The sequence below is a fragment of the Rhodopirellula europaea 6C genome, from assembly GCF_000338295.1.
GTDB lineage: Bacteria > Planctomycetota > Planctomycetia > Pirellulales > Pirellulaceae > Rhodopirellula > Rhodopirellula europaea.
The window spans coordinates 1-57,671 of the sequence record NZ_ANMO01000202.1 but is presented as its reverse complement, the minus strand read 5'-3'; the positions used below and the strand labels follow the sequence as shown (position 1 = coordinate 57,671).

Genomic DNA, 57,671 nt, shown 5'->3' with positions numbered 1-57,671 from the left:
GACAGCTCATCTCGAGTCAGTGTGTGGTGACTCTTGCCGCCTGACAAAACCTTGGTCAACTGCTCGCTCATCCAGACCAACGGATACAACAAGACAATCAAATAGCCCACCGAGGCTGCCACCATCGGGCCAAGTGTTCGCCAGTGCAACGCACCGATGGTTTTCGGAATGATCTCACTGAAAACCAACACCAAAAGCGTCATCAACGCACTGGCGATACCAACCGCGTGACCACCGTAGGCGGTGTCGCCATACAACTTGGACGCTTCGGCCCCCACCCCGGCCGCACCAATCGTGTGGGCGATCGTGTTCAAACTCAAAATTGCTGCCAGCGGGCGATCAATGTTGGCCTTCAACCGGCTCAAACGTTTCGCCGCGAGCGGCTTGGTCTTTTCCAGCGTTGCGACGAACGAAGGCGTGATCGACAGCAACACCGCCTCGGCAACACTGCAGTAAAAAGAGAAGCCGATGGCCGCGACGAGATAAACTAGCAGAAGCATGGAAGTCGAATTCAATGAGAAGGAACCGGAGCTCGGGCGTGCCCATCATACAGCACACGCAAATCGTGTAACCGCCCTCTGATTCTATCGAATCGACGTTGGGCCGGACGCTCGCGTCCCTCCGCATCGGCACCGACCGGTTCCTCGCTCCGCCGGGATTGCTAAGCTTCATCACGTCGTTCCCATGGTTCAACGGCCAATCGCATCCTGGCCAACCGCTCCTTGCCGCTCGAGCTTTGTCATGCCTGCAAAACCGATCCCATCCGGCATCGTCGTCACCGGTGCCTCCAGCGGCATCGGCCAGGCAATTGCGATCCGGCTGGCAGAATACGAAAATTCCTTGGGCAGACATTCTCGATTCCTCATCCACTACCGTCGAAATCGAGAGGGGGCCGAATCGACCGCGGCAGCGATTCGAGAACAAGACCAAGACGCCGAAATCATCGCGGCGGACCTAGCTGACTCGAACGACGTGCGGCGATTGGCAGAGGAAGCGTTCAAGTTTTCCGGCGGCATCCAAACCTGGGTCAACAATGCGGGTCTGGATGTGCTGACCGGTGCCGCGGCAGAATGGTCGTTTGACGAAAAGCTCCAAAGACTGCTGGCCGTCGACGTCCAAGGCACCATCACACTTTCGCGATTGGTCGGCGAACGGCTGAAGCAGCAAGTCTGCACACAGAAACGGAATGACTCGATCGTGCCGTCGATGACCTTCATCGGATGGGACCAAGCCCCGCTTGGAATGGAAGGCGATGCGGGAATGATGTTCGGTCCGGTCAAAGCCGCGGTGATGGCGTTCTCAGCTTCGCTCGCACAAACGTTGGCACCGCACGTGCGAGTCAACACGGTCTCACCCGGATGGACGCAAACGGCTTGGGGCGAAACCACGTCGGGTTACTGGGACGACCGAGCGAAGCATCAATCGCTGATGCACCGCTGGGGGAAACCGAAAGACATCGCCGAGGCGGTCGCTTACTTGGCCGCACCCGAGAACAGTTTCGTCACCGGCCAAAACATCAACGTCAACGGTGGCTGGAATCGTCGCTTCGAGGCTCCGCCAACATCTGATCGATCAGACTCGTGATCTGATCTGCTGAGTTTTCGGGCGTTCGATCGACAACCGATTCTCTCGCCTGCTGACGCATCTTCATTCTTTCCGTCGCGTCGAGTTTGGCGTAGGCGCTGATGGCATGAGCCAATGAGTCCGCTCGATCAATTTCGACGATCCAACCATTGTGCCCATCACGAATCAAGGCTGCCACTGCTTGGGCTCGCTCATTCCCAATCACGACCAACCCGCTGTGAAGAGCCTCGTCGACGACCAATCCCCATTCGTCGCCACGGGTCGGGAAGAACATGATCTCGTGATCACGATAGGCATCACGAATCTGTTCGGCATTGCAATTGCCTCGCCAATCGATCCTCAAGTTGTCCGGCATCGCCACCTCTTTCAGTTCGGCCAGCAGTGGGCCGCCACCGATCAGTGTCCATTCAATGAGCAGGTCCGGAGATTGACGCGTCACCTCTATCATGTTCGCCAATCCTTCGCGAACGCCCTTGCGATCAATCAACTGACCAACGGTCAACACACGAACACAATCGGCTGTTTGGCTTTGGAGTTCACCTCTGTAGATCTTGGTTGGATCCGCCGAATAGTCAAACGGGGCCAATCGATCTTCCGGGACGCCGAGTCCAAGCAACCATTGCTTGCACTCGGGGCCGTTAAACGTCACTCGGTCCGCTCGGGCGAGCAACAACGAACGCTGTTTTTTTCGCAACCAACCCGATCGACTGGCCTCGATCCACGGCGAAGTGCTGACGGCGATGACTAACTGGCACCGACGTTTTCGCAATCCAAACCATCCAGATCGCGAACAGTGGAAAGCAGACAAGATGGACCGCAGTCCCAGTTCGTTCGACACCACGACATCAGCCTTTGCTCGCTTCAATTGCCGCGTCGTATCGATCGGAAAGTGGACATAGTTAATATCAGAATATCCACTCGGATGGTGATCGACCCGAGTTCGAGTCCAAGTTTTCTGCCGCCTCACATCGAGCCCACCATCATCGGGCTTCCAACTTCGATTGCCCTCCATCGAGACGGAAATCAATACAATCAATTTTCCAACACGGCGATCCCACGCCTGGGCGATGGCAATGGAATCAGGCGCGAAAAAGTTGCGTAGGTAGACGACCGTCGCGTTAGAGGCTCGCTTCATGATGTCCGTAAGACTCCAATGAGTCCACGGTCATCCGCCTTCGTTTCAGCTTCGTCGAGATGGTAATCAAAGCCGTCAAACGATTCTGACTGGTGCACATTCACTAACGCGGGATAAAAGACGCACACCATCCATACAATGGTGCATGGTCCAGGGAAAATCTCCAGTACGGTGTCTTCAGTCAAGCACGAAAGAATCGTGAAAGCAGAGAACGCTCGAATCAACAAATTCTCAGCGAAAAACACGAGGTAAAGATTCCAAAGCAACAATCCAGCCATCAATGCCCCTGCGATCAATCCTCCCGCCAACGATGCATGAAGAACCGCGTTGTGTGTCGCTTGGGAATAGTCGAGCATCAAGATAGGAGCGGCGTTGAAACCATGCCCAATGATAGGACGCTGCATGATTAGATTAGTCGCTTCGGCCCAAATTTCGGAACGCCCCGTCCCGCTCATGATCTCCTCTGCATCGCCAGATTTGGAAAGTTTTTCGAGCACCTTCCCAACTAATTGGTCCTCTCGCCCAGTCGCATAGATGAATGTGACTCCCAAAATGCTTAGCAAGGCAAGCAACGCAACGGCGGAAACTCCGAATCGTCCTCGGAGCTGATCTAAGTACAAGATGCCTACCCCAAACGCACCGGCCAGCAACGCCGTCCGACTCCAGGCCAGGTACGCCCCCAGTGCAAAACATGCCGTTAGTAGCAAAGTCACCTTCAATCGCAACACGTCACTTCGCCGTAAGTACAACGTTGCGATCAGGCCTAGCACCATCGCTCTTCCCACTGCATTGGGATGAGCCGTTCCTGACATTCGATTGACGACCAAGCCATCGGCCAGCAATTCAGGAAACGAACCAAACTTCGGCACAAAAAAGTACAAAAACAGTGCCACTCCCATTGTCGCGGTCACGCCCACCAAAACAGCGGTGACCACCCCACGCAGCCTGATGCTGAACAATGCAACAACGATAAACAAAACGTAGGCAACGTTGATCAAAACCGCAGGCAACGATGAACTGCTAATTGCGATCGGTGTTGCCAAACCGACCAACATCAAAATTGTCAACAAAACGACGGGTGGGATTGTTGTCAGAGTTTGACGCACGTCCGAAGAGGTCAGCAAACCATACATGCCGACCAAAAATGCTAGGCCTGCGACAACTAACTTGCATGCGACTCGGATGTCCAAACCAACGGTCATGGCCGTTGCGTCCGAACCAATATCGAGCGGCCCGAAAAAAGTAGACAGAGCAACCAAGCACCACGTCGTGACCGCCAGCCACGAAGATTCGTTCCATGCCGTTCGAATTTGCTGGGCGAGTTGCAGCATGGCGAGGTGGAATCGACTCAGAAAAAGCTAGCGGAGATCAGACGGCGATCGCACTCCAGCTTAATTGGGCTGGCGTTTTTTCGAAGGCGTGTTTTGATTCCGAAGTCCTGGTGGCACTGATTTCACGCCGATTCGGTCCGATTTTCGGACCAGACCACTCGCGTGGCCGCCGTATAGGCTAACGCGACGTTGTCCTCAGTAGCTCCCAAGCGTCTGTTCGCAATGAATTTGTGCCCCGAACCGTGCAATCGGTTGATCGATCGGCCTGCGTCAAATCGGCCTCCCGCCCGCGTTCGGGTTGCCTTCCGCATCTGGGCATGGACGTTTAGAATTCGCCAAAACTTGTTCCGGAATCAGGCCTTTACCCCCGGGACATCCTCCCCATCACCCCTATGCAACCGAGCCGCCTCGAATGACTGCATCAGCCCAAGGTGTGCAAACCACTTCCGCCCAATCTTCCGCGAGCCACCCCGAGCGGGTGTTCAATTTTTCGGCGGGACCAGCCACCATGCCCGAATCGGTGCTGCGGGAAGTTCAAGATGAGATGCTGTGCTACCCCGGCGCGGGCGCGTCGATCATGGAAATCAGCCACCGCGACAAATTGTTTGTCGACGTGCTTCATGACGCCGAATCCACCATTCGCGAATTGCTGAATGTCAGCGACGATTACTCGGTCATGTTCATGCAAGGCGGAGCAACACTGCAATTCTCCGCGATCCCAGCCAACCTGCTTCGCGGCAGCGGCAAACGAGCCCAGTACGTGCTGACGGGATCCTGGGGCAAAAAAGCGATCAAGGAAGCCAAGAAAGAGGGCGACGTGGATGTCCTCTTTGACGCGGCGGACTCCAACTACGACCACATTCCATCGGCGTCTGATTTGGCTTGCCCCGACGATGCTGCCTACATGTACTACTGCAGCAACGAAACCATCCAGGGCGTTCAGTTTCCAACGGAACCAAACTGCCCTGACTCGGTACCGTTAGTCAGCGACGCGTCCAGCGATTTCCTTTGTCGCCCACTTCCGATCGACCAATACGGTCTGCTCTACGCCTGTGCTCAAAAGAACGCTGGTCCCGCTGGCGTGTCCGTCGTGATCATGCGGAAGGACTTGCTCGACCAAGCCGATCCGAACATCCCCGGCTACTTGCACTTCAAGAACCATCACGACAACGACTCGGAATGGAACACTCCACCGACGTTCGCCATCTACGTGCTCGGCAAAGTCGCTCGTTGGCTTCGCGATGACATGGGCGGACTGGAAAAGATGGAATCCATCAACCGTGAAAAATCGCAGCAGTTGTATTCCGCAATCGATTCCAGCAACGGTTTTTACCGTGGTCACGCGAAAACCGATTGCCGCAGCCTGATGAACGTGACGTTCAATCTGCCCAGCGACGAACTGACCGCCAAATTCATCGCGGAAGCTGCTGAGCATAAGCTCGCCGCCCTCAAGGGCCACCGCAGTGTCGGCGGCATCCGAGCGAGTATCTACAACGCGATGCCTCGCGAAGGCGTCAACGCATTGGCGTCGTTCATGAACGACTTTGCCAGCAAGAACAGCTAGACGGCATCCCACAAACCATCCATCCCCCTTCAATCTCAGTCCCCAACATGCATCGCATTCTCGTTCTGGACGACATCGCCCAAGAAGGCATCGACCTACTCGAAGCCTCCGAAGGCATCGAATATGAAGTTCGCACCAAACTCAAAGGCGAAGAACTTCGCCAATCACTCAACGAGTTCGACGCGGCGATCCTTCGCAGCGGCGTGACCATCACGCCCGAGTCCTTGGAAGGCAACACCCGTTTGCGAGCCTTGGTTCGCGCCGGCGTGGGCACCGACAACATCGACAAACCCGCCGCCACGCGTCGCGGAATCGTTGTAATGAACACTCCCGCTGGCAACACGGTCAGCACCGCCGAACACACGTTCGCCATGCTGCTCGCGATGAGCCGCAACATCGCCGCGGCCAATCAAAGCTTGGTCGAAGGCCGCTGGGACCGGAAGAAATTCATGGGCACCCAGGTCGCTGGCAAGACCTTGGGCATCGTCGGCATGGGCCGCATCGGTCGCGAAGTCGCCTCGCGTGCTCAAGCATTCGACATGGACGTGGTCGCGTTTGATCCGTTCCTGACCGATGACCAGGCCGAATCGCTGAAGGTCCGCCGAGTGGCAACGGTCGACGAGATGCTTCCGCAAATCGATTACTTGACCGTCCATACGCCGCTGACCCCAGAAACTCGCGGTTTGATCGGCATGGAGCAACTCGAGAAGGTCAAACCCGGCCTTCGGATCATCAACGTGGCTCGTGGTGGAATCTACGACGCCGAAGCGATGGTCGAAGGTCTGAAGTCTGGCAAACTCGGTGGTGTCGCACTCGACGTTTACGAGAACGAACCTTGCACAGACAGCCCGCTGTTCGGAATGCCCGGCGTCGTCTGCACGCCTCACTTGGGTGCCAGCACCGAAGAGGCACAAACGCAAGTCGCCGTCGAAGGCATCCACTTGCTGCTGAGCTACTTGCGAACCGGCGAAATTCGTCACAGCGTCAACGTCGCGTCGCTTGATCCTAAAACCCTGGCCGAACTTCGTGGCCACCTCAACGTGGCTCACCGACTGGGATTGTTCCTCAGCCAACTGCACGGTGGTGGCATCGACCACGCTCGCCTGACTTTCCGCGGCGAAGTCTCCGGCAAAGACACTCGAGTTCTCAACAACGCGTTCTGCGCCGGGTTGCTGGAACGTGTCGTTGAAGATGCCAATGTGATCAACTCCGAAATGCTGCTTCGCGAACGTGGCATTGAACTCACCTGCGAACGCGTCGGCGACAAAGGTGCCTTCACCAGCAGCATCACCGCTGAGGTCAGTGGCAACGGCAAAACGGTCCAAGCCGGTGCCGCAATCCTCGGCCACGAAATGCCACGATTGATTCTCGTCAACGGTTATCGTTTGGAATCGTTCTTGGACGGCAAACTGTTGGTCTTTGTCCACAAGGACGTGCCCGGAATCATTGGTCGTGTCGGAACCACGTTCGGCAGCCACGGCGTCAACATCGCTCAAATGGCGGTCGGCCGCGAAGGCGATGCTCCCGGCGGTGCAGCCATCGGCGTCCTCAGCCTCGATGGCGACGTCCCCCAAGCTGCACTGGACGACTTGCTCGCCATCGATGCGATCACGGAGTGCCAAGTCATCGACATGCCCGGTGCAGGCCAATTGCCAAGCTGGCTCAGCTAGACATTGCCCTCCGAAAGGTCAAATCCTTTTCGGACGATGCCCAATCGCGGCAAACATGACCGCATGAATCGAAAAAGGCTCGGTGAAATCACCGAGCCTTTTTTGCTGAACGTTGTATCGCCATGTCGCTGCTTTTTAGCGAACGATGCGAGCAGCGGATGTCGCCATCACGTGCGGCGTATCGATTCCTTTCAGATACCCACTCTCGCCGGTCACCCGAATGGTTGCTCCTAAGTGCGAGTGCACATCGACACCGGGCGCGGGAGTGATGTATGCGAGCGTTCGTCCGCCACGATCGGTGATCGCATAGGGCGGTCGAGTTGGATCGGCTGAATAAACCTCCACCAAAGTTCCCTCATGAACGGGCAATGCCGCCGGTGCCGGAACTTCGTGAGCGACGGTCGCCGTGTTTTGAACTGGCAAGTTCGCCGGAGTCTGATTCATGGACGATGATTGCGAACCGTAGTTGATTTGCGAACCCGTTGTGACAACCGACGAAATCGGCGCGACATTGGAGTGAATGGTGGGAACAGGCGTGATCGGCGTGGGCAATCCCAACGTCTGGACCACCGTTTCACCATCTCTTCGTTGAGCAACAACCTGGTATTCGCGGCAACGAGTCGCCAAGGCGTGAAGTTGCAAGCGTTCAGCCGCTTCCGCGACCAAACCGATCTCGGGTGCGGATGCTCCACGAGCCATCAACTTAGAAAACAACACTGGCAGCGTCGCCACATCGGATTGGGCAACGTCACGCTGCACTTGTTCCATTTGAGCCGCCGCGATGGTTCGCAACTTAGGCGTCGCCGGCGGAAAGACTGCCGAGACCTGCTGGATGCCCGAAGGCTGACCTGGATTGACCGAACCGCCCATCGTTGCAACGCTCCCGCTCCCGTCCACCATTCGCGGGCGCGACGTGATCGTCATGGTTGAATCTTGCGGTGCCTGTGATGCCGGAACCGTCGTGGGCGATGCAGTTGTCGATGCCACACTCGAACCGATTGGCAACACACCACTGCCAACAACCGGCGCGGCGGCAGGAACGGCAGCTCTCGGTGTAGCGGGCATTGCTTCTTCATGCGCCACCGTGGCGACGTCGTTGGTGATCGTTTCCGTACGTGCAACGCGATGGTCTTCGATCGGCACCAAATCGGGAATACGACGACTCGACCGCGTGATGGGTTCGAGATCAGCTGCCTCTTTCAAACCGCCGCCAACCAACGATTCCAGGCCTCGAGCAATTCGATCGGACAAACTTCGTGGGTGGTGATCCTCTTTTTCTTCGATCTCCGCTCCGGGATGAGCTTGTTCTTCGCTGCGACTCAAACGAGCAACACGTTCGGCCAATTCGCGACGAGGATGCGATCGTTCGGCATCTGTTTCGCTGAGATGCGTGTCGGTGTCCAAGTCCCAATCTTCGTTTGCCACGTCAGCTTCAAACTGCGACATCGCCACGCGAGGCTGCTTGGCAGCAGGAGTGGGCTCGGTATTTCCATCCGGCAAAAACATGTGCTGGGCGGGTTCGGGTCGCTTCAAACTCGCAACCAAAGCTTCCGCGGTCGCTGCGGTTTGGTCGCGATGAATCCAGCGAAACTCACCGGAAGGTGGCACGACTCGGTACCAGGTTTGTGGCCCATCGGGTCCTTCCCGTTCGCTGCTTCCAACGATTGTGACTTCTTCGCCTTTCGCCAACTGAACCTGCCAGCGGTAGCGACGCGCACGGCCAAGATTGGTTCCGATCCACGCAACCGTTTTGTCTTCCGTCACCGTGGCAGATCCCAGGACATCACCACCGCTTTGTCGCTTTGGCTGGGCTTGTTGGCTGAGTTCGACTGCATCGGCAGCAACCCAGCAAAAGCTTTGCTCGACGGGACGCACGCCCAACCATCCATCACCTGTTTCGACGTAGACCTCGAGTTCCTGTCCGTGTCGAACCGCTTCGGTTTTGTAGTACTCGCCCGATGGTCCGCACCGAAGATGGGCTCCTTCATCGGATACAAACACCAGGTAGGGCTGGCTGACCGTGTTGGCGGAATTGTCTTGGCCATTCGCAGAACCAGCGACGGTCGCAACAAAGGCTAGACCGCCCAAAACGAATTTCAGAGCGAGGGATGACAACATCCCCGCGTGCAGCGAAGGGTTGGCGGTGTGTTCGTTCATCAAAACACTGCGTATGGCGCGGAAAACCGGATGGTGCCGTCCCCAGACCAGCCTGATGAGACGGCGATGCACCTCAAACCAGGGCATCACACCGATCGATAGCTAGATTCCGCCCTCCGCGACAAGATCAATCATTCGCGAAGCACCACTGAGACGCCGATTTCAAACGCCCGGGCGAATTTCCCAGGTTTGGCCCTCCACTCTAGCCGCTAACTGACGCGAATCTCGCACGGAGGAGAGCATCGAACTTCGGCGTGAGCGTCCTGAAATTCTCGTCAGATCCGGTCTTCGGATCCGCTCGCTTGGAGGGCCGCGACGACTTCGCGAACCCGTTCCTCGGAAGTCTTTGGCGCCACCAAAGTCGCGTCCGCGGTTTGCACGACAATCAGATCGTGAACGTCAATCGTCGCGATCGTGTGCCCGGGGTTCCCATGAATAATACAACCACTCGAATCAACATTCACATGCGATCCGACGACCGCATTGCCGAATTCATCGGCCGGGTGAAGACGAGAAACGGCTTGCCAGCTTCCAACATCGTCCCAGTCGAACGGTGCCTCGATGACGACGACCGGTGAGTGTCGTTCCATCACGGCGTAGTCGATCGACTTGCCTTCGATGGCGGCGAATTCTTTTTGCAGCACCTCATCGTATTCGTCGGTGCCAATCGCATCTGAGATCGCTTGGATGTGCGAATACATTTTAGGTTCGTGTTGCTTGAGCGCATCCAAAATCGTTTGGGCCTTCCAAAGGAAAATGCCGCTGTTCCACGAAAACGTTCCCTCGTCCAGATACTTCTTCGCAGTCTCCGAATCCGGTTTCTCTCGGAACGTTTTGACTTTGTACGCCTCATGCCCCTCAATCACGTCGCCGCGTTGGATGTAGCCAAAGGATTCCGCCGGATAAGAAGGCTTGATCCCAAAAGTCACAATCGCATCGGGATGCTCGGCCAAAATCGCTTCGCCACGACGGACACCCTCAGCGAATTTGTCATGACGCAAAATCACGTGATCGGAGGGGCAAACCAACATCACCGCATCGGGATCTTCGTGAGCCACCAAGGCCGCGGCCAAACCGACGCATGGTGCGGTGTCGCGTCGACATGGTTCGCCAACGATCGTTTCGCGACGAAGTTCGGGCAACTGCTCCGCGATAGGCTCGACCAATGCGACCGACGTCAACACGTGTGTTCGCTCCGCCGGAATCACTGAACTGAGCCGATCTCGCGTGGCCTGAATCATCGTGCGTTCGCCGGCGAGCGAGAGCAACTGCTTTGGCTTGGCCTTCCGAGAAGCGGGCCAAAAGCGAGTTCCGCTGCCACCTGCCATGATGATTGCGTGAAGCATGAATCGAATCCGTGTTGAAAGTCGAGTCGAATGGAGAAAAGAATTCTGCGGCTACTTTTCCGATTGATTGATCCGCTCACGCAACAATTGCAATGCGGTGGAGAAAATCTCAACGTCGGGAGCGAGCTCTGCCGCCCGTTGTAATTGCTTTTCCGCAGCAGGCAAATCACCGGACAAATACAACGCCAATCCATACCGGTATTGAACGTCGGCGTTTTTGGACGCCAACTTCGCATCGCGTCCCAACAACGGTAATTCATCGCGTCGAAGCTGAGCCGCTTTCTCGGAAGCTTGAATCATCAATTCGTTCAGAGCCCCACTGCCGCCGAACAACTGAACAATCGCTGACTGTGCTTCGCGAGACTGAGCCGCGGCAGAGACCAATTGATCCAGCATCGACGCATAATTGGTCCGAGGCCCAGACATACTCGGCTGGACCCGGATTGCATTCTGGTAGGCTTCTGCAGCTTCCAGATAATCGCCGCGTTGCTCGCTAAGTGACGCCCACGCCATGTGAGCGCCGGCACGGTCAGAGGCCAACATCAATTCGTCTTCGATCGCATCGATCGCCAGGTCGGCTTGCTTTTGTCGCGTACCAGAAAGAGTCTGATAGCCGCCCGACGAAACCAATGCCTTCGTCGCTTCACTGCGAACCAAACGGGACGGGTCCGTTAACAACGGCAGCAACGTTTTGACCGCGTCCGACGGTCCGCTGGCGCCCATCACGCGTGCCGCAGTCGCACGAAGGATTGGATGTTCATTCGAATCTTTGAGCACTGCTTTTGCCGCAGAAATTGACTCACGTCCTCGGCCGCTTTGCAGCAACTCGTCGAGCGTGGTGGCACGAGCCAATACAGGAGCTATCTCCGGCGGCTCCATCACGTATCGAAGTGCTTTCGCGATCGAGCCTGAATCACCACTTCGCAAGCCGTGCAAAATTTCGCCGTAGTGAGCCGGTGTTTGCCGGTCGTCGCCGTACCATCGATCACATGCTTCATCGCACCATTGGTCGGTTTTCGAAATCGCCTCCGCAACCTCTTCGTCGCCTTCCGAAGCTGCCAACAACCAATCTTGGTACAAGTCCAGCGACTCACGCTTGTCTGCCGAGATGTTCTCGAGCTGATCTTTCACATGGCAACTGCTACATGCATTCGGAGTTCCAATCGAAACCGACAAATCCGGTCGCGGCACACGCAAGCTGTGATCGCGGCGTGGATCAACTTCCATGTATGTCGTGTGGGGCATGTGGCAATTGACGCACTTCGCACCCTCGGAACCAACCGCGTGGTGATGGTGCGATGGAACGTCGTACTTTCCTGCGGCATGCTGGTGGCAAGACGTGCACGTTTCGTTGCCTGGATGCTTCAGTTCCAGCGAATGCGGATCGTGACAGTCGGTGCAGCGGATGCCTTTGTGAAACATCTTGCTCTGCACAAACGAACCATACACGTAGACTTCGTCTTTGATTTGTCCGTCGTCGTGATAGGTATCGCCGCGAAGCAGTTCCAAGTTGAAGTGGCTGCAGAACGGATCGCCCGCTTGGTAATCCGCATCCATCAGGCTTCTGCGACTGTGACACGGCGCGCATGCTTCCAATTGTCCGGTGGCGTCTTCGCCTTTCAACTGAGCCAGCCCGTAACCGTGGTGCCGATCCCAGAAGAGCGAGTTCCCACGGGCCATCTCGATGTGCAAACTCGCGGGGCCGTGGCACGCTTCGCAACTGACGTCGATCTCTGAAAACGTTGTGTGATAGGTCAGTGTTTCAACATCGTGGTTTGTCTTCAAATTGGTCGAGTGACAATCTGCGCACATGGTTTGCCAACGCTGAGCAACACCGGTCCAGTGCAGTGGATCGTTCGGCTCAAGCTTCTCAGGCACATCCGGCGGACGCAGATAGAACCATTCTTTGCGATGGGTATCCCAACTGATCCTCAAGACTTGTAATCGTCCGATCTCATCATCGCTCGATTCGGGATCGCGATCGAACTCCACCATGTATTGCTGCAGTGGATCCACTCCGAAGACGTACTTCACCTCGAAGTCTTGCATCTTGCCATCGGGGCCCTCGGTATGAACCATGAACCGGTCACCGTCTCGAAACAGCCGGTTCTGCAATCCGTCATGCTCGAAGACGACATCGTTGAAATCGCCGATCACGCTTTCGTCGGTTGCCACATCCATGGCCAAATCATGGTGAGAACCTTTGAATGCCAACGATTCGGTTTGATGGCATTCGACGCAGGCATCTCGCCCGACATAAGTAGCAACCGCGGATTTCGGCAGACCGGTGAAATAGTCCGCTGCAACGACGCCCGTGATCAACACGACCAGAGAGACGAAGACCAGCGTCAACGGTCGCTTGAGTTGATTTCGAAGGGCGAGAAGCATGAAGAGAAGACGGGGAAGGGAGGGGAGGACGGATCACGACCGATAGCGATCCGGTCCAAGGCGAGGCGGGATCCTCGAGTTTACTCTCTGGAGGAGTTCAGGCCACTCTGCATCAGTAGAACCGCACGCAGCCGCATCTGATAAACAAGCGTCTCGACCGGAAGCATGTCCGCGCGAGGTTTCGCAAGATCATCGCCGCTAACGATTCGCGGGGCGCGATTTGCTTTCGAAACCTGACTCGCCTTCTCCAATCTTCGTGCGGTCGCCAACAATTGTTCAGCCAAACGGAAGGTCTCGGTTGGCCCGGACGATCGTTTGGAGGCAGATTTGCCCGATTCTAGACCGTTTGAATTCTCGCCAGCGACGTCGCCGAGAGGATCGATTTCAGAATCCAAGACGGATCCATCCAGCACGCTGCCACGTCTCTTGATGACGCTCAGCACGTCGTCCAACATGCCATCACCGGTTGAATTGAGCGGATCACCATCAAGTGCTTGCTGAATCTTTTCTGCCGCTTTGTCGGGAGGTGCACCGCTGGGCGTCTTCACCGTCGGCAACTCAGCTTCTTTCCAATCGTCCGTTGGCGGCTGAGCGATTGCCGCCGTGGCAATCGACATCAACATCACGGCGGGAGTCATCCGGCCACCAAACCACCGACTTTTCTTCGCAGAGTGATCCATGGGTCCATCCGTTGGGAGTGTCATCGGGTTCCATCTTGTTCGGGACGCGGTGCTTTACGGCCTGGCATTTGAGCCGGCGGCACAGCAACGATTCGTCCACCGCCGGGCGTACTCGCCGAAACCAATCGAGACGTTGCGGCGGCTCTTCGGCGAAGAGGAGCTAAAGCTCGATCCGCGTGCATTGTGACGTCTGACAACAACGCGTCCACTCGGTTTCGCAAAACACCGGATGCGGCGAGAGCGGGAATCGCGACCAGCAATCCACCGACCGTCGTGACCAACGCTTGATAGATACCCTCCGCGAGATCCCCGGCACCGGCGGCTCCGCGTGTGGCCGCGACCTGACGAAAAGCGAAAATCATTCCGGTCACGGTTCCGAGCAACCCGACCATCGGTGCCAAATTCGCGATCATCGCCAAGTAATCGATCCGCCGAAGCATTCGAGAGGATTGGTCAACCAATGCATCTTCGACCGACTTTTCAACTTCCGGCCATCCGTACTCACGATGATTCAATCCAACCGCGATGATCCCCGCCAATACGCTGGGCTTCTGACGCAGCAACGTCTCAGCTTCCGTGACACGAGAAGACTGCAACGCAGCCGCCACATCTTCACTCAGTTTCTCAGGAACCACATCCTGACGGCGCAAGGCCAAAGATTGGTCCACCACCAAGTAGACGGCCGCGACACTAAACGACAACAGAACAAACAGGATCATCAAACCGGGGATCCCACCGCTGGTCACGATCGACCAGATCGACTCCGGCTTTCCGGCTGGTACTTCTGTCTGCGAAAGCATTTGCGTCCATAGCATGTTGCTCGCCAGGTCTTGCAGCATGGTTGCAATCATCATTCTCCATCCACCGCTCGACCAACCGACAACAAGAACTCCGCATCGGCGAGCAACGGATCGCTCCATGCCAAACGCAGCACACCATCTCGCTGCAATCGCTGAATCAATTGCTCGTGTTCTTCTCGCAACCGATTCTCAATGCGATCAACTCGCCCCTTCGCTTGCACCCACGATAGCACCAACATCGAAAAGATGGCCACCGGCAAAACGGACAAGAGCAAGCTGGTCAACATCATCGACACGTCCGGCCGAGGAAACTTGCCCAGATCACCCGCCACTCCTTCCGCTTGCAACACATCTCGCATCGTCGAATAACTGGCGTCGAAGTAGCCCCGGTACAGTGCCACCAGCGGCCCGGTCATCAACAGCCAAAACAGCAGCGTTCCAGCAAGCCCCGCAACATTGGCGAACCAAGTCGTCGCGGAACCTTGGCTGATCGCGGTATCGAATGACTTCTGCGATGACTCTTGCAACGTCTCGATACCCGCCAACGACGCGACAGGTGCATCGGGCGAAGACTCGATCTCCGTTTCGATCGTTCCGTGACGAAGCTTGTTCAACTCGGCTCGAAAACGCCTTGCCATCGGCCCCAACCGATCCGCCACCGAGGCCGCAGTTCGTTGTCGCAATCCGGTTCGCAAGTCCATGTCAGCGGCTCGTTGATCACTCACATTTCGAGCCCCCGCGTAGACAGCGCCAATCAGCGAAGGCAGTGATCCCGACAATGACAACAACACACGATCCCATGCACCGTGAGTCAAATTCAACAAGGACAGCAGTGTTCGATAAGGAAACCAAATCGCGGCAGTGTCGGCCATCAGCGAAAGGCGAAGCCGGCTGCGAATCGCGGCTCGCAGCGGTGTTGTTCCGCCGAGCAACGTTCCCGCCACCTCAGATGGCAAACGCGTTGCTTCCGCATTCAATCGATCGACGGCATTGGTCAATTCCGGCAACTGAGTCTGCAAGACTGAGGCTACCGCTGCTGAGAATCGTGCGTCCAACGCTGACAGCCGAGTGCTCCGCCGCTGGTCACCTCCGCCCGATTCACAAATGGCTTCTTCAATTCGACGTCCCAAAGTTTCAGCCAGTCGAATACCGATCTCGTCTTCACCACGCTCGTCAATTTCAAAATCGCTGACGATCACCGCGGGAGCGATCTGGCTTTGTGGTGCCGTCGATCGCAAACGTGCGACCAAAGCCTCCACGTCGGCATCCAACGAATCATCATTGACGTCGGCCATGTTCACGACGGGAATGACGACAGTGCCTTCGGAGGCGGCCGCCAATCCTGATACACGCTGACTGCGCAATTGATCGCGACGAATGACCATCACCAATACCGATGCGGTCGACAACGCTCGCTCGGCGACTCCCGCGATCGCGCGTCGATCATCGGTTGCCCCCGGAGCGTCGACCAGCAAATAAGGTGACCCGATCGATCGCATTTTGCCCGCGTCGCATGCCAGAAAACGTTCGTGACGAGCATCCAAATCAGCGGGAGGCTTTGGTCCGATCCAAGTCAGTTTTTCAGTCGCCTCGTCAAGCGAGTTGCCGCTTCGAATGGCGTCCACCGGACCGCCTCGAATCATTTGGCGAACCAACCAAGACTTGCCTTGCCCGGTTGCTCCCACGACTGCAACGACAACCGAATTGGATGCTCGATCGGTCAAGATCATTTCGCGAGCTTCCGCATGATCGCGGCATAGCTCGCCAATCTCTCGCCCGGTTTGGCTGTTGCCCAGCACCCGGTCCGCCGCACGATGAACACGTTGCAAGAAACGATCGCCCGAGTCATCCATCACAATTGCGTTCATCGCGTGACTCCTGATTCAGCGGGCGAGCCAGTGGAGCGTTTGTTCGCTGCGTTTGGCCGAGGCAACAATCGCTTCAGCTCAGCAATGAACTCATCCCGAAGCCGATACAGCGACACCATTCTTTCAGGAGGTTCACCACTTGCAATTCGCGACGGCGGTAAGGTGACGTCAGCGTTGCCAACCCGCACGTCCATCGGCGGATCTGGTCGAGCCACACCGAACTCATCACACAACACGGCGAGGAAGTCGGCAAGTTGCTGACGTGCGGCTTGTTGGCTGACGTCTTGTGTGCCCCGATTGGCAGCCCACATCGTCGACATGATTGTCAGACCGCCGGCCGCCAGCATCTCTGGAATCGATGCGGCCAGGATCGCATTGGCACCTAGATCAACCGGGATCATCAGCACCGCACCAAAGGTCGCAAACAGAGCCGCAAGTGGAGTCAGTCCCGTCGCGATTTTTCGGTGCATGGGAACTTCCGACCACATCTGCCGAACCGCGGTATCCAAACGTCGCGGGTCCAACGTCGTGAAATCGTCTTGTTCAAACCGCAAGACCGCTCGCTCGACCGGTTCACGAAACGCAGAGACACCGTCATCCGACGCTGAACCGCCGTCCGAAGCCGCGGCAAGATGTGACAAAACCGTCGTTCCACCATGACGTTCAATCTCGTTGATCAAACCGGTTGGCTCGATCAGCCCACCATATTCGCCGCTTCGGAATCGTCCTTTGATGTCATCAGCAGCGCGACGAGACACAGCCGTCGGCGTCAGATTGCGAATGAAATCCCCCGCTCCCCCGACGACACGCCGAAGCGTCGCATTCAGGCGTACTCCCCAGCGAGCATACCAAGGTGCGGTGGCCGCGAACGATTCGCTGAGCTGGCGAATGATTCGTTCGCTTTGATGCAAACGCAGCTCGATCACTTCACCGCCAATCTTACGATGAGCGAAGTATTCCAACGCCGAGTCCAACAACACCTGTTGGCACTGACGCGTTTTTTCAAACGACTGATCTGAATCCCGCCGAATCGACTCCAAGCCTTGGTTCCAAACCGCATCTTCTAAGTTAATGCGAAGCGCTTGATGCAGTTGCGAAAACAGAACGCCGCGATCGAGCTTGGACGGCAACGCCTGCAACAATCGATCCTCATCGATCGCTGCGGGTGGATTGCTATCGGGATCTTCACTGACGGAAAAGAACACCGGCAAGGGATCAGGATCGTCTTCTCCTTGCAGATCAGATTCTGACGCGGAGATCGCATCGCGTTGCGGGTGCTGATCGCCAAACACTGGGATGAAAGGACGACTCGAAGGAACGTCAAAATCGTAAGCGGCGTAGAGCGTTCCGACACCGTACTTCTGAACCAACGGTGCAAACGTTTCGTGAACTTGGTCCGGTGTTTGTCGCGGACGCACCTTGTTGACCGCCAACATTCGCGGCACACCGGGCATCAAGTCGGATGCGATGCGAAGCAAATCCGCCAGCGTCGTGTCGCGCGATGATTCAGCGCCGGTCACGATCAAGAACGCGGAACACAACGTCGCCGCGCGCCCCAACAATTCGCGACGTTGTTCAGGAGATCCCAGTCCGAACTCTTCGTCCGAAACGATGTCAGGACAATCCAGCAAACCGACACCAACTTCGTCGAGCCCGGGATCGGTGCCCAACAAAGGCACGGACAGCAACGACGCATCACCGTCCCGATTGTTGTATTGTTCGGCCGCGATCTCCGGATCAAGCGACAGTTCCTCGGGAGCGTTGCCCAGCGAGTCACCAATCCGTGTGATCAGCAGACTCCAAAGCTCGACATCGGATCGCCAACTCTGTGGCAACCACAAAACAAAACGATGGGTCCCGTGCCGATTGCTCGTTCCCCGCAGCGTTCGGCGTTGGCCAGCTTCCGATAGAAACGAACTGACCAGACTCGTCTTGCCGCTGTTAAGCATTCCTGAAACAGCGATCGTGGGTCGATCAATCAGTTTGGATGCGGTGTGAAGCCGTCGCCCCGCCGCCAAGGTGGCCTGAGATTGTGCGGCTTCAATCCGCCGCAACGCCGTCAGAAAGCTCTCGCGTCCTTCACTCGGCGCAATACGCGAAACCGCTGCCCGTCGATCATCGTCTTCCAACAAAGACAGCAACGCCGGCCAATCCACCGACGAGTCTTTTGTGGAACGTCGCAATGGAAACATGAACGATTCGACGCCAACGACTTAGCAATGAAACTGAACTTGGCGAACCGAACCCGCCGTGACCTCTATCATCATGATTCAATTCGACAACGACAACCAGTCGGAGGAGATCACGGGGCAACCCAACCCCACCGATTGGTACGTATTGTGACGAATTAGGATCGCCCGGTGAACTTGATTCTGACCGCAGCTCGATGGCGGAAGCGGCCGCTCAAACCGTGTCGTAACCCTGGGGGTGCGTTTGATGCCAGTTCCAAGCCGTCTTCACGATGTCTTGGATGTCCGTGTATCGAGGCTTCCACCCCAGGACTTCTCCCGCCAACGTCGCATCAGCAATCAACTCAGCAGGATCGCCAGGGCGTCGCTGGCCCATGACTTCAGGGATGGGATGTCCAGTCACAGTCCGGCACGCGTCGACAATCTCGCGGACGCTGGTTCCTCTACCGGTGCCAAGATTGACTTCGATGCCTTCTCCCGGTTTCAGTCGATCGAGGGCTCGCAAGTGAGCGTCTCCTAAATCGTCGACGTGAATGTAATCACGAATGCAAGTTCCGTCCGGCGTCGGGTAATCGTCGCCGAAGATCGAGATCGATTCACGCTGCCCCAACGCGACCTGCAACACGATTGGGATCAGATGCGACTCAGGATCGTGATGCTCGCCAATCGTTCCATCGGGACGAGCACCGGCTGCATTGAAGTATCGCAGTGCCGCGTAAGCGAAACCGTATGCATGAGCGTAATCCGCCAACGCCTTCTCGATGACCAACTTAGAGAATCCGTAGGGATTGATCGGATTCTGTGGAGTGGTCTCGGGAATTGGCACGGTATCCGGTTGGCCGTACGTCGCGGTGGTGCTGCTGAAAACAATCTTCTTGACGTCCGCCGCACGCATCGCTTCCAGCAACGACAAAGTCGCGACAACATTGTTTTGGTAGTAGATCGCGGGGTCTCGAACGGACTCACCGACTTCCGCAAAGGCGGCGAAGTGCATCACCGCATCGATCGAGTGCTCTTTCAACAAAGATGTCAGTTTCGCCTGATCGTTCAGGTCGCCCTCGACCAGCAAACCCTCCGGAACCGATTTAGCATGCCCGCGAGACAGATTGTCGAACACGACCACTTCGTGACCGGCATCAAGCAACAAGGCGACCGCGTGTGATCCGATGTATCCGGCACCACCGACGACGAAAACTTTCATGGAAGAATCTTGAGAAGGAGATGGTTCGAGAAGAATTGACATTGGCGGCGACGAGCGTCCAAGACGATAACTCATTGGAATCGATCCAATGAAGAGCACATACGTTGTGCGTCCTTGAACGCCGTCGAGCACACCAGAGTGGCTAAACGACTCACAAAACTGCAGCAATTGAAGTCCGGACAGACAGAATCCGTGGCTCCTTCGGCCGGTCAAGCGGTTTGTGATGAATTTTTGGTTTATCTGAAACGCGAATGTCATCTCGCCGACAACACCGTTGCCGCCTACGGACGCGACATGAAGCGCTTCGTCACCTGGATGGACGGACGCCGCCCCGCGGACCTGACAATCACTGAATTGTCTGATTTCGTCGCATCACTTCACGGCGAAGGCCTGGCCCCGGCGTCCATCTCGCGAGCAATTGTCGCGATCCGGACGTTCTTCAAATACCTGCAGCTCGAAGGCATCACGGTCGACAATCCGGCCGAACTATTGGCAACCCAGAAGGCTTGGCAACGAATGCCGGGCGTCCTATCGCCCAACGAGGTCGAGGCCTTTCTTTCCGCAGTCAAAAAGTCCGATTCGTTCTGGCAACGAGATCGTGCCCTGCTGGAAGTGCTCTACGCCACCGGCTGCCGAGCTTCGGAAGTTTGCACCCTCCGCGTTCGCGACCTGACACTCGATGAGAAGACGCTTCGCTGCCACGGCAAAGGCGACAAGCAGCGGATGGTCCCGATCGGTGGCCGAGCGATCCAGGCGATTCAGCTCTACCTCGCAGAAAGCCGCCACATTTTGGCCGATCGAAATCCGGGGCAGATCGACGAACTGTTTCTATCGCGAGGCGGTAAAGCACTCGACCGAATTCAGTTGTGGCGTCTCGTAAAACGCTATGCCAAGAGAGCAGGGATCTCTGACGAGATCAGCCCACACAGTTTGCGGCACAGTTTCGCAACTCACTTGCTGGCCGGCGGAGCTGACCTTCGGCAGGTCCAAGAGATGCTTGGACACGCCAGCATTCAGACGACCCAGATCTACACACACGTCGAACACTCTCGTCTGCAACGCGTGCACCGGGACTTTCACCCGCGAGCGTGAGCGTCCCTGAGTTCGCTACCAACGCAACAAAGCGGTGCCCCAGGCCAAGCCCGCACCAAAGCCGCATAGCAACAACAGGTCGCCTTCTGTCAAGCGGCCGGCACGTGCGGCTTCGTCCAATGCGAGCGGAATGCTGGCTCCGGATGTGTTGCCGTACTTGTCGAGATTGACGAACACTTTTTCAGGCGGCACGTTCAGATCGGAAACCGCTGAATCAATGATCCGCTGGTTCGCTTGGTGCAAAACAACCAAGCTCAGTTGATCCGATGAAACGTTGGCCGCTCGCAAAACGTCCTTGGCACTCTCGTCGAAGACTCGTACAGCCCACTTAAAGACACCACGACCATCCATCTGCAGATAGCGACTGACAGAGTTTTCGCCATCGGTGGTGATCGGCGATCGGGATCCACCGGCGGGTATGCACAGCATTTCGCCACCGCATCCTTCGCTGCCCAACTGATAAGCCAACAGTCCATCGGACTGAACCGTGGACTCAGCCGCTGCCCCATTGCAATCTGATGACTGGCATTCGTCTTTGATCGATGGAACCAACAGAGCAGCACCGGCGGCATCACCAAACAACGGGTAGGTTTTCTTGTCCTCAGGATCAACCGTGCGACTCATCAAGTCAGCACCAATGACCAACACGTTGCGAGCGTTTCCGTTGGATACGAATTGGGCACCAGTCACCAACGCGTACATGAACCCGGCACATGCGGCGCCAATGTCCATCGCGGGTGCAACCGCACCGAGACGGCGCTGCAAGTGACAAGCGGTCGATGGTGTTGGGTGATCTGGTGTGATCGTGGCAACCAGAATCAGATCAATTTCGTCGACCGAAACATTCGCGTTCTCAAGACAACGAAGGGCGGCCTCATAGCAAAGATCGCTGGTCGCTTGACCAGGCTCCGCGTGTCGACGTTGCAGGATACCGGTTCGGCGAACGATCCAATCGCTGTCGCACCCCAGCGCGGCCAAGTCTTCATTCGTGACGATGCGTTCGGGAACATACGATCCCGTGCCTGCAATGCGAACCCCTTTCAAATTTCCCATCCGGCCGCGGGTCGTCGCGTCGCCGGGCATCACTGTCGAAGCAGCTTCGGTTGGAACAGCAGTCGATTCAGCGGTGGATTCTTCGTTCACAGATTTCGCGGCCAAGTCATTGGCGGTGACGTTCGAGGATGTTTCGATCATGTTGCCGCCGAGAAAAGGTCATGGATGAAAAGCGGGTGAAGTATAGCGGGATTGCCTCTCGCTGGCATCCCGATTCGACGATCGCCTACCGGAACGGTGCCTCATGGCGCAATCGTTCCGCCCACAAACGAAAACTGCCCCGCAACGCAAAACGCGATGCAGGGCAGCCAATTCGAACTTCGAAGGAAGCTGATCAACTGATCAGATCATTTCCTTCAGGCCCTTCAGTGGGCGGATGGTCAGCTTCTTGCTGGCGGGCTTAGGAGCCAACCAGATTTCTTCGCCGTTGGCAGGGTTGCGGCCTTTGCGCTTTGGCTTGGCGGGAACGTCCTTCAACACGATCTTGCAAAGACCTGGGATTGCGAATTGTCCGGGGCCACCCTTTTGCAGCGACTTTTCGATCTCAGCGGCCAACGAGTCGAGGACTGCAGCAACGTCTTTCTTGGTCAGTTCGGTCTCTTCTGCAATGTTGGCGATGATTTGAGTCTTCGTCGGTGGTTTGGGCGGTACTTTGGCCATGAGCGGCACCTGCAAAAATGGGAGAACTAAATAGTGAGTAGGAGTTAGAACGTCGGGATTCCCCTCCGATGCGGCACAAGTGTTATGTCCCGCGTGGTCGCTCCGCAACCCTTCCAAAGGCCGAAAACCCCGTGTTTTTCAGCCTTTTCTTGATTTCGAGGGTCGAAATCGGGTCAGTTCGACCCAGAAACGCCTGTCAAGACCTCATCAACAGCTTCCCCGAGCAATCGAGGCTGGCCCGTTACACCGCTCGCAACCACGTCTTCGGCGTCCGAAATTCGGGTCAAATTGCCAGTGACTTCTGGCATCGCTGCGTCTATTTGTCTGGCGTCATTCGACCCGGACACGACCTTTTCAAAGTCCCCTGAAAGGACCTCGATTGGCTCACCGGTTGGCTCGACGCTGCTCTGAATTCGAGAGGTTCCCAGCTCGCTGACCGGAACCGTGGCATCAGCCATCGTCACGGCAGAAGCAAGTGGTTCACCAGCAGCTTGGGTCGAGGATGATTCCGTGCTGGCAGTCGAGCTCGAGGCTGGTGTTTCCAGCTCGATCCCGGTCTCATCGAAGTTGAGAATCAACAAGCGGAAGTCGCCAACTTGTCCGCGTACTTCCAGTGCACTTCCGTCGTCCAGACTAGCGGTACCACTGACCTGAGCCGTTGTGGTTGCGCCGTCAGCCGTGGTTGATTCCGTGGCGTTAACGGTGATGCTGGTGCCGGCAGCATTGAGCGACAATTCCACGTCACTCAAACGCGAGTCCGCAGCGTCGCTGGACTGCATGTAGAAAGCATTGCTGCCTGGCAAAACCGCAGCGACCACTCGGCGAGCCGGTGCGGAACCGAACCAATCATTCACGCGGATGTACTGAGGCAACAATCGGCCGAAGCTCAACGAAAGGTTTTCGTCCGATTCATCGGGATCGCTTTCGATGTCAATTTCGCGAGCTTCCTCGCCACCTTCAAAGAAAGGAACCGCTGGGATAGTCAGTTTGTAAGAACCGGGCAACATGTCCGGAACACTGATCGTGCCGCCTGAAACCACAACGGAAGAATCCGACAACGGAATCGAAACCGATTCGCCACGTGCGTTGGTACCAGTCAAGATCGCCGCGTCGTAGAAGCTGCTCGACAAAGCACCGATCGAATCAAATTCGAAGTTGAAGGCTCGAGCGAGATAGTCCGCAATGTTCACCGTGATGGTAGCGGTTGAGCTCGACAATCCGCCCGCGTCTTGCACTTGGTAAGTGAATGTGTCGGTGCCGGTGAAAGTGCTGCTCGGCGGCGTGTACAGGATGCTCGAACCGTCTGAGCTAACCGTCACGGTCCCGCCCGCCGACGGCGTGCTGAGATTAACAAACTGCAACACTTCGCCAGCGTCGACGTTCGCAGGAAGATCGTCACGCGTCATCACCGCTTCGTTGCTCGTACCGCGAACGGTGTCGACCGTCACGTTCTCGCTAAGAGGAGCATCGTTCACCGCAGTGACGGTGAAGGTCACCGTCGCCGTCGACAACCCACCTCCGGTATCCCGGATGGTGTAGGTCACCGTTTCGGTGCCGTTGAAGTTGGCAGCCGGCTTGTAAGAGATTCCCGTTCCGCTGTTAACGATCGAGACCTGGCCTCCGTTGGACGCAGATCCAACGCCGGTGATCGTGAACGATTCGTTGTCCGCGTCCGTCGTGTCATTCGCGAGAACGTCATAGGTTACCGCGTCGGAGTCTTCCAAGATCGTTCCTGATGCGGGGAACGCATCATTCACCGCGGTTGGTGCATTGTCATCGCTTTGGATGTTGACGGTCACTTGCACCGTATCAGTGCTGGTTCCATCGCTGACGGTGTATTGAAATGTATCTGCCCCGATGAAGTCGGCTGGTGGCGTGTAGTTGATCGACAAACCGTTGGACGCGATGCTCAACGTGCCTCCGTTGCTGGCCGTACCAACGGCCGTGACCGTCAGCGTTTCACCAGGATCGGCAGTGGACGCTTCATTGGCCAAGACATCCAACGTGTTCTGGCCCGAACCCGAAATCACCGTGAATGTGTCATCGACACCAACCGGTGGATTGTTCGTGGTGACATCGCCAACAGTCAACGTGGTGCTGCCATAGTTAACCGAACCGGGGGGCAAACGATCGTTGTTGAAGAACAACAATGTCTCGTTTGCACTGACGTCAGCTGGGTTGGTGGTGAAGGTCAACGAACCGTCGGAGATCGCACGCATGCGAACCGTTGCCATCACCGAATCTTGCAAATTGGTTGGCGAGAAACGGCTGCTCGCCGCACCAATCTCATTGAACAGACCGCTGGTCAAAGTTCCGCGGGGCAGGAAGTCGAAATCGTTGTCGTACTCGATTGACGTTCCGGGGACAAAGTCAGCGATCGAAGAATCAAATTCGATGTCGGCGTACGCGGAGTAAATCCCGCCACGCTCGCTCAGGTCCCGAGCGTCGACACCAATCAACTGCAAGAAGAACTCCTGGCCGACGTCGACCGAGTCGATCACGTTGCCGTCCAAGTCCGTCAGACGCACTTCCAGACGGGCCAAGGCTTCTTCAGCAACCGTCACGGAGAACGATTCCGTGTAAGTGTTGCCAGCCAAATCGCTGATCTCGACCGTGAAGTCGTTCGCCCCCAATTGAGCCGCGGTGGGTGTCCAATTGATGATCCCGGTCGATGAGCCAATCGTGGCTCCGGCGGGGAAAACTGTCAGGCTGTAAGTTGCACCACTGCCTTCTTCGCTACTAGACAAATTGGCTTGGTAAGCAGCACCAACGTTGCCCGTGGTGGAGTTGGCAGGCAATGTGAATGAAGGATCGGTTCGATCCAATGTCACGGACAAAGCCGTCGATGTGCCACTGGTGACACCGCCAACGATTTGCCGAGCCGCCAAGCTGTAGGTGCCATCACCAATCGCCGCCAGGTTGCTGGTTGTGATCGCGATCGATCCGCCCGTTGCCGTTCCAACACCGACAACCGTGTTGTCCGCTGTGTTGATGATTTGAACCGTTGCTCCCGTCGTGACACCGGAAACATCAAACGTCAACGACGCTGCATTGGTCAGATTGTCGCCGCTGCTATTGCCCGTGTCAGACGAGGAACGCAGATCCAACGACGATGGTGCGGCAGGAGCTTGAGTATTGCTATCAGTGAACGTAAAGACCAGGCTTTGCAAGTCCGAATTCGACCCTGCATTGGATGCAGCAGCGACTCCAACGGTCAGCGAAACGGTTTGCGTCCCCGAAACATTCGCGGCCGGCGTCACTTGCAACAAACCGGTCGATGCATTGACCGTGGCGGTACCGCCCGTCACGCCACCGCTGACGAAGTACTGAACCGCGTCGCCTTCCAGGTCAAAGCTTTCCAGTTGCAGCTCAACCGGGGTCGTTTTGGGTGACGAGGCTGGGACGTTGATGTCTTCCAGGTAGGGCTGAGCATTGCGTCGATCGGACGGAGGATCCGTGATGGTCACTGGAACCACCTGGTCGAACGAATTGCCGTCCGAGTCCGTGATCGTCACCGTCACGGTCGTGCTACCCGTGCCGCCCAATCCTTTCAGCATGATCACCGAGTTCTCGGTGTCGTCAAAGATCGTCGCGTTGTTGATCACGATGTCTGTGGTCGGCTTGTTCGACGTGCTGTTGTTGACCTGCATGTTGCTGATCGCTTCACGCACGTCTTCTCCTTCCACCAACTGACCAAAAACAGAGTGGTTGAAGTCGAGGAAGTCCGTTTCGACTTCTGTGATGAAGAACTGCGAATCGTTCGTGTCATCGGACGACTTCGCGAATGACAGGACGCCCGTTCGGTTGTGCTGCAGATCGGGATGGAACTCGTCGTCGAAGTCACCCAGAGTTGATCCGCCAGTTCCGGTGCCGGTGGGGTCACCACCTTGAATCACGAAGCCATTGACGACTCTGTGAAAAATCAGACCGTCGTAAAAGCCGCTATTGGCCAAGTCGATAACTCGTTCGGTCGGACGCTCAGCGCGCTGCTCGAACAACTCGAACACCATGTCGCCAAAGCCGTCCATGTCCAAACGGAGCGAACGATTTCCGCTCAGAACAGTGGCTTCCACCAAGTTCGGATTGGCCACCGACACGGTCACGGTCAGCGGACCACCTTCCGCGTCGTAACCGTCGATTGGAATGTGCAGCGGCGAACCAAGTTCGACGGTTTGGGCATCGATCGTTTCAAACGAAGGATTTTCGTTGTCCGAAGTTGGGATCGCAACGCCGCTTCGCGTGCTCAGGGTTTGGAGCGATTGAACTCCAGTCAATCGAGTTCCATCAGGGAAGACCCAAGTTGGATACTCGCTGATATTCAACGACGAAAACTGAGGATCCTGCGTTCGATCAGGCAACGTGACCTCGACAAATGGAAGATCATCGCGTCCATCATCGAATAATTGTTTTTGCTGGGTACAAGCCGGGCACCAGTGGGCACCATAAAACGTCACGCCGGCCGCATCCAGATCTTTCGCGAACTGCACCAGGTCCTGCCCCGGCTCGCCTTCCGCAGCACGGTCAGACGTTCCACGATCGGTCGAAGAACTTTCCACCGCCGCCGAAGATTCGCCAGCTGAACCAAAGAAGCCTTCCGTCGCGAAAAGATCCACGTCGCCAGCCATCATCTGACGTTTTTCCAATGACTCCAACTGCAAGCGCCCTCGCTGGACTGGTTCACCAGACGGTGCAGCGGACGTTCCTTGGATCCAAGACATCAAACGTCGTCGAACCTGACCTTGGAACGAGCGTTTGGAAGCAGATGGACGGCGGGAAGAATTGTCGAAGTTCATCGGCGGAATTTTCTTCAGCTGAAGGAGTTCCAGTTTTGGTCGCTGCCCCTGAAAGCTCAGGGCCCAAAATCCGGGGGATATCGGTGGTTATTCGACGACGCGGAGTCGTTGTGACAAGCTTTTTCGGCACAGCCGCGCCGGTCAAGCTAATCGGTACGGTTTAACGCACCGTTTCAGGTTAAAGCCGGCACGCAGGAGGATCCAAACCCAACCAGCACTTCAACCAATTTCTCAGCCAAACCCGTGTGGAATGTTTCGATTTTGAGGCTTGCCGAGCGCACGCCTGCCGCAGCAATGACGACACGCTCTATTGAAAAGGGGGACTTTCACGTCCTCAATACGACGTTTTCCGTCGCAGATTGGTTCCAATTGATCTGGACGCTCAGGCAATTCTTGCCGATCAGGCAGGCTGGTCTACGGGAAATCCCTCGGATCACCCTCGCGATGCTTCCCCAGGGACGCCCAGTTCCTCCGAGGGGCCCAGCTGGCCGATGCGGGTCGACTCGACCACCGTTGGCAGTCATGATGAAACAGTGGCGAAGCCGTCCTGGCCGCGAACCATCCACGGAAGATCGACGTCGAAAGATTGGGGCCAGGCCAATCTCGCCCGTTTATTGCCAGAACCACATCCACCGAGGAGCCGCCGGGATGTCTGCCCAAGTCGACCAGTTTTCTGCTTATTTGGACCGTGGAGAGATCAAATACGAACAAGACAGCGAAAACAGCTTCTTCCGGATGATGTTCGACGGAAAACACGGTGACATTCGCGTTTTGATCGTGGTCGAAGACTCTCTCATCCAAGTCTTCTCTCACCCGGCCAACAAAATCCCCGAAAACAGCCGACGGGCGATCGCCGAAGCGGTTTGCCGCGCCAACTACGGGCTGAAGGTCGGAAGCTTCGAACTCGACATGGAAGACGGCGAACTGCGTTACCAAACCTCCATTCCTCTGGGCGATGACTTCCCAGACGACGATGTCCTGGACCACATCCTCTATGTCGGTGGAGCCATGGTCGATCGTTACGTACCCGCATTCCTGTCCATCATCTACGGCAACGAAGACGTAAAATTGGCAATCGAAGCGGCGGAAATGTAAACCCGCTTGCGACACACGCCGCCAACCTACGAAAACAGCCGACCGGGACTTTCCCGGCCGGCTGTTTTTATGTGATAGAGCCACAAATCGTTGTGGCTTTTTGCCTGCCTGTTTCAGCCGTGGGCACACTCATCGGATGGTGGCCCACGTTTTGGCAAACGTAGCTTTCTTTCGAGAGCCCACGTCGTCCGCAGCAGCGGCCTAGTAGCGGTAGTGGTCTGGCTTGTATGGGCCTTCGACTGGCACACCGATGTAATCGGCTTGCTCTTGAGTCAGCTTGGTCAGCTTCACGCCGATTGCTTCCAAGTGCAGACGAGCAACTTCTTCGTCCAATTCTTTTGGCAACAAGTAAACCTGAACGCCGTACTTGTCATTGTCACGGTTCTGGTACAGCTCCATTTGAGCGAGCACTTGGTTGGTGAACGAGCTGCTCATGACAAAGCTTGGGTGCCCGGTTGCACATCCGAGGTTCACCAAACGGCCCTTGGCCAAGATGATGATGCTTCGGCCGGTGTCACTGAAAGTGAAACGATCCACCGCACCGATGTCCGATGGTTTGATTTCACTGACGGTCGCTTTGCCATCAGCAACTTGTTGCTCGGCCCATGCGATGTCGATTTCGGTGTCGAAGTGCCCGATGTTGCAAAGAATTGCATCGTTGGGCATTTGCTTCATGTGCTCGCCCAAGATGATGTCTTTGTTGCCCGTCGTGGTGACGTACAAACGACCTTCTTTGCAAGCTTCTTCCATCGTGGTGACTTCGAAGCCTTCCATCGCAGCTTGAAGCGCGTTGATGGGATCGATCTCGGTAACCAAAACGCGGCAGCCATAGCTTTTCAGGCTGTGTGCACAGCCCTTTCCAACGTCGCCGTAACCGCAAACGACGGCTACTTTACCTGCCAACATGACGTCGGTCGCTCGCTTGACACCGTCCGCCAAAGATTCGCGGCAACCGTACAGGTTGTCGAACTTGCTCTTGGTGGCCGAGTCGTTGACGTTGATCGAAGGAACACGCAACTTGCCCGATTTGTTCAACACTTCTAAACGGTGAACGCCAGCGGTGGTTTCTTCGCTGATGCCGTAGATGTTGTCCAGCAATTCAGGGAATCGATCGTGAACCATGGCGGTCAAGTCACCACCATCGTCCAAGATCATGTTGAGTTTTTCGCCCGATGGGAAATCCAGCGTTTGCTCGATGCACCAATCGAATTCTTCCTCGGTCATGCCCTTCCAGGCGTAGACGGGAATCCCAGCCGCTGCGATGGCAGCCGCCGCGTGGTCTTGGGTGCTGAAGATATTGCAGCTGCTCCAAGTCACTTCGGCACCAAGCTCAACCAACGTTTCAATCAAAACGGCGGTTTGGATGGTCATGTGCAAGCAACCAGCGATTCGAGCCCCTTTCAAAGGCTTCTCCGCTCCGTACTTGCTGCGAAGTGCCATCAAACCTGGCATCTCGTTCTCAGCCAACTCGATTTCTTTGCGACCGTAATCGGCCAGCGAAATGTCTTTGACCTTGTAAGGCAATTTTGTCGTTTCTGCTTGGGACACTACTTCTGTCTCTCAAATGTCGTGGAAAAGCCAGCGCATTGAAAACAGCCCTCAAACGACGGGCGTCAGAGGGGTTGGGGACCGATCACAGGGACTCCTGCTGGTCCACAATCCGCCGCACGCAGCGTCGTCTTGGTGGGCTGATCGGGAAAACGCCCGATCGGCTGGCTTCGAAAGCGCGCAAAGTATAGACGAACCAGTTTTTTTGCCATCCCCATTTGAGAGTTCAGATTCAGATCTTTCGTTTCGCAAATGCGAGTCGATAGGCTATACTGACTCACCGAAGACACCTAAAACTCTAAGAAATAGCGTCACCGCCTGTTTTCCCACCTATCTCGCCCTCACGAGTCACGCATGAACGCGATGTGCGGTCCCACCCTCATGCTCACCAAACCGATGCCAGTTCACCTGCAAAACCTGAACAAAGCCCCGGCGGCGAAACGGATACTGCGATTTGCCGTCGCCGTAGCGAGCTGCTTCTGTTTCAGCACAACTGCTCAAGCGGAAGTCGACTACGCGACGGAGATCAAACCGCTGCTGGCAAAGCGATGCTATTCCTGCCACGGCCCCGATCAGGCTGAAAGCGGCTTGGGACTTCACAACGCTGAAACAGCCATCATCGAAGGCGACTCGGGCGAGCGGCTGATCGTGCCGGGCGACGCAGATGCCAGCCACTTGCTGGAACGCATTGTTGCCAATGATGACTACGAATTGATGCCACCGGAGGGCGAACCGCTCGACGAAGCAGAAGTGGAACTCATTCGACGTTGGATTGAAGAAGGTGCCACGTTCACCAAGCACTGGGCGTATGAGCCAGTGCAGGATGTGTCGCCGCCAGACATGTCCGATGCAATCCAAAAGCACATCGTCGCCCAAGCCAAATCAAATGACGAACAAGCGAAAATTGATCCCGTGGTTCAGGACTGGAAAAAGTCCGGCCATCCCGTCGATGCGTTTCTACTGGACTCGCTGCTCGCCGCGGGACTGACACCAAACGCACCCGCAGATCGCCGAACATTGATTCGCCGGGTGACACTCGACCTGACTGGATTGCCACCAACACCAGAAGAGGTTGCCGACTTCCTCAGCGACACCGCCCCCGACGCCTACGAGAATCTGATCGAACGCTTGCTGCAGTCACCTCACTACGGTGAACGCTGGGGACGTCACTGGTTGGACTTGGTCCGCTATGCCGAAACCAATTCGTTCGAACGCGATAACCCCAAACCCAATGCATGGAAGTATCGCGACTACGTCATTCGGTCATTCAATGAAGACAAACCGTACGATCAATTTGTTCGAGAGCAACTTGCGGGTGACTTGCTTGATGAAGTCACCACCGAATCGCTCACCGCAACCGGCTACTACCGACTCGGTATCTGGGACGATGAGCCCGCCGATCCGTTGCAAGCTCGTTACGACGAGCTGGACGATTTGGTCGCGGTAACAGGTCAGACGTTCCTCGGTCTGACGATCAACTGCGCTCGCTGTCACGATCACAAGATCGATCCAATTCCGCAGACAGACTACTACGGCATGCTGGCATTCTTCGCCGACGTCAGTCGTTACGGAACCCGAGGCGACCAAACATCGAACAACCAAATTGATGTCTCCGAACCTGGGCTGAACGAAGCCTACGCGAAACTCGATGCCGAACGACGCGAGCTCGAAGAAGAAGCGACAAAGATCGAGCAGGACGGCATCACCAAAATGTCGGCCCCCGATCAACGCGCAACCGAAGGCCCCAAGCGACAACGCGAACGCATCTTGAAAAAGAAACTGCGTCCGTTGCTCTCAAAGGAACAACGCAAACGATACGACGAAATCAAAGCGGCACTCAAACTCGTCGCAGAAAAGCACAACGATCTTCCTGATCGCGCCCAAGTCCTCGGACTCGGTAAGCTGCGTCCGATCGAAGAAACGTTTGTGTTGTTCCGCGGAAATCCTCATTCGCCGACCGATCCCGTCACACCTCGGTTCCCGGAGATCTTCAAAGAGACTCCACCTGAAATGACGCCAGACGAACGCCGCCGCGTCTTCGCCGACTGGGTGACTAGTTCCGACAACCGGTTGTCCTCACGAGTGATGGCGAACCGAGTTTGGCAGCACCACTTCGGGCGAGGCATTGTCCGATCGCCAAACAACTTCGGCGGACTTGGCGTTCCTCCGACCCATCCAGAATTGCTCGACTACCTTGCCAATCGTCTTGTGGACGGAGGCTGGAAATTGAAAGATCTGCATCGCTTGATCTGCACCAGCAAGGCGTACCAAATGTCTTCCGAGATCAACGAGTCATCCAGCTCGATCGATCCGGCGAACGATTTGTTCTGGAGATTCGATTCCCGCAGATTGAGTGCCGAAGAAGTTCGCGATTCAATCTTGGCCGTCAACGAATCACTTAATCGCGAAAGCTATGGACCGAGTTTTTATCCAAGTCTTTCGGCCGAAGTCCTGGCCGGCCAATCCAAACCGGGTCAAGGCTGGGGCAACTCCAGTGAAGCGGAACGCAACCGACGCAGCGTTTACATTCACGTCAAACGATCGTTGCTGACTCCACTGTTGTCCGCGTTCGACTTCCCAGAACCTGACACAACCTGCGAGGCTCGTTTTGCGACGCTTCAACCAGGTCAAGCCATGTCGCTTTTGAACAGCGACTTCATCCACGAAGAAGCCGACAAGCTGGCCAAATCAGTCCGCTCGCGGTTGCCTGCCGACGCGGACTCAACGGCATTCGTTTCGGCGGTGATCGAACAAGTCCTCATGCGTCCGGCACTCGACATCGAAATTGAAGAAGGTGTCGAACTGATCAATGAGCTGATTGCCAAGTACGAAGTTGGCCCGGAGCGAGCCAACGCGTTGTACGCACTGAGCGTAATGAACTGGAACGAATTCGTCTTCGTTTTCTAACGGTGACGATTTAAAAAGGCCGCTGCTGTATCAGCCACCAAGATCGCGTCCCCGGGATGCCGGATCAAAAGATGATCGGCCCCGGAGAGCGTGACCACGCTGCATCCGGGTTGCCCGTTTTCGCAGCTGATCAAACTCGAGATCCGCAAAGCGTGATCGTATCCAACGGTCTCGTCAGCGGGTGAATGAAACGCGATGACCTGAGCACGCACCTTCGGCAATTGGTCGGCGAGTTGATGGGTTCGGAAATCATCCAGCATCTCGCGGCGTATCGTCCAGCGACGACCGCCGATCTCAACTTCACCCAGTCCTTCTTCTTGGATCTTTGGATTCATTCGGTCCAGCAAATTGGCCAAATGAACCGTGTCACTGGGTGCCGCGATGGCAACGACGGCTTTCAACGTTTCCGGTCGAGCCGATTCATCCGAAGCAACCGCCAGCGACGCGGCGCCACCAAAACTGTGTCCAATGAGCCCCGTCACCGCACCCAACTCGGTTCCGGCAAACTGAATCGCAGCCCTCAAATCAGCTTGGTTCGATGTGAAATGCGTGCGAGAAAAATCGCCGTCACTTCCGCCCAATCCAGTCATGTCAAATCGCAGAACGCTGACGCCCAGTTCCGCCAAACGTCGCGAAATTCGTGCGATGGCCTTTAGATCTTTGCTGCAGGTGAAGCAATGACTGAACACGGCCACGGGAGCATCCGCAAGCAATTCGCTCGTCGATCGCTCTCGAGGTCGATCGACAATTCCTGCCAACTCAAAACCGTTGCCGCCACTGAAACGCACTCGATAAGAATGACGTTCAAAAGGTCCCTCAACCGGTTCACCGGCCAAAGATCGAATGTCCGAACTCACGCCGAGCCTTCCGCCGCCGCACCGTTGACCACGTTTCCGATACGGCCGGCTTTGAATGCTTCGGCGAGTGCACGCGGAACATCGGCTTCCGCCAGTACCAAACGCGAACGGTTTTCGGACACGCGAGCGTTCATTTGTTGCTCAGCAGCAATGGCCTCTGCTCGGCGGCGTTCTGCCTGGGCACGAGCGACTCGAGTATCCGCTTCCGCTTGATCGTTCTGCAAACGAGCACCGATGTTTTCTCCAACATCAATGTCAGCAATATCAATCGAAACAATTTCGAACGCGGTTTGAGCGTCGAGCCCACGCGAGAGAACCACGCGGGTGATCATGTCTGGGTTTTCCAGAACCTTGAAATGCGTCTCAGCGGATCCGATCGAGCTAATGATCGCTTCACCCACTCGAGCGATCACAGTGTCTTCGGTTGCCCCACCAATCAATTGCTCGATGTTCGTTCGAACCGTGACGCGAGTGCGAACCCGCAGTTCGACACCGTTCTTGGTGATCGCGCTCAGTGTCGTTTTTCCACTGCGTTTCGGATCGGGGCAATCGATCACCTTTGGATACACACTGGTTTGAACCGCGTCCAACACATCGCGACCAGCCAAATCGATCGCCGCCGCCTGATCGAACTCCAAAGGAATCTGAGCTCGATGAGCAGCGATGATCGCATGAATAACATTCATCACATTGCCACCGGCCAGATAGTGAGCCTCCAACCGATGCGTGCTGATTCCATCGCGGCGCCCGATGTTCAATCCGGCTTGCGCGACCATCACCTTCGCTTGCACGATCACGTTTGGATTGACCTTGGTGAAGTGCATGCGAATCAAATTCAGCAATTGCACATCGGCGTCCGACATGAATGCCTGAAACCAAAGCTTCCCGTAGCGAAGGAAAAAAAATCCCAATACCGCGGCGAAGAACAGTGCCAAAAAAACGCCGACGAGCAGCAGCAACGAACTGGAATTCAATCCGCCCGGCGGGTTCTGGGCAAGCAACCGCCAATCGTGAGTCAGATCAATCATCGCCATGTTGTTTTCACTTGGTGAGTCAATTCAAAAACCTGACGTTCCATCAAAAGTTTGATGACGGCAGGCGTTCTAATGATAGCAGTTTGCCTATGGGCAAGCGAAGCCGCGGCAAAACACGATTTCGCCCGGTCTCACGAGCTTTCCGAGGTGCGACCAGCACCCATTCCCGGCAGCAACGCGGTAGCGATCAGAAACGCCGAATAGCCTCCTGAAACGAGTCCGCGAACGTCCTTCGCATCGCGAATCCCGCCACCGGTGATCCAACTCATGTCGCCAAACCGCGAAACGATGTCAGAAAACACGTCGCCATTTCCTGGGCCGGATTCGCTGCCAACCGAGGCGACATCCAACAGAATTCCTTCCCGAATATTTCTTTCGCGAGCGGCCACGGCCCAATCGGCGGCAGTTTTGGGACCGAGAAACAGCCCGGCTCGAAAATCCAAACTGAGAGTCAGATTGGAAGCGTCAACAAACTCCAACATTCGGTTCATCACGTCGATCGAGTCCGCGGTTTCTGTGGCGATGATCCAACGCAAACTCGCACCATTCGCGATCGAGCGGTTCATTTGCTTCAACCAATCCTGGTCGACTTGCGAAACCGAACCGGCCCATCCGCAGTCGATCCAAAGGATTTCATCGCGACGAACTTCTCTCGCCAAGGTGAGCAACGCGTCTCGCTGGCGGTCTGTTCCCATCAAGCCATTCAGATCCGCGACATAAAAACGTCGAATTCCAATCGATCGATACCAATGCAGCAACGAACATTCGTTGTCGGACAGTTCACCGATTGGCTGATACTGCGAACGTTTTCCCGCGATGCCGTGCACCGCGATGCCATCCATGAGATCGATGACGCCGATCAAGCGATCGAGGACCAACTTCCATTGCCGGTGCAGTTGCTGAGAAAGAAAAGCTCGCGTCGTGCTCAAGCGGAAGTTGCGTCGGCTTCTGGCAGAGTGAACAGCGACTCCACTTTGACGATCGCGTAGTCATCAGGAAAAGTGTGGATCGCCTGAATCAGCATGGAACGTCGGCGTGTTTCGATGTTGACGTAACTGATTGCTCCGAGTGCCATCCGACCGCTTGAATCAAAACGGTGCAGCAAACCTTCGGTCGGCCCGGTTCCCAATTGCTGGCCAACCATCCAGAACATTTTGGGATCGACCGTTTCGAGCTGGAAGTGGGACCGGTAAGACAATCCGGATCGGCAAGTCGCTTCTTCCGTTCGGCTTCCCTTCAGCGATTGCCGAATCAAACAACGACGCGATGGCAAGGGCTGGTGAGCGCTGGTGGCAACCTCACAAAGCGTGGTCGCCGCGGACTCAGCGTTGGATGCTGAATTGAACGTGACCACGTGACCGCAGTTGGTCACCTCGATCTTGGCATCGTAGCCATCTCGTTCGATCCTTCGCGTTTGATGCACAACGAGAAGTTCCGGGTGCAGCGATCGACTGAACAAGTGAAACGCAAGTTCAGCAACTTTTGGGCGAACCGAAAGCACGATGAAGAGTCCAAAGAAGAGTTCGTATCTATCTCGTCGCGAAGATGCCTTCGCGTCGCGGTCAGTCACCCATTATACGCTGTCCGGCTGAACCTTCTAAAGAGCGTTTACGTCTTGACTCGGCAAGAATATCCTTTCCTTTTGAATGTCACGAATTCATCTTGACATTGCCGTTCCGCCTGATTTGTCGCTCCGACAGAATCCGCCTTGCCACCACTTCCGCAACCCAATCGGTTGCCACTCGGATTTGCCGCCATGATTTTGGTCATCGATAACTACGACTCATTCACCTACAACCTAGTTCAGCGAATGGGTGAAATTGATCCGTCGGCGGAAATCCGAGTCCATCGCAATGACGATCTGTCTCCGGACGAAATTGAATCCCTATCCCCTGAACGGTTACTCATCTCTCCGGGACCGTGCACTCCCACCGAAGCCGGGGTCAGCGTCGAATGCGTGCGACGCTTTGCGGGCAAGTTTCCGATTTTGGGAGTTTGCCTCGGGCATCAATCAATTGGCGAAGCCTTTGGTGCGACAATCATTCGGGCTCCCGAGTTGATGCATGGCAAAACGGACGGCATTCATCACGACGATGGGGGCTTGTTTGCGGGGCTGACGAATCCGTTCACCGCGACGCGATATCATTCGCTTGTGATTGATCCCGATACCGTTCCCGATGACTTGGTCGTCGGAGCGTGGACGGACACGGGAGGAAATCGTCAAATCATGGGAGTCCGACACCGCCAACATAAATTGGAAGGTTGGCAGTTTCATCCAGAAAGTTTTTTGACCGAGCCAGGCATCGAACTGATCAAACGTTTTCTGGCTTGGTGAACTGACGTCCGGCTGAAGGAAAACGCAATTTCAGCCGTATGAAAATTTGGGCGAATCCCGTCAACCGGTTGGCTCTCGTCGGTATTTAGATTTTCTGGAACAGGAACGCCTGCAATCCAATCAGCGTCTTTGCGTCGCGAATTTGACACGTCTGCACGAGCTTCAAGAGCTCTTCTCGGTGCATCAATTTGGTCTCAATCCGCTCGGTCGTCTCAAGCTGTTGCTCCCCCGCGGTGAGGTCTTTGGCAACGACCAAATGCATCAGCTCGTTGCCCAACCCGGGTGCCGAATAGAACTCGCAGGCGACGCTCAAATCACCAGCTTGATAGCCGGTTTCTTCCGTCAATTCGCGGGCCGCTGTCACCAGCACCTCTTCACCGGGATCGCGTGTTCCCGCAGGCAATTCCAGCAAAGTTTCGCCCACCGCCGGACGTTCATTCTCGATCATCACCACGGTGTCTTCGTCGACCAAAGGCAGCAACACCACGGCGCCGGGATGCTGGATGAATTCGCGTCGATGTGACTGACCATCACGCCCCGGTAAGTCCAAAGCAATGACGTCAAAACGACTACCTCGCAGCAGAATTTCAGGTTTTGACATGGCGACAGCCTCCAAGGCGGAATTGATTCATCGTGATCGAAACAAACTTAGAATATCACCATCGAGAAAGACGATCTTGGTGACGTCGATCGAAACAATAGGCAGCCAACCAACAATTCGCAACGAAGCGAATTGGCGGATTGAAACTCCAGAAAACGAAGATCAATCCCCCCAGAGGTGGCGAGGGGCTTCAACCTGAGTATTATACGCGAATGAACACTTCATCCTCTCCGATCTCGTCTCCGCTTGGCTCGCCAGCGCCGGTCACGCCAGGTTTGTCGGCTGGAATCCAGACACCTGAACCGCAACCGAGCCGGCCGGCCTCCGGTCCCGACCGCCTCGAAGAAATTTCGGTGGTGATACCTGCGATGAACGAGGAGGCGTCATTGGCCGAACTTCACGGGCGCATCCTCGATGTTTGTGAACAACAAAACGTTCGCGTTCAAATCGTCTTCGTTGATGACGGATCGACCGACAAAACATGGCAGAAGATGGTCTCGCTTTGCGGCACCGCATCGGACCAATCCCATTCAACCAGTGCGTTGCGTTTGCGTCGCAACTTTGGAAAGGCGGCTGCCCTGAGTGCCGGCTTCTCCGTCGCTCGCGGGTCGATCGTCTTCACGATGGATGCGGATCTGCAGGACGACCCAACCGAGATCCCTCGCTTCTTAGAAAAGATCCAAGGCGGACTCGATGTCGTCAGCGGTTGGAAGCAAACTCGCCATGATCCTTGGCACAAAGTACTGCCCAGCCGAGTCTTCAACGCGCTGGTCAGTTCGCTGACTGGTGTTCGGTTGCACGATCACAACTGCGGCTTCAAAGCCTATCGCCGAGAAGTCTTGGCCGAAGTCGACCTGTACGGCGAACGTCATCGGTTCATCCCAGTGCTCGCATCCGCCCGTGGTTTTCGAGTGGGCGAGATTGTTGTTCAGCATCACGCTCGACAACACGGCGTGTCGAAATACGGCGTTTCGCGACTGGTCAAAGGATTTTTGGATTTGCTCAGCATCCATCTCGTGACCGGATACGGTCGTCGACCGCTTCACCTGATTGGCACCGCTGGTTTGCTGTGCTTCGCGGTGGGCTCGGTGGGAATTACCTACCTGAGCATCAAATGGGTTTGGTCCCGCATGGGCGAGGGCGACGTCCTGCACCTCCATTCAACCGCAATCTTCTATTACTGCATCCTGGCCGTCCTGCTTGGTGCCCAATGCGTACTGGCTGGATTGCTGGCCGAGCTGGTGATTTCCGTCGCCGCGGCTCGCGACCGCAGAGAAATGATGAACATGAGCGACGCTCAAACAAATTCCATATTGAACACTGACGATCATTCTCGTCTTCTCCCCAATGCATCGGGATACAGCGTTTCGGATTGGGCCGGCTTAGGCGAACCCAACCATCAGTCGACTTGGTCGCGTGATGTGGATTCGACGGGGCCAATTCACGATGCGTAAACACGAGATACCGCGACAACATCGTCGCAACACCTACGCGATCATGATCGTCGCGACGCTGGCGATTGTTGCCGGACGTATCGCCGTCGTCTCCAGCAAAGAAGGCGACACGGCGTTCCTGAGTGCAAACGATCGCAGCCGTTGGTGCACGGTCGCTTCGCTGGTGGAAGAACACACTTTCGCGATCGATGGCCCCATTTCGATTCGATCCGAAGACGGCAAACGTCGGCCTTGGAACACGATCGATAAGGTGCGTCATGTCGGCTCTGACGGCCAACTGCATTACTACAGCAGCAAGCCAACTTTGTTGGTCACGATGGTCGCGGGCGTTTACGGCGTGGTGCACCACACGACCGGTCTGACGATGACCGAGCAACCGATCTATGTGCCTCGGTTGCTTTTGATGCTGATCAACCTGCCAGTGCTCGCGGTATTCTTGGTGACGATGGCGTTGATCGTCGAACTGATCGGCGCATCGGACTATGCGAGACGAATGGGAGTTGCTGCCGCCTGCTTTGGCACGATGATGGTTCCCTTTGCAATCTCGTTGAACAATCATTTATTCGCCGCAGCGGCGACTTCGTTGACGCTTTGGTTGTACCTCCGAGCTGCCGACAAGATGAGCGATTCGTTCTCTGGAATCACCTACCACCCCAAGCTCGCCCCTTGGGTTGTCGCGGGAGCCTCAGCCGCTTTCGCGGTTGCCTGCGAACTGCCCGCCCTTTCCATGTTGGCTCTTTGGGCGGTGTTGTTTGGCTGGATGAATCCTCGATCGATTCCGGGTTTTGCTTTGGGTGCCAGCGTTGTCTTGATCGGAATCTTCGCAACCAACATGTGGGCTCACGGCAGCCTGCGTACACCATACGCCCACCGAAGTGCAGGCGAACAGATCGAGGTGATCGAACTTCCCTCCACACCGTCGATCAATCAAATCGATGTGTCGTTGTCGCACAGCGAAACGCTTCGGACCGCGACTCAAATCGACCTCCGTGAACTCAACGAAGGCGGTTACGAGGTCATCGCTGAGCAGAAAGACGCGAAAGGGAATCCAGTCCAGACCCAATACAAACTGGCTCGATCCGGTTCTGGATGGTCCTTGTTCGTTTGGGACGACTGGTACGACTACCCCGGAAGTTACTGGCGGACAGACAAACGTCGCGGGGTCGATTTGGGTGAACCCAGCCGGATCGCGTACCTGTTTCACGCGACTCTTGGTTACTACGGTATTTTCTCCATCACACCGCTTTGGTTCCTCGTTCCCGTTGGCATGGTCGCGGGATGCCGTCACGGTCCCGGCTACATGCGTCGACTTTCCGCTGCGATCGCACTGGCGAGCGTCGTGTGTCTGCTCTTTTACGTTGCACGTCCCGAAATCGACCGAAACTATGGTGGGGTCAGTGTTTGCTTCCGCTGGATGCTCTGGTTTGCTCCCCTATGGCTGTACAGTCTGGTTCCGGAGCTGAGTTCGCTGAGTGAAAAGATCCAAGGCCGGTATTTCACGCTCGTGCTGCTGGCCGCCAGTGCATTTTCGGTTTCGACCAGCCTGTCCTCCCCCTGGCAGAGCCCCTGGATCTACCGTTTTGCGAGCTTTTTGGGGTGGTTGGGCGACGAAATGACCCGGTAGGATCGAGCCCAACGCTCATCCGTGTCTCAAGGAGGAGACAGGCCTTTGACCGAACCGGGTCAGGAAAATCCGCCTCGCCGCAAAGCCGGCCGTTTCAAAACGGCAGTGGTATTGGTGATAACGTGCGCCCTGACAGGTTTCCTGATTCAATCATTGCTGCCTCAAACCGTCGGTGAACAAGCCCGGCGTTACTTCGAAAAATCGCTCGCCGAACACTACGCGGATTGGGATGTAACGATCCAGCGGGGCACGTTCCAAGCCGGAACCGGATTGATCTTTGAGTCGATCGAGATCAGCCCCAAAACCAGCCGAGCCAACTTGGTTTCGAAATGGTGGTCGCAACAGCCCGCGGTCAAGATCGAACGCCTCACCGTTTTCGCTGACCTGGATCCGCAAAAGTGGATGTCAGGAGACAGCCCTCTTTCGACGCGACGCATCGCGATTGAGGGTGTCGTCGCGAACGTGCAAGTTGCCAAGGACAATGCGATTTCGTTGGAGACCCTCTACCCGTTACCGCAAATGGGACCGGCCTGCCCGCAGATCGATCTGTATGGCGTGGTAACAAACGTGACCTTCGAAGCGGCCGCTTCTCGCGGATCCTCAGACGGCAACGTTGAACCGGGAAGCACTTCGGCGGCAATGCAGCCGATCCAACTTCGATGGTCGGACATCGCCATCTCAACCGAGACAACAAACGACGGTGCGGCACTGATTGCAGGAACATCTCGCGAACGCAAAATGGTGTTCGCTCGCGGCGACAGCAACTTCAGCGGCCCAATCGAATTGGCGTACGACAAGTTGCTGGAAGGAACCAACGAACAACTGCGACTGAAGACGACGATCAAGGACTGCCACATCGATGATGCGATCATCGCGAGAGTCCGTTCGCGAATCTCCAAATGGCTGCCGGCGAAAGCGCGCGTTCGCTTGCATGGTGACCTCTCCGCCGAATACACCAAACAAAACGAGACAGACCAATTCGAACTCGACTTGGTGGTGCACGATGGCAACTTAGACGACCCTCGCTTGCCATCCAAAATTCGCCAAGCTCGCGGACGAATTCAAATCACGCCTGAACAAATCAAACTCTTTCCAACGCAAGCCAATTTTGGCGACGCCCATTGCACGCTCCGCGGCACCGCGGCCCTGGTTCGTCAATCTCGCACCAGCTTTGACCTTGGACCGACGGACTTCCACTTCACAGGAGAAGGCCTGACACTTGATCGCCCCTTCGCGGAAGCAATGCCCGAAAAGCTGCATGACCTTTGGCAGAAATTCCAAGCTCACGGACGATTGAACCTGCGTGCCCACGCGACCAATCCTGCTCCACTTCGATCCAAAGCATGGACTTTGCAATCAGAAGTCGACATCCGTGGAATCGATGTGCAGTTCGACAAGTTTCCCTACCCGGTCGAACAACTCGTTGGCACGATCCGAATCGACAACGGGTTCGCCACTGCCGAACAACTCACCGGACGCGCCGGTGGACAACGAGTCAATTGCGGCTTTCGTGTTCCAGTTCGACTCGATCCCGACGCTCCCAAAGTTCATACCAAACAAGTCACGATCCAAACGGAAGGATCGGTCCTGATCGACGATGCCCTGATCACATCGCTGACACCTCGCGAAGCCCAATCGAGCGACCAAGGCAGCGTATCCGCGACCACAGGTGAGTTGATCGAAACCAGCACGTCCCGTTCGGTATCCAAGGTTGAGCAGTTTGTTCGTTCGTTGCGTCCACGCGGCGTGATCGAGTGGGCCACAGCAACACTGGAAACTGACGCCAACGGAAACTCATCCCGTCAGTTTGATTTTCGGGTCTCTGGTGGAACGCTTCGCTACGACAAGTTCCCCTATCCTCTCTACAACGTCGAAGGCCGAGTACAGATCAAAGACGATCTGGTGCGAATGATCGGTTTCACCGCCAACAACGCTGGTTCGGCAAAGGTCGATTGCAATGGCCTGTACCGGATTCCAAATCCAACCACAGCGACCAATGCGGATTCGGAATTGAACCTTCGTTTTCAAATCGCGGATTTGTCGATGGACCAATCGCTCCGCGTGTCACTGCCCGAATCAACACGACATATTTGGGACTCACTCTCACCAGGCGGAACACTGGACCAATTGGATGTCCACATCCATCAGTCCGGCACCAATCCGCTGGACTTGACGTTGGTTGCCGATCAAAACGATTCCGGTCAAGTCACCCCCGACTCGCTCAGCCTTCGTCCCGTGGCGGTCCCTTACCGCATCGACATCGTCGGTGGTCGTGTCGTGTACCGAGACGACGAAGTCCGTATTAGCAACCTTCGTGGTCGACATGACGGTTCGAGAATGGTTGCAGACGGAACATGCACTCAACATCCATCAGGTCGTTGGTTGTTGGCGATGGATCTGCACAGTGGCTGTCGCTTGGTTCCCGACGAGGAATTGATCGCAGCGATGCCGGAACAAGTCGGCCGTGCGATGCGAGCTCTCGACCTGCGTGGTCCGATCAGCCTCCGCGGTAAAACCAATCTGCTGATGGCGAACGATGACACATCAACACCCGTGATCGATTGGGACCTATTGCTTCAACTGGAAGGCAACCGAATCGCGGACGTTGGCCCGGTCCATTCGTTACGAGGCGAGATCCAAGTGCAGGGCGTCCGCGATGCAGAAGTGCTGCAGGCGGTCGGAAACATCGCTTTGGATTCCATGCATGCGTATGGATTGCAGATCACGTCGTTGCGTGGCCCGTTCTCGATCACCAACGAACAACTTCGCCTGGGTGAAAACGCACGACTGCCTTCTCCAAACCCCGATCCAAACGGCAGTGGTGTGCCGATCGTGGGTGCTTTGTTCGGAGGCAAGGTCAGTCTTAGCGGTGGCGTGCTGCTTTCTTCAGGTGACTTCGAAATCGATGCCGCTTTGGCCAACGCACAAATCGCGACTTGCCTCGCCGAAATCGGTCAGCATCGCACCGGCATCACCGGACGCTTCGATGGCGACTCTCATTTGGAGGGACGCTTGGGTGATCTGGATCTGCTGAAAGGCAACGGCCGCGGCAGTGTCAGCGGCGCTAACTTGTACCAGTTGCCATACCTTGTTCAGGTGTTGAACTTGCTTCGCATCAAAGCCACCGAAGACGTTGCCTTCACGAATGGGGAGACCGAATTTTCGATCTTTGGTGAAGACTTGAACTTCAACCGCTTGGTGCTCTGGGGCGATCTGGTGGCACTCGAAGGTGGTGGCACGCTGAGTCGTCGCGAACACCTCGACATGTCATTCAACACGCGAGTGAGTCCGCAGAACTTGTTCAGCAAAGTCATCAACCCGCTGCGAGACAATCGCTACACGCTGTGGACAATCGAGGTTGACGGACCAATCGAAGCTCCCACGATCCGCAGAAAATCGCTCAGTGGGATTACACAGACCATGGAAGATTGGTTCCCTGGTATGGTCCGTTCCACCACAGCGAATGGCGGAAACGTTAACCGATAGCTTCCGCTGACCATTCGACCATCGAGATGAGGTGCAACTGCGCAACTCGCACAGTCGTTCCAGGAGCATGGCGATCCTTCCAACACTCGACCAAATCCGTCCGATCATCGAGAACTTCTCTTCGACCTGCCCCGGAAATTTCTGATCGAGCATTGGAAGGATATTCGGTTACTCGTCAACCTGGACCGTTGATCTTGATACGGAACCACGCAGGGCCATTGGGCGTTGGAAGGAACGGCCGACTTCCGCCGAGTCAAACCGGTGATAGCGGTCCAAAAGTTTCTCGACGATGCGATGCTCCCCTACCACGGCGGTCAACTCAGCGGTCCCGTTAACGCCAAAAGCGGACAGCAGATGGCTTCGTTCAAATTCGATCAGTCGTTTTGAAACCTTGTAATTCGCTGCAATCGCTTTGGTTGGCATCCCTTCCATTACGCAGTTAAGCACCTTGCGTTGGCGTTCGGTCAAACCATCGATGATTCGATTGCGTTTGCGATATGCCTTTTCCATTCCCACTTGGAATCGGTCCCAGTCAATCGCTTGGCGAATGTGGTCGCGTAGCGAACCGGTGAACTTTTGCAAGTTGTCCGCTGACTTCAGCACAACTGTCCAGGCACCATTTTCAAATGCGTGAACAACGGTTTCGATCGGCAATTCGCCAGCAACCAAAATAAGCGGAGCACTGCAATCCGCTTCTGAAAGTGTCTTTTGAACCCGCTGAAATCCGTTTCCGATTAACTCAACGTCCACGACCAAACAGCCAGGCCGTTCCAACCGATCTTCTGAGATCCATTCCATCAGTTGATCGCTCGAAGAACACGTTATGACCGACCAATCTGCGTCATTCTCAATCGTCGACCTCAGGTCGATCGCTCCGGTCTCTCCGTTTGTTGGTCGAGCCAATAAGAAAACTGCTGCACTCTCGTCCGCAGAATCAATCACGGTCAGCCCTTTCCCAATGCTGGGATATCAAAGCCCAGGAAAATATCGAAAAACGCCACCTCCCCACTCACGAGTACGCGGCAGCGCTGAATACTCAAGGCTAACACCTCGCTAGGCTTGCGTAACGGATGCTTATCGCGCAACAAAGTGCGCATTATCGCACTTCGACAGCGACATCCGAAAGTTCCTCACGCCCAGAAATGCACGCGTGTACACCACCAGGGTTAGAAAGCTAGTCCGCCTGGTTTTGATCTTCGACTCACCATGAAGCCTCAAATGAGTGCTCATTGAGAGAAGCATCGGTGCGTACGCAGCAGCCCGTCTGACTTGAGGCAAATTCAGGACGACCGAGGTGGACGTAGCCCATCCATTGCGACCGGAAGAAACCGCAGGACAATTGAGACGATCGCCCGCACCTGATTGCGGTGGCGTCATGCGCACTGAACAACGCGGGCGCGCGACTGCCGAGAACACCAGTCAATTACACGTCCGCCGCCCGCCGACATTCTTCACCGAATACGCCACCGACTAGGCGAAGAGCGAGAAAGCGATCCTCGCGGTCCATCGATCCCGCGAGCAAACTTCGCCGCCAGTGGTATCACCATCACCAGCAATATCACGGCGTGTTGCGTCAAATTTCATCATCCGATTCAGCGAATCTCGATCGACGAATCGACAAACATTGGCCTAGGAAACCAATTCGGCGGAGTCCGTGGAAGCTTCGGCGGCCTTCTTTTCACTCGTTCGACGGCGACGCTTCTTTGGCTTCGTGATACCCCATTCCTTCGTCAGCATTTCAAACACTTCCGGCGTTTCATAGCGAACGATATTTTTGCCTTCCGGCATCGGTCCAATCAGGCCACGGAAAACCGGCATCCCTCGAAGCGCGAGGTCCGTGCTGCAGTCATCGATCCCGACTTGCTCGTGATGATCCGTCAAAGGATCGAGCGATGTGTAGTCACGAATTTGAAGAGAACCATCTCGGCCGCGAGCGACAACGCGAAAAGTATCTTTTTTGGTCATGGCGGAATCATTCCGTTGGAGAGGTGAAAGCAAATCAATCCGATGGCGGCGAAAATTGGGAGGTCACCGCCGCGAAGCTGATTTCATCGGTGCCATGAAACTTCTATCGACCATCGATGATGCAAACCCAAAGAACTGGTGATTGCCCGATGCACATGGAATCGCCGCTTTGTCACGCGTGACCGTTCGAACAGGCCCCCTCCGAACAATCCTCGCATTTGATTCCATCGGTCGACCGTGTTTCGCTACCGTTGACAACGCTTGCGAAGCCCTCACACATCAGGATTTGCCATTGCCCTACCGTGCCCTGTTTCAACAATCCTCAACGACAGACGCGACCTAATCTTATGCCCAACTCGAAATACATCGTCGTCGGCGCCGGTGGCGGCATCGGCACCGCACTTTGCAAGCAGCTTGTCGCGGCTGACCATCAAGTGATGCTGGTTGGTAGGAACGAAGCAAAGCTGCAAGCACTCGCCGACGAACTCCAACAACCGTTTCAGGTGTGCGATGCAACTGATTGGGACGGACTGGCCGGAGTCGCGGACCACACGCTCGAACACTTCGGCGGACTCGACGGCGCGGTCAATTTGGCTGGATCGATCCTTTTGAAACCAGCTCACCTGACTAGCAAAGACGAACTGCAATCAGTGATCGAAGCCAATTTAATCACCGCATTCGGTTTGGTTCGTACGATCGCCCCACGCTTGAAAAAACAAGGTGGCGGTTCGATCGTTTTAATGTCCAGCGGTGGTGCAGCGATCGGGCTGACCAGTCACGAAGCCATCGCCGCCGCGAAGGCTGGCGTTGCCGCCATGGCGCGAGCCGCTGCGGCAACTTATGGAGCTAGCAACGTTCGCATCAACACGGTTGCACCGGGATTGGTCGAAACCGAATTGACCACGAGGATTTGGCAGAACGAACGTTCCGCTGATGCGAGTCGAGCCATGCATCCGATGGGTCGGCTTGGTAAACCAGAAGACATCGCATCGATGATCGCGTGGCTCCTGGCTCCTGAGAACTCTTGGATCACCGGGCAGGACATCGCGGTCGACGGCGGACTAAGCTCGATCAAATCAGCCACTCGCTAACTCGAGCTGCATCCGCAAATAACTTCGCGACTCGGGCGATTTCAAGCCTAACTCCGAAGCCAAATCCATGACTTCCCCGCGAGCCTTTTCGACCGCCTCGTCGCTTGGTGAACGTTCATGCAAGACTCGTTCGATCTCTGCAAATTCGCCCAAGCCTTCGACCTGGTCGATCGTGACGGTCATCGGGTTGGTGGATCCTAAGTGAAACGTTTCCCTCTGCTTGGTCACCGTCGCGACCTTGCGAAAACCGAGTCGATCAAACAGCGTTTCCATCGACTCGCCAGTTGGATCACCGGGATCCAAACGCCACTCCAATTCTTCGCGTGCCTTCACCGCCCCCGGACGCTTGGAGCCCTTGTAGGTCACCAGCGGCGTTCCATCAATTCGGCGAACCCGCAACGCTTCCCCGGACTCGGCGAAGTCACGTGACGGATGGTTGTAATACGTGTCTTGGTTTTCATTTTTCGAGACCAACACCGCGTCATTCTCCGCCAATCGTTCTCGCAGTTCACTAACATTGGCGACGCGAAATTTCAGTTCGATTTCAAACATCCGTACAATTTTGCTTTCGGTGAAAGTTCAATTTTAAAATCGTTTCCGGGGTTTACATTCAGCATTCATCGAACATTCAAACGTACCAAGAGAGCGGGGCTGCCTTCGCTGGTAACCCAGACGTTTGAATTTGAATCGACCGCGATCGCTTCAATTTGTTTCAGCTTTGGTAAATCAAACGCCACGGGAGTTTGTGACATCTGAGTCTTCAACGTTTCGTGATCCGCCTTGGCAAACTTGATGGCTTGCCAATAGGTCGAAACCCAAACATCACCTGTGACCGGATCGCGATCCGCGGCGGTGGCCAATGCGAGTGGCACCCGCTGAATCAACTCTGCAACGAGATCATCGTTCGATCTTCCGCTGGAACCATTCGCCAAAGCAACTCGATAAAGCCCCACCCAAGGCGTGAATCGCTTGCACAAAAACATCAATCCTCGAGAGGACTCATCAAACCAGATTGCTTCGCAATCGTGAGCCCCGTCTGGGTATCTAACGCGAAGGACCTGGATTTCTTCGCGATTCACAACGCCCGACTTTCTGGGATCCATCTCATCTATCACCAGCAATTCAATGTGATCGCGCCGTTGTTGATTGTCACCTGAATCAGCGATTACCAGCCTCGCTGGCCCACCGACATTGGCAGCTGGAAGCATTGCGAGGTCTTCCCAGTCGACCGCAGTGACGCCCTGCAAATGCCATTGCCCCGTTGCCTCTCCGGTCTTCGCATCAAACGCAAACAACCTAGCTCGATCACCCGAATCATTATGCGACCAAATGCAGCTTGAATCTTTCGTCGAAAAGACCATTCCACTGCTTTCGGTTAAGTCTTTGTCAGCCAACTCAACCGAGGCAACCGCAGGTTCTTCCGCCAACAGATTGGCCTGCGTCGCGATGGCGACCAGCAACCATACAAACAACGCTGAACGGAAGTGGAATCGACGAATCATCACAAACGTTTCCTTGGCTCAACAGTCCGGAACAGAAAAGACTTCACCGGAGTTAGGCGTTATTCGAAGCGGTACACGCTCCAAGCATTCCCGAATGCCCGATGCTGTCTGATGCAATCCATCATGAGATGCCAAAGCTCCGGTGACCGCAACTCGTCCGATCCCCGACTGCACGACCTCCTCGACGTTTTTCAGTCCAATGCCGCCAATCGCAAAGGCCGGTAGAATGTGATCGCCCGTTCGTTCCGCCTCGCTAACCTGCTTCAAAAATTCACAACCTGGAAAGTGATCGAACGACTTCGTCTTTCCAGGGAACGTCGGCCCACAGCCGATGTAGTCCGCACTGGTTCGAGTGGCCTCTCGAACCTGCTCGATGTCATGAGTCGACAAACCGATCAAACGATCCCGCCCCACCACGCGACGTACTGCATCCACGGGCACTTCTTCCTGTCCCACATGAACCCCATCGGCATCCGCCGCCACCGCGATGTCGGCTCGGTCGTTGATGATCCACAAAATGCCATGTCGTTTCGCAATGACCGCTCCCAGACTGGCCTGCTGATACAAAGCCCGATCATCAACGCTCGAATCACGAAGCTGAATCACATCAACTCCGGCATCGACCAACTCACCAATCCGTGCTTCCAAACATTCCGCGTCGGGCTCACAAGCGATCAAGGCATATAACCTCGCCTCGCGAATTTTTCGCGAACGAACGTTCACACTTGCGACCTTTAATTCCAAATCGCGGAACGTGGCGTAGCACTGGTAGCGAATGGACTCGATAATGGCCGCGAATCCGGGATTCGTTGTCTTTCCGTACTCTTCCAAGCATCGCAACGCTTGCTGGGTCCGAGTCGCTGCGGCAGCAAGCACCGCAGACAGATCTGCTCGCGACTGCTCACCTGCAGTCGTCACCCCCGTACCCACGTCCCCCGGTGTGTCGCGGGATTCGATCAATTGCAACCGGTTCCAGCGTCCCATTGCGGCCGCCAAATCATGGCGATGCGTCTTCAGACAATCCGTCAGATTACGATCGTCTAAGATAAAGCGAGCGAACTCCTCGAGCGTCCGAAGCCCTTCGCCTGCACGATTCGCATTGGCATCCAAGATTCGCAACACGGTTCTGGATTCGGCATGCGTCATTCGTCTCGTTGCTCGCTCTGTTTGTTCCACTTGAATCTCACCTCCCGTCCCTCCATCCACCTGACCGCCCCACCATGACCCTCCGTCGTTTCAGCATCCTCACCGCCGCCGTCTTGTCGATGGCAGCTTTCGCCCCATCCGGTTTATTGAAAGTCGGACATGCCGATCAACCGACCCAAAAGGCGCCGCCACGTCAAGCACGTGCGAACGATCCATTTGCCTCACCCAAAGTCGACCCAGCCCTTCCCAACGTTCTGCTGATCGGTGACTCCATTTCGATCGGTTACATGCTGGACGCCCGACGAGCCCTTGAAGGCAAAGCAAACGTATTTCGCCCCGGCACAAACTGCGGCCCCACCACGCGTGGTCTCGAGCAACTCGACTCATGGCTGGGTGACCGCAAGTGGGATGTGATTCACTTCAACTTTGGTTTGCACGACCTGAAATTCATGGGGCCCAACGGGAAGAACTTAGCCGATCCGAAGCTACCGACCAGCAAACGACAAGTCCCACTCGACGAGTACGTCGCCAACCTAGAAACGATCGCGAAAAAGTTGAAAGCCACCGGCGCGACCGTGATCTGGCGAGAAACCACTCCGGTTCCCGAGGGAGCCAGCGGCCGATTGCCCGAGGACGGACCACGCTACAACGAAGCCGCCGCCAAAGTCATGGAATCGGTCGGTCGCATCCAAACCGATCCATTTTACGACTTCGCGATGGAGCACGCGTCCACACAGCGAAAAGCCAACGTGCACTACACGCAAGCCGGCTCCCAACTGCTCGGCGAACACGTCGCCGAAGTCGTCGCAAAGGCGATCGCAAAATAACACGCTCAGTGCGGCCGAGGCTTCCAGTCACTGGATCAACACACTGGGAGCCGAGGCAGTGGTACCAAACCCGATACTTAATCGCATTTTGGATTCTCACAACTGAACGCGAAACAGACTGGCCAGCTTCTTCCCCAACAACGAAAGAACTGGCCAGCAAACCCATCCCCACCCCAATGCCATCAAGAACACGGTGATGGGATCGATGGTCCACGTCACGGACATTCCCACCGCACACAATGTCATCGACGCCAACAAAATGGCGACGGGAAAGCGAAGCACAAAGAAGACTTTTCTTGGCTGCTATGATTCGATCTCACTTGTTTGCTGGTAGGGGTTTGGAAGCAACACGCCACCATCTGAATTGAGTTGGAACGGGTCCAAACGTCACGCACGCTTCTTCTGTTTCGAACCGCGTGACGAACTCGATCAATCCGTCAACCAACTTGGTTCGCATTTTCCAACCTGAGAAACTAAAAAGCGGAGGTCCGCAAATGCTGACACCCGCTTCTTTGTATGAACAATTTCTTCTGGCAAACTCGGTTCTAGCTGGAGTGACGTCAAGCAATTTCGAACTCAAGTTCGTCGTCGACGTTGCGAGAAATCAGCAGGAACAAAGCTATTGCTGATTCAAAGCTTCTTCCATCGCATCGTTGTATTCGTCTTCCGTCATCCCATCCATGGATGATTCTTCACTGACGGGAGGCGCTTCAACAACGCTACTTTCTTTTTCACAACCAACTGGAATGGAAAACAACAGGGCAGCGACTGCCGCGAGTGCGAGCTTTTGCATGACAATGGATTCGCTTGAGTAAAGAGACAACGTTCGACCAAACGGAACTTCAACAGAAAGTTGTTCGCCGTCTTGTTGAAAATGACCTGAAACCAAACGTCATGGCAACACGCAAATCAACAACAAAGATGCGTAATTTGCATCGTTGCGACGCTCTTTTCTCGCGGGGTACGATTACATCCCCTACAGAGGCGTAAAGGGGCTTGGCAAGCCCGTTCTTCTTTTTCGTTACTTTTCTGAGTGGAGATACCGCATGAAATCCCAAACGCAGAAGTCCGCTGGGTTCACACTGGTGGAACTCCTGGTCGTCATTGCGATCATTGGAGTCCTGGTTGGACTGCTACTGCCTGCCGTGCAAGCGGCCCGAGAAGCTGCACGCCGCATGAGTTGCAGCAACAATTTTAAACAGCTGGGTTTGGCCCTGCACAACTACCATTCCGCATTCAACCAGTTGCCGGTTCAGGGTGGTGGCACGGGAATTGGGCTGCAAAATAATCGATGGTGGCAGAGAGGCCACGATGCTAACCATGAATGCTTGAGTGCATTGGTTGGACTGACATCGTTCTTCGAACAGCAGGGGCTTTGGGAGATGATCGCAAATCCCAGCACATTGACGGTTACCGGTGCGGCACCTCCCGGAAACACGGGACTGACCAATCCACCGCGCTGGCCCGCGATGGGCCCCAACCCGCGGAACTACGCTCGTAATCCAGGATATATCCCGTGGGCAACCGATATTCCGACGTTGCGCTGCCCCAGCGACCCGGGCAAGGGTCTGCCTGCTCTCGGACGAACCAACTACGCACTGTGCCTAGGCGACTCACCTGGTCAACAGCACCACCAAAGCCGAAACGGAAATCTCACACCACGTACGCAAAACTGGGCCATTGGAAACTACAACTCCGTTTCGCGAGGAGTGTTCATGATTCGCCGATCGGCCCGTTTCCGTGATATTTTGGATGGCTTATCCAACACAATCGCAATGGGCGAAATCATCACCGACCTAGGCGATCGAGACAAACGGTCGGCTGCCTCATGGCGCCGTCAAGGTTCCAACGCGGTGAACGACAACCCATTGTTCTGCGTTGACAACAATGAAATTGATCCTGACCGACCACTGTTCTGGTGCAACGGCGGCCCCAACTGCACGGACCCTGCGGTACTGAGTTCCAACAACCACGAGGCTCGTGGTGCCAACTGGGCCAACTTCCGTGCGATGTGCACTCAAATGTTCACAGTCCGTCCACCCAATGCAGAACTCTGCGTGGGCACGTGGATTGACAGCAGTGGCACTCACACTGCAAGTAGCCGACACCAAGGCGGAGTTCACGTCTTGCTGACCGACGGAGCAGTGAAGTTCATCACTGAATCGGTTGACGCTGGCAACCAGAGTGCTGGAGCGGTTCGTCGCAACCAGCCTGGTCCACGTGCACCGGGTTCCGCTAGCCCATACGGTCTTTGGGGAGCACTCGGGACGAAAGCGTCTCGCGAGACGATCGAAATGGAGTTTTAGCTTTTAAGACTCTGATCTATTTCACAACCAGTTTTCAAAGGAGCCTTCTCGAACACTTTCGGGAAGGCTCCTTTTCGTTTCAGATTGTTCAGTCGCGTTTGCAAGCAACATCGTCTCATTCTTCACGGACGCGAATCCAGTGATCGTGAAAGCGAAGGCCCTCATCCATCTCGAGCGGCGGCATATGGCATCCGATGCAGCCGCTGTCAGTAGAAACGCTGCAAACCACATGCTCGGTGTTCTGATTGTCGTGGCATTGGATGCAGGCGTGAATGTGCTGGTCTTTCGCCACCGCTTGTATAGTTTGGTGGGGGTTGTGACAGGTTGTGCATCTCATCTGCCCATTGGATTCCAGATAGCAACGGCTTCGAAGCATCCCGACGGGCTGAAAACGAGCCAGAAGATCCGGATACTCTCGAACTTCGCGTTCGGAAAGATTCTTGGGCAACCGATGGCAATCCCCACAAAGCTGAATTTCTGATTCACCATCCCAATCCTCTCGCCCAACGGAGTACTTCGGCGGCGTGGGCGTATTCCGGGCAACGCGAACGTGTTCGCTACCAGGCCCATGGCATTTCTCGCAATTCACATTCGCAACCAAGCCCTTCACGCTCGCATCCACCACTTCGCCCTGAGTGGTGTGACAATCAACACATCGCTGCAGTGGTTCACCACGCTGCATATCACCAAATAACTCAAGGGCATTGCTCGGGATCTTCTTGGAATGCCCAGGAGTGATGCCGACCCTCTCGTTGTGATAGCAAGTGACCCGATGCTCGATTCCCTCGGTCTGTCCATCGGCTGATGTTGTCAGCGTCAACATCGTTTGTGCATGCTGTCCTGATCCTAGGGCGTACTGAAGCGGAAACGCCTGTTGGCCAAACTCTGCGGGAAGACGCACATACAACGCCTGTTGGTCATCGGCGAAGTATTCGTAAATCCCGTGATTTGCCCCGCCGTCGAACTTCGTGTCGGCAAAAATTTCGGGCAGGTCTGTTTGAGAAACCTGGTGAAACGTCGATGCATGACCATGATTGGCATGCAAATCAAAGTTGGTCTCATGGCATTCGCGACAGACCTTCCGTCCCACGAACTTGGCATCCGCACCGGTTTGATCCGATCGCTTCGCGTCACCGAATTGGGTCAACGAGACCTCCGGATGTTGCAAATCGAATGTACCGATACCCGGCTCATTGCTTGAAATCAACGTCGCTGAAGCCACAACCAAACCAGCGACTCCCATTCCAATCACTCGGATGTTCAATTTGGCAACCACAATTAACTCGAATCGCATGAACGTCTTTGCAAAGCCTAGCCTCTGCTAGCTGACCTTTAAAAAGATTCTAACACTGATCCCACCAACGGTTTGACGACTTGTCGTTCAAGTCGCAACCACAAGACTTTGGTCCGCGTGAAAGCGAGAAGTGTACAATCGAAACCAGGGTTCAGCAGAAACGCCGAGAACAACGAGACCAACGCATCTCGTCTCGCTAAGTCTCGATTGAAAAATACAACTGACAAGTAGGTGCAACGAAGGTGCTGTCGTCTCAACCAAATATGTATCGGAGTTTGATCCTTCGAATTGGAAACGCAATCGCGCTTAACGCTGTCGGTTTGATGAAGGCTTGCTTCGTTTTAGCACCAATATTCTTCATTACAGGCTGCCATACAGAGAACTCTGAATCTGCTTCAAAGCGAGCGGCCTCTACCAAAACAGACAGTCACCGGAACGGGGCGTCTCCCGAAATCGCAGGAGCTACCAAAGAACCAAATCCAGAATCAAAGACTCAGCCTTCCACGTCACAAGTTGATAAAGAAGAAACACCCGAGATCGACGTGTTCACGTTGCACAATGACGCTGCGGTAGCGTTGCAGGCAGACGATCACGACAAAGCCTATCAGCTCGCACGTCAAGCCATGCGTATCGCACCAAGCGACCCGACCTCCGTCTTTCTGATGGCTCGAGTCCTAGGGAGACGCAACCGCTTTCCGGAAGCAATCCAAATGCTAGACAAGCTGGCACTAACCACTCCGGACGCGAGACTTCCTGTGTTGGGGCAGACTGCCCAGTGGATGGTTCAATTTGGAATGTGGAAGGAAGCCGAGCAGCGTTTTCAGACTCTTTTGCAGGAAGCTCCCGACGCGACATTGGTTCACCGCAAGCTTGCCGAGTTGTTTGTCCGGCAAGGGAGAGCTTCCGAAGCAACCGAGCATTTAAAAACACTTTGCAGGCTCGGCGACATAGAAGAAATCGAACTTCGTCATTTGCTTGCTGGAGGACAACCGCTTCATGGTGACACTTCGCTCGATGAGCTTTCTCCAATCGGGCATCGAGGAAAAGCCATGTACGCTATCAGTCGAGAGGAGTGGGAACTGGCTAGAACTGAACTCGAAGCACTTGAATCACGTTCCGCTGAAACGCTATCGATCCTGGGACGCGTCTACGTCCACCTCGATGACAATGATTCGCTGAACAACTGGAGGGAAGAAGCGACCCAAAGTGAATTGCCTGACTCTGAATCGTCTTTTCCTAAGGGAGCAATCCTTGCAGGACAGGAAACTCACGCTACTGCGGTTCGGCTACTATGCAAGGCGGTGTTGTTCGATCAGACAGACAGCGATGCCTACCGTCTGCTCAGCCACTCCTTGTTGGCGGTCGATCGACCAAACGAATCGAAAGACGCCGCCAAGCGATTTAAGCTAATTTCTGAAACAAAGCGTATCGGTCGCGAGATGTCTTTGACCGAAGACCGCGACGACAGCAAGTTTCAAAGCCTGATCGACAGTCTCGACGAGTTGCAGCGTCCCTGGGAATCCTTGCATTGGAGCAGTGTGCGTCTGGCCTATGCAAAAACAAACAACTCACTGACTGAAAACGAACTTGATCGCCTCGCATCCCAGATTAAAGAACGCAGCATCAAACTCAACAGTGAGGGTTGGATCCCAGACCGCCAATTTGTGACTTGTGGGATCGACCTGGATTCTCTTGAGCAGACCGACTCACCAATTGATACACTGCCGCGAAAGTAATCCGTGCGAAGGGACTGAACTGGGTGTTGAAGAATGAGCTGGACAAATTTTCTGCTGGCTCTCATCGGAGGCATCCTTTGCTGGGTGGTATGGATTGTTTTGGCCGATGCCACTCGGACCGATCCGGTGGTGATCTCGACGGGCTCTGAGCAGGGCATCTACTTCCAAGTCGGAAAGGAGATCGGCGACTCGTACATGAATCGCCACCAGGCGATCCGCTGTGAAGTGATCCCGAGCGAGGGAAGCCACCAAAACGTCGCCCGCCTGCAAGATGGGACGGCGGACGTTGCGATCGTGCAGAACGATGCCGTTGCCGATGAACGAGTTCGCAGCTTGGCGATTCTTTACACCGAAGTGCTGCACTTGGTTTGCCGGAAGGATGCGGACGTCGAATGCCTGAATGACCTGACAGGACATTCGACAAGTCTCGGTTCGCGGTCGGGAGGGACCTATTCTTTAGTAGAAGAATTGCTCCGATTCTCCCGGGTCGAAATTCCGGCGGAGCACCAGCGGAACCTGGGGTTTTCTCAATCAGCCGAAGCATTGCGTTCGGGCGACCTCGACGCGGCTTTCTTTTTGGTGGGCCTCGGATCCGAAATCATCGAGGACTTGATCGCGAGTCCTGAATTTGAACTGGTACCGATTCAAATCCGCGCTGTGGGAAGCGAAGGAACCTTCGTTTCAGAGCGGGCATTCATCGACGGATTCCGCACGCACTACCCTCACGCGAAAGTGGCCGAAATCCCGTTGATGTCATACGAAGGGAGCCCAACCGGTCCAATGCCTTCTGTCGGCATCGGTGCCGTTTTGGCTTGCCGTGCCGACTGGGATGAAGAACTTGCCAACGATTTGGTTCAGACCATTTTTGCTCATCGCGCGGTCCTCGGGAGGAAGATCTCACTTCTCAGTGGACTCGACGAACAATCCAGTCAGACCCAATTGCAGTTCCCACTTCATCGCGGAGCGGAGGCTTACTTTCGCAGGAACGAGCCCGGGTTCCTGGCCGAGAACGCCGAGTCGATCGGGGTGTTGATCACGGTCGCGTTGCTGCTTGCCAGTGGCTTGCATGGGACCAAGAAATGGATTGATCAGAGACGCAAAAACCGAGTCGATGTTTACTACGGCCGAGTCCAACAAATCCTCGATTCGATTGGACACCAACGGGTTTCCGATTTTGGCGCCGCACTGCTAGATCTGGAAGAAATCGAGTCGACCACGTGCCAAGAACTGATCGAAGAGCGACTCGATGCAGACCATTCATTTGTCATCCTGCAGAACATGATCAGTCGCTGCCGAGCCGAAATCGAACGAGCCGAAACGGCCACGGGGCGAACCTAAAGGATTCCCAGGGG

43 protein-coding genes (1 of these 43 running past the window's edge) are annotated in these 57,671 nt (G+C 55.5%); 15 read left to right on the top strand and 28 right to left on the bottom strand.

Translation table 11 applies throughout. The features are described from left to right. Positions 1-500 carry the 5' end (the start) of a CNNM domain-containing protein gene (locus tag RE6C_RS20535; protein WP_008659663.1) on the bottom strand. It extends 694 nt beyond the left edge of the window, so 500 of the gene's 1,194 nt are visible here — the first part of the coding sequence; it begins with the start codon at positions 498-500; its stop codon lies beyond the left edge, outside the window. 241 nt (positions 501-741) lie between these two features. Here RE6C_RS20535 and RE6C_RS20530 point away from each other — a divergent pair, with 241 nt between their 5' ends. Further along, positions 742-1,584, top strand: a complete 843-nt coding sequence (locus RE6C_RS20530; protein ID WP_008659662.1) for an SDR family NAD(P)-dependent oxidoreductase — start codon at positions 742-744, stop codon at positions 1,582-1,584. Here RE6C_RS20530 and RE6C_RS20525 read toward each other — a convergent pair. Further along, positions 1,523-2,719 (bottom strand): glycosyltransferase family 4 protein, encoded by a 1,197-nt coding sequence (locus RE6C_RS20525; protein WP_039962778.1) that lies wholly within the window; start codon positions 2,717-2,719, stop codon positions 1,523-1,525. The two genes, RE6C_RS20530 and RE6C_RS20525, sit on opposite strands and share 62 nt — an antisense overlap. Continuing rightward, positions 2,716-4,050 (bottom strand): O-antigen ligase family protein, encoded by a 1,335-nt coding sequence (locus RE6C_RS20520; protein WP_008659657.1) that lies wholly within the window; start codon positions 4,048-4,050, stop codon positions 2,716-2,718. The genes RE6C_RS20525 and RE6C_RS20520 overlap by 4 nt, the downstream gene beginning before the upstream one ends. A gap of 412 nt (positions 4,051-4,462) precedes the next feature. Between RE6C_RS20520 and serC the strand changes: the two genes are divergently transcribed. Both serC and serA read left to right on the top strand, forming a co-directional pair. Further along, positions 4,463-5,614, top strand: a complete 1,152-nt coding sequence (gene serC, locus RE6C_RS20510; RefSeq protein ID WP_081605702.1) for a 3-phosphoserine/phosphohydroxythreonine transaminase — start codon at positions 4,463-4,465, stop codon at positions 5,612-5,614. A 47-nt stretch (positions 5,615-5,661) separates the two neighbouring features. After that, positions 5,662-7,284, top strand: a complete 1,623-nt coding sequence (gene serA / locus RE6C_RS20505; protein ID WP_008659653.1) for a phosphoglycerate dehydrogenase — start codon at positions 5,662-5,664, stop codon at positions 7,282-7,284. Between the two features lie 135 nt (positions 7,285-7,419). Here the strand turns inward: serA and RE6C_RS20500 are convergent, their stop codons facing one another. The 8 genes from RE6C_RS20500 to galE all read right to left on the bottom strand — a co-directional run bounded on the left by RE6C_RS20500 (position 7,420) and on the right by galE (position 19,913). Then, complete coding sequence (locus RE6C_RS20500; RefSeq protein ID WP_008659651.1) at positions 7,420-9,441, bottom strand: SH3 domain-containing protein; 2,022 nt, start codon at positions 9,439-9,441, stop codon at positions 7,420-7,422. A gap of 275 nt (positions 9,442-9,716) precedes the next feature. Further along, positions 9,717-10,787, bottom strand: a complete 1,071-nt coding sequence (locus RE6C_RS20495; protein WP_008659650.1) for a mannose-1-phosphate guanylyltransferase — start codon at positions 10,785-10,787, stop codon at positions 9,717-9,719. 51 nt (positions 10,788-10,838) lie between these two features. Next, positions 10,839-13,175, bottom strand: a complete 2,337-nt coding sequence (locus RE6C_RS20490; RefSeq protein WP_008659648.1) for a HEAT repeat domain-containing protein — start codon at positions 13,173-13,175, stop codon at positions 10,839-10,841. An 80-nt stretch (positions 13,176-13,255) separates the two neighbouring features. Next, positions 13,256-13,855: a hypothetical protein gene (locus tag RE6C_RS20485; protein ID WP_008659647.1), complete on the bottom strand. Its 600-nt coding sequence runs from the start codon at positions 13,853-13,855 to the stop codon at positions 13,256-13,258. Between the two features lie 20 nt (positions 13,856-13,875). Next, on the bottom strand, positions 13,876-14,706 hold the full coding sequence (locus tag RE6C_RS20480) for a MotA/TolQ/ExbB proton channel family protein (protein WP_039962790.1): 831 nt from the start codon (positions 14,704-14,706) through the stop codon (positions 13,876-13,878). Continuing rightward, complete coding sequence (locus RE6C_RS20475; protein WP_008659643.1) at positions 14,706-16,523, bottom strand: hypothetical protein; 1,818 nt, start codon at positions 16,521-16,523, stop codon at positions 14,706-14,708. Before RE6C_RS20475 ends, RE6C_RS20480 begins: the two co-directional genes overlap by 1 nt. Beyond that, on the bottom strand, positions 16,520-18,715 hold the full coding sequence (locus RE6C_RS20470; protein ID WP_008659642.1) for a P-loop NTPase family protein: 2,196 nt from the start codon (positions 18,713-18,715) through the stop codon (positions 16,520-16,522). The genes RE6C_RS20475 and RE6C_RS20470 overlap by 4 nt, the downstream gene beginning before the upstream one ends. 211 nt (positions 18,716-18,926) lie before the next feature. Continuing rightward, on the bottom strand, positions 18,927-19,913 hold the full coding sequence (gene galE, locus RE6C_RS20465; protein ID WP_236618380.1) for a UDP-glucose 4-epimerase GalE: 987 nt from the start codon (positions 19,911-19,913) through the stop codon (positions 18,927-18,929). A 138-nt stretch (positions 19,914-20,051) separates the two neighbouring features. On the opposite strand from galE, the gene xerD reads away from it, so the two are divergent. After that, positions 20,052-21,005: a site-specific tyrosine recombinase XerD gene (xerD, locus tag RE6C_RS20460; RefSeq protein ID WP_008659640.1), complete on the top strand. Its 954-nt coding sequence runs from the start codon at positions 20,052-20,054 to the stop codon at positions 21,003-21,005. A 15-nt stretch (positions 21,006-21,020) separates the two neighbouring features. Here the strand turns inward: xerD and RE6C_RS20455 are convergent, their stop codons facing one another. The 3 genes from RE6C_RS20455 to RE6C_RS20445 all read right to left on the bottom strand — a co-directional run bounded on the left by RE6C_RS20455 (position 21,021) and on the right by RE6C_RS20445 (position 27,511). After that, on the bottom strand, positions 21,021-22,199 hold the full coding sequence (locus RE6C_RS20455; protein ID WP_008659639.1) for a beta-ketoacyl-ACP synthase III: 1,179 nt from the start codon (positions 22,197-22,199) through the stop codon (positions 21,021-21,023). Between the two features lie 201 nt (positions 22,200-22,400). Then, on the bottom strand, positions 22,401-22,718 hold the full coding sequence (locus RE6C_RS20450; RefSeq protein ID WP_007329747.1) for an HU family DNA-binding protein: 318 nt from the start codon (positions 22,716-22,718) through the stop codon (positions 22,401-22,403). Between the two features lie 173 nt (positions 22,719-22,891). Beyond that, complete coding sequence (locus RE6C_RS20445) at positions 22,892-27,511, bottom strand: Ig-like domain-containing protein (protein ID WP_008659638.1); 4,620 nt, start codon at positions 27,509-27,511, stop codon at positions 22,892-22,894. A gap of 648 nt (positions 27,512-28,159) precedes the next feature. Between RE6C_RS20445 and RE6C_RS20440 the strand changes: the two genes are divergently transcribed. Beyond that, on the top strand, positions 28,160-28,606 hold the full coding sequence (locus RE6C_RS20440) for a YbjN domain-containing protein (protein ID WP_231846458.1): 447 nt from the start codon (positions 28,160-28,162) through the stop codon (positions 28,604-28,606). A 201-nt stretch (positions 28,607-28,807) separates the two neighbouring features. On the opposite strand, the gene ahcY is transcribed toward RE6C_RS20440, so the two are convergent. Next, complete coding sequence (gene ahcY, locus RE6C_RS20435) at positions 28,808-30,154, bottom strand: adenosylhomocysteinase (protein ID WP_008659636.1); 1,347 nt, start codon at positions 30,152-30,154, stop codon at positions 28,808-28,810. 354 nt (positions 30,155-30,508) lie between these two features. On the opposite strand from ahcY, the gene RE6C_RS20425 reads away from it, so the two are divergent. Beyond that, the gene (locus RE6C_RS20425; protein ID WP_039962772.1) at positions 30,509-33,061 is read left to right on the top strand and encodes a PSD1 and planctomycete cytochrome C domain-containing protein; all 2,553 of its coding nucleotides are present in this window, start codon (positions 30,509-30,511) and stop codon (positions 33,059-33,061) included. On the opposite strand, the gene RE6C_RS20420 is transcribed toward RE6C_RS20425, so the two are convergent. The 4 genes from RE6C_RS20420 to RE6C_RS20405 form a co-directional block, all read right to left on the bottom strand. Continuing rightward, positions 33,058-33,918, bottom strand: coding sequence for an alpha/beta hydrolase family protein (locus tag RE6C_RS20420; protein ID WP_008659634.1), 861 nt, complete (start codon positions 33,916-33,918; stop codon positions 33,058-33,060). The genes RE6C_RS20425 and RE6C_RS20420 overlap by 4 nt on opposite strands. Then, complete coding sequence (floA, locus tag RE6C_RS20415; RefSeq protein ID WP_008659633.1) at positions 33,915-34,952, bottom strand: flotillin-like protein FloA; 1,038 nt, start codon at positions 34,950-34,952, stop codon at positions 33,915-33,917. Before floA ends, RE6C_RS20420 begins: the two co-directional genes overlap by 4 nt. A gap of 131 nt (positions 34,953-35,083) precedes the next feature. Next, positions 35,084-35,881, bottom strand: a complete 798-nt coding sequence (locus tag RE6C_RS20410; RefSeq protein WP_008659632.1) for a HisA/HisF-related TIM barrel protein — start codon at positions 35,879-35,881, stop codon at positions 35,084-35,086. After that, positions 35,878-36,522: a DUF2617 family protein gene (locus RE6C_RS20405; protein ID WP_008659631.1), complete on the bottom strand. Its 645-nt coding sequence runs from the start codon at positions 36,520-36,522 to the stop codon at positions 35,878-35,880. Before RE6C_RS20405 ends, RE6C_RS20410 begins: the two co-directional genes overlap by 4 nt. A 186-nt stretch (positions 36,523-36,708) precedes the next feature. On the opposite strand from RE6C_RS20405, the gene RE6C_RS20400 reads away from it, so the two are divergent. Continuing rightward, positions 36,709-37,287 (top strand): anthranilate synthase component II, encoded by a 579-nt coding sequence (locus RE6C_RS20400; protein WP_008659630.1) that lies wholly within the window; start codon positions 36,709-36,711, stop codon positions 37,285-37,287. An 85-nt stretch (positions 37,288-37,372) separates the two neighbouring features. Here RE6C_RS20400 and RE6C_RS20395 read toward each other — a convergent pair whose 3' ends face one another. After that, positions 37,373-37,888: an NUDIX hydrolase gene (locus RE6C_RS20395; protein WP_008659627.1), complete on the bottom strand. Its 516-nt coding sequence runs from the start codon at positions 37,886-37,888 to the stop codon at positions 37,373-37,375. 212 nt (positions 37,889-38,100) lie between these two features. On the opposite strand from RE6C_RS20395, the gene RE6C_RS20385 reads away from it, so the two are divergent. The 3 genes from RE6C_RS20385 to RE6C_RS20375 are packed head-to-tail and all read left to right on the top strand — an operon-like array spanning position 38,101 to position 44,452. Further along, complete coding sequence (locus RE6C_RS20385) at positions 38,101-39,342, top strand: glycosyltransferase family 2 protein (RefSeq protein ID WP_008659625.1); 1,242 nt, start codon at positions 38,101-38,103, stop codon at positions 39,340-39,342. Beyond that, entirely contained in the window at positions 39,335-40,966 is a 1,632-nt protein-coding gene (locus RE6C_RS20380) for a hypothetical protein (protein WP_008659624.1), read from the top strand. Before RE6C_RS20385 ends, RE6C_RS20380 begins: the two co-directional genes overlap by 8 nt. A 45-nt stretch (positions 40,967-41,011) precedes the next feature. Further along, positions 41,012-44,452 carry an AsmA-like C-terminal region-containing protein gene (locus RE6C_RS20375; protein WP_008659622.1) on the top strand — a complete coding sequence of 1,147 codons (3,441 nt, stop codon included), beginning with the start codon at positions 41,012-41,014 and terminating at the stop codon, positions 44,450-44,452. A 168-nt stretch (positions 44,453-44,620) separates the two neighbouring features. On the opposite strand, the gene RE6C_RS20365 is transcribed toward RE6C_RS20375, so the two are convergent. Beyond that, positions 44,621-45,250 (bottom strand): response regulator transcription factor, encoded by a 630-nt coding sequence (locus RE6C_RS20365; RefSeq protein WP_236618378.1) that lies wholly within the window; start codon positions 45,248-45,250, stop codon positions 44,621-44,623. Positions 45,251-46,081: 831 nt separating this feature from the next. Further along, positions 46,082-46,417, bottom strand: coding sequence for a hypothetical protein (locus tag RE6C_RS20360; protein ID WP_008659615.1), 336 nt, complete (start codon positions 46,415-46,417; stop codon positions 46,082-46,084). Positions 46,418-46,764: 347 nt separating this feature from the next. On the opposite strand from RE6C_RS20360, the gene RE6C_RS20350 reads away from it, so the two are divergent. Beyond that, entirely contained in the window at positions 46,765-47,508 is a 744-nt protein-coding gene (locus tag RE6C_RS20350; protein WP_008659611.1) for an SDR family NAD(P)-dependent oxidoreductase, read from the top strand. On the opposite strand, the gene cyaB is transcribed toward RE6C_RS20350, so the two are convergent. The 3 genes from cyaB to RE6C_RS20335 form a co-directional block, all read right to left on the bottom strand. Further along, positions 47,494-48,060 carry a class IV adenylate cyclase gene (cyaB, locus tag RE6C_RS20345; protein WP_008659609.1) on the bottom strand — a complete coding sequence of 189 codons (567 nt, stop codon included), beginning with the start codon at positions 48,058-48,060 and terminating at the stop codon, positions 47,494-47,496. The genes RE6C_RS20350 and cyaB overlap by 15 nt on opposite strands. A 65-nt stretch (positions 48,061-48,125) precedes the next feature. Further along, positions 48,126-49,010, bottom strand: coding sequence for a hypothetical protein (locus RE6C_RS20340; RefSeq protein ID WP_039962768.1), 885 nt, complete (start codon positions 49,008-49,010; stop codon positions 48,126-48,128). Positions 49,011-49,028: 18 nt separating this feature from the next. Then, entirely contained in the window at positions 49,029-50,156 is a 1,128-nt protein-coding gene (locus RE6C_RS20335) for a thiamine phosphate synthase (protein ID WP_008659605.1), read from the bottom strand. Between the two features lie 74 nt (positions 50,157-50,230). Between RE6C_RS20335 and RE6C_RS20330 the strand changes: the two genes are divergently transcribed. Further along, entirely contained in the window at positions 50,231-50,983 is a 753-nt protein-coding gene (locus RE6C_RS20330; RefSeq protein WP_008659604.1) for an SGNH/GDSL hydrolase family protein, read from the top strand. A gap of 96 nt (positions 50,984-51,079) precedes the next feature. Here the strand turns inward: RE6C_RS20330 and RE6C_RS20325 are convergent, their stop codons facing one another. Further along, a complete protein-coding gene (locus RE6C_RS20325) occupies positions 51,080-51,265 on the bottom strand; it encodes a hypothetical protein (RefSeq protein ID WP_008662828.1) in 186 nt (61 codons plus the stop codon). A gap of 337 nt (positions 51,266-51,602) precedes the next feature. Next, positions 51,603-51,776, bottom strand: coding sequence for a hypothetical protein (locus tag RE6C_RS33015; RefSeq protein ID WP_236615367.1), 174 nt, complete (start codon positions 51,774-51,776; stop codon positions 51,603-51,605). 253 nt (positions 51,777-52,029) lie between these two features. Here RE6C_RS33015 and RE6C_RS20315 point away from each other — a divergent pair, with 253 nt between their 5' ends. Continuing rightward, positions 52,030-53,289: a DUF1559 domain-containing protein gene (locus tag RE6C_RS20315; RefSeq protein ID WP_008659593.1), complete on the top strand. Its 1,260-nt coding sequence runs from the start codon at positions 52,030-52,032 to the stop codon at positions 53,287-53,289. Positions 53,290-53,404: 115 nt separating this feature from the next. On the opposite strand, the gene RE6C_RS20310 is transcribed toward RE6C_RS20315, so the two are convergent. Continuing rightward, positions 53,405-54,583: a multiheme c-type cytochrome gene (locus RE6C_RS20310; protein ID WP_236618377.1), complete on the bottom strand. Its 1,179-nt coding sequence runs from the start codon at positions 54,581-54,583 to the stop codon at positions 53,405-53,407. Positions 54,584-55,125: 542 nt separating this feature from the next. On the opposite strand from RE6C_RS20310, the gene RE6C_RS20305 reads away from it, so the two are divergent. Both RE6C_RS20305 and RE6C_RS20300 read left to right on the top strand, forming a co-directional pair. Continuing rightward, positions 55,126-56,319: a tetratricopeptide repeat protein gene (locus RE6C_RS20305; protein WP_236618376.1), complete on the top strand. Its 1,194-nt coding sequence runs from the start codon at positions 55,126-55,128 to the stop codon at positions 56,317-56,319. Between the two features lie 33 nt (positions 56,320-56,352). Next, on the top strand, positions 56,353-57,657 hold the full coding sequence (locus RE6C_RS20300) for a TAXI family TRAP transporter solute-binding subunit (RefSeq protein WP_008659590.1): 1,305 nt from the start codon (positions 56,353-56,355) through the stop codon (positions 57,655-57,657). Positions 57,658-57,671 lie beyond the last annotated feature (14 nt).

Bases quoted from the DNA above. Each gene is read 5' to 3' on its own strand.
- RE6C_RS20530 (WP_008659662.1), top strand. From the start codon at position 742: ATGCCTGCAAAACCGATCCCATCCGGCATCGTCGTCACCGGTGCCTCC.
- RE6C_RS20525 (WP_039962778.1), bottom strand. From the start codon at position 2,719: ATGAAGCGAGCCTCTAACGCGACGGTCGTCTACCTACGCAACTTTTTC.
- RE6C_RS20520 (WP_008659657.1), bottom strand. From the start codon at position 4,050: ATGCTGCAACTCGCCCAGCAAATTCGAACGGCATGGAACGAATCTTCG.
- serC (WP_081605702.1), top strand. From the start codon at position 4,463: ATGACTGCATCAGCCCAAGGTGTGCAAACCACTTCCGCCCAATCTTCC.
- serA (WP_008659653.1), top strand. From the start codon at position 5,662: ATGCATCGCATTCTCGTTCTGGACGACATCGCCCAAGAAGGCATCGAC.
- RE6C_RS20500 (WP_008659651.1), bottom strand. From the start codon at position 9,441: ATGAACGAACACACCGCCAACCCTTCGCTGCACGCGGGGATGTTGTCA.
- RE6C_RS20495 (WP_008659650.1), bottom strand. From the start codon at position 10,787: ATGCTTCACGCAATCATCATGGCAGGTGGCAGCGGAACTCGCTTTTGG.
- RE6C_RS20490 (WP_008659648.1), bottom strand. From the start codon at position 13,175: ATGCTTCTCGCCCTTCGAAATCAACTCAAGCGACCGTTGACGCTGGTC.
- RE6C_RS20485 (WP_008659647.1), bottom strand. From the start codon at position 13,855: ATGGATCACTCTGCGAAGAAAAGTCGGTGGTTTGGTGGCCGGATGACT.
- RE6C_RS20480 (WP_039962790.1), bottom strand. From the start codon at position 14,706: ATGATTGCAACCATGCTGCAAGACCTGGCGAGCAACATGCTATGGACG.
- RE6C_RS20475 (WP_008659643.1), bottom strand. From the start codon at position 16,523: ATGAACGCAATTGTGATGGATGACTCGGGCGATCGTTTCTTGCAACGT.
- RE6C_RS20470 (WP_008659642.1), bottom strand. From the start codon at position 18,715: ATGTTTCCATTGCGACGTTCCACAAAAGACTCGTCGGTGGATTGGCCG.
- galE (WP_236618380.1), bottom strand. From the start codon at position 19,913: ATGAAAGTTTTCGTCGTCGGTGGTGCCGGATACATCGGATCACACGCG.
- RE6C_RS20455 (WP_008659639.1), bottom strand. From the start codon at position 22,199: ATGATCGAAACATCCTCGAACGTCACCGCCAATGACTTGGCCGCGAAA.
- RE6C_RS20450 (WP_007329747.1), bottom strand. From the start codon at position 22,718: ATGGCCAAAGTACCGCCCAAACCACCGACGAAGACTCAAATCATCGCC.
- RE6C_RS20445 (WP_008659638.1), bottom strand. From the start codon at position 27,511: ATGAACTTCGACAATTCTTCCCGCCGTCCATCTGCTTCCAAACGCTCG.
- RE6C_RS20440 (WP_231846458.1), top strand. From the start codon at position 28,160: ATGTCTGCCCAAGTCGACCAGTTTTCTGCTTATTTGGACCGTGGAGAG.
- RE6C_RS20425 (WP_039962772.1), top strand. From the start codon at position 30,509: ATGAACGCGATGTGCGGTCCCACCCTCATGCTCACCAAACCGATGCCA.
- floA (WP_008659633.1), bottom strand. From the start codon at position 34,952: ATGGCGATGATTGATCTGACTCACGATTGGCGGTTGCTTGCCCAGAAC.
- RE6C_RS20400 (WP_008659630.1), top strand. From the start codon at position 36,709: ATGATTTTGGTCATCGATAACTACGACTCATTCACCTACAACCTAGTT.
- RE6C_RS20395 (WP_008659627.1), bottom strand. From the start codon at position 37,888: ATGTCAAAACCTGAAATTCTGCTGCGAGGTAGTCGTTTTGACGTCATT.
- RE6C_RS20385 (WP_008659625.1), top strand. From the start codon at position 38,101: ATGAACACTTCATCCTCTCCGATCTCGTCTCCGCTTGGCTCGCCAGCG.
- RE6C_RS20380 (WP_008659624.1), top strand. From the start codon at position 39,335: ATGCGTAAACACGAGATACCGCGACAACATCGTCGCAACACCTACGCG.
- RE6C_RS20365 (WP_236618378.1), bottom strand. From the start codon at position 45,250: ATGGAATGGATCTCAGAAGATCGGTTGGAACGGCCTGGCTGTTTGGTC.
- RE6C_RS20360 (WP_008659615.1), bottom strand. From the start codon at position 46,417: ATGACCAAAAAAGATACTTTTCGCGTTGTCGCTCGCGGCCGAGATGGT.
- RE6C_RS20350 (WP_008659611.1), top strand. From the start codon at position 46,765: ATGCCCAACTCGAAATACATCGTCGTCGGCGCCGGTGGCGGCATCGGC.
- cyaB (WP_008659609.1), bottom strand. From the start codon at position 48,060: ATGTTTGAAATCGAACTGAAATTTCGCGTCGCCAATGTTAGTGAACTG.
- RE6C_RS20340 (WP_039962768.1), bottom strand. From the start codon at position 49,010: ATGATTCGTCGATTCCACTTCCGTTCAGCGTTGTTTGTATGGTTGCTG.
- RE6C_RS20335 (WP_008659605.1), bottom strand. From the start codon at position 50,156: ATGACGCATGCCGAATCCAGAACCGTGTTGCGAATCTTGGATGCCAAT.
- RE6C_RS20330 (WP_008659604.1), top strand. From the start codon at position 50,231: ATGACCCTCCGTCGTTTCAGCATCCTCACCGCCGCCGTCTTGTCGATG.
- RE6C_RS33015 (WP_236615367.1), bottom strand. From the start codon at position 51,776: ATGCAAAAGCTCGCACTCGCGGCAGTCGCTGCCCTGTTGTTTTCCATT.
- RE6C_RS20315 (WP_008659593.1), top strand. From the start codon at position 52,030: ATGAAATCCCAAACGCAGAAGTCCGCTGGGTTCACACTGGTGGAACTC.
- RE6C_RS20310 (WP_236618377.1), bottom strand. From the start codon at position 54,583: ATGCGATTCGAGTTAATTGTGGTTGCCAAATTGAACATCCGAGTGATT.
- RE6C_RS20300 (WP_008659590.1), top strand. From the start codon at position 56,353: ATGAGCTGGACAAATTTTCTGCTGGCTCTCATCGGAGGCATCCTTTGC.